Source organism: Hyphomicrobium sp. D-2 (assembly GCF_029872155.1).
GTDB lineage: Bacteria > Pseudomonadota > Alphaproteobacteria > Rhizobiales > Hyphomicrobiaceae > Hyphomicrobium_A.
In genome coordinates this window covers 284,852-340,370 of the sequence record NZ_JARXLA010000001.1, presented here as the reverse complement: position 1 = coordinate 340,370, position 55,519 = coordinate 284,852, and the positions used below count along the sequence as shown (strand labels likewise).

Annotated in this window: 58 protein-coding genes, 2 tRNA genes and 2 pseudogenes (1 of these 62 only partly in view); 29 read left to right on the top strand and 33 right to left on the bottom strand. The window is 59.7% G+C overall.

The window, feature by feature from the left end; translation table 11 throughout:
• Positions 1–22: 22 nt before the first annotated feature.
• Positions 23–1,111, top strand: a complete 1,089-nt coding sequence (locus tag QEZ49_RS01650; protein ID WP_280383585.1) for a tetratricopeptide repeat protein — start codon at positions 23–25, stop codon at positions 1,109–1,111.
• A gap of 236 nt (positions 1,112–1,347) precedes the next feature.
• Here QEZ49_RS01650 and QEZ49_RS01645 read toward each other — a convergent pair whose 3' ends face one another.
• From QEZ49_RS01645 to QEZ49_RS01605, 9 genes are all read right to left on the bottom strand, one after another.
• Positions 1,348–2,319 (bottom strand): type II secretion system F family protein, encoded by a 972-nt coding sequence (locus tag QEZ49_RS01645; RefSeq protein WP_280383583.1) that lies wholly within the window; start codon positions 2,317–2,319, stop codon positions 1,348–1,350.
• Positions 2,320–2,383: 64 nt separating this feature from the next.
• A complete protein-coding gene (locus QEZ49_RS01640) occupies positions 2,384–3,379 on the bottom strand; it encodes a type II secretion system F family protein (RefSeq protein WP_280383581.1) in 996 nt (331 codons plus the stop codon).
• On the bottom strand, positions 3,372–4,877 hold the full coding sequence (locus QEZ49_RS01635) for a CpaF family protein (protein ID WP_280383579.1): 1,506 nt from the start codon (positions 4,875–4,877) through the stop codon (positions 3,372–3,374). Before QEZ49_RS01635 ends, QEZ49_RS01640 begins: the two co-directional genes overlap by 8 nt.
• Positions 4,878–4,887: 10 nt before the next feature.
• Positions 4,888–6,201 (bottom strand): AAA family ATPase, encoded by a 1,314-nt coding sequence (locus QEZ49_RS01630; protein ID WP_068465239.1) that lies wholly within the window; start codon positions 6,199–6,201, stop codon positions 4,888–4,890.
• Positions 6,202–6,235: 34 nt separating this feature from the next.
• Positions 6,236–6,973, bottom strand: coding sequence for a CpaD family pilus assembly protein (locus tag QEZ49_RS01625; protein ID WP_280383575.1), 738 nt, complete (start codon positions 6,971–6,973; stop codon positions 6,236–6,238).
• A 21-nt stretch (positions 6,974–6,994) separates the two neighbouring features.
• Positions 6,995–8,692 carry a type II and III secretion system protein family protein gene (locus QEZ49_RS01620; protein ID WP_280383573.1) on the bottom strand — a complete coding sequence of 566 codons (1,698 nt, stop codon included), beginning with the start codon at positions 8,690–8,692 and terminating at the stop codon, positions 6,995–6,997.
• Positions 8,693–8,759: 67 nt separating this feature from the next.
• Entirely contained in the window at positions 8,760–9,560 is an 801-nt protein-coding gene (gene cpaB / locus QEZ49_RS01615) for a Flp pilus assembly protein CpaB (protein ID WP_280383571.1), read from the bottom strand.
• Between the two features lie 179 nt (positions 9,561–9,739).
• On the bottom strand, positions 9,740–10,240 hold the full coding sequence (locus QEZ49_RS01610) for a prepilin peptidase (protein ID WP_280383569.1): 501 nt from the start codon (positions 10,238–10,240) through the stop codon (positions 9,740–9,742).
• Positions 10,241–10,351: 111 nt separating this feature from the next.
• Positions 10,352–10,531 carry a Flp family type IVb pilin gene (locus QEZ49_RS01605; RefSeq protein ID WP_280383568.1) on the bottom strand — a complete coding sequence of 60 codons (180 nt, stop codon included), beginning with the start codon at positions 10,529–10,531 and terminating at the stop codon, positions 10,352–10,354.
• 483 nt (positions 10,532–11,014) lie between these two features.
• Between QEZ49_RS01605 and QEZ49_RS01600 the strand changes: the two genes are divergently transcribed.
• The 4 genes from QEZ49_RS01600 (at position 11,015) to QEZ49_RS01585 (ending at position 13,661) form a co-directional block, all read left to right on the top strand.
• The gene (locus QEZ49_RS01600) at positions 11,015–11,506 is read left to right on the top strand and encodes a pilus assembly protein N-terminal domain-containing protein (protein WP_280383566.1); all 492 of its coding nucleotides are present in this window, start codon (positions 11,015–11,017) and stop codon (positions 11,504–11,506) included.
• 178 nt (positions 11,507–11,684) lie between these two features.
• A complete protein-coding gene (locus QEZ49_RS01595; protein ID WP_280383564.1) occupies positions 11,685–12,257 on the top strand; it encodes a pilus assembly protein in 573 nt (190 codons plus the stop codon).
• A complete protein-coding gene (locus QEZ49_RS01590) occupies positions 12,254–12,913 on the top strand; it encodes a TadE/TadG family type IV pilus assembly protein (protein ID WP_348534779.1) in 660 nt (219 codons plus the stop codon). The genes QEZ49_RS01595 and QEZ49_RS01590 overlap by 4 nt, the downstream gene beginning before the upstream one ends.
• Before the next feature lie 106 nt (positions 12,914–13,019).
• The gene (locus tag QEZ49_RS01585) at positions 13,020–13,661 is read left to right on the top strand and encodes a TetR/AcrR family transcriptional regulator (RefSeq protein ID WP_280383560.1); all 642 of its coding nucleotides are present in this window, start codon (positions 13,020–13,022) and stop codon (positions 13,659–13,661) included.
• Between the two features lie 269 nt (positions 13,662–13,930).
• On the opposite strand, the gene QEZ49_RS01580 is transcribed toward QEZ49_RS01585, so the two are convergent.
• Complete coding sequence (locus tag QEZ49_RS01580) at positions 13,931–14,533, bottom strand: hypothetical protein (RefSeq protein ID WP_280383558.1); 603 nt, start codon at positions 14,531–14,533, stop codon at positions 13,931–13,933.
• Positions 14,534–15,726: 1,193 nt separating this feature from the next.
• Between QEZ49_RS01580 and QEZ49_RS01575 the strand changes: the two genes are divergently transcribed.
• Both QEZ49_RS01575 and QEZ49_RS01570 read left to right on the top strand, forming a co-directional pair.
• Positions 15,727–15,909: a hypothetical protein gene (locus tag QEZ49_RS01575; RefSeq protein ID WP_280383556.1), complete on the top strand. Its 183-nt coding sequence runs from the start codon at positions 15,727–15,729 to the stop codon at positions 15,907–15,909.
• A 127-nt stretch (positions 15,910–16,036) separates the two neighbouring features.
• Positions 16,037–17,260, top strand: coding sequence for a relaxase (locus tag QEZ49_RS01570; RefSeq protein WP_280383555.1), 1,224 nt, complete (start codon positions 16,037–16,039; stop codon positions 17,258–17,260).
• A gap of 3 nt (positions 17,261–17,263) precedes the next feature.
• Here the strand turns inward: QEZ49_RS01570 and QEZ49_RS01565 are convergent, their stop codons facing one another.
• A complete protein-coding gene (locus tag QEZ49_RS01565; RefSeq protein ID WP_280383554.1) occupies positions 17,264–18,277 on the bottom strand; it encodes a hypothetical protein in 1,014 nt (337 codons plus the stop codon).
• A gap of 204 nt (positions 18,278–18,481) precedes the next feature.
• On the opposite strand from QEZ49_RS01565, the gene QEZ49_RS01560 reads away from it, so the two are divergent.
• Positions 18,482–18,916 (top strand): hypothetical protein, encoded by a 435-nt coding sequence (locus QEZ49_RS01560; RefSeq protein WP_280383552.1) that lies wholly within the window; start codon positions 18,482–18,484, stop codon positions 18,914–18,916.
• Here QEZ49_RS01560 and QEZ49_RS01555 read toward each other — a convergent pair.
• Positions 18,913–19,170, bottom strand: coding sequence for a hypothetical protein (locus tag QEZ49_RS01555; RefSeq protein ID WP_280383550.1), 258 nt, complete (start codon positions 19,168–19,170; stop codon positions 18,913–18,915). The two genes, QEZ49_RS01560 and QEZ49_RS01555, sit on opposite strands and share 4 nt — an antisense overlap.
• A gap of 87 nt (positions 19,171–19,257) precedes the next feature.
• Here QEZ49_RS01555 and QEZ49_RS01550 point away from each other — a divergent pair, with 87 nt between their 5' ends.
• A complete protein-coding gene (locus tag QEZ49_RS01550; protein WP_280383548.1) occupies positions 19,258–19,446 on the top strand; it encodes a hypothetical protein in 189 nt (62 codons plus the stop codon).
• 29 nt (positions 19,447–19,475) lie between these two features.
• On the opposite strand, the gene QEZ49_RS01545 is transcribed toward QEZ49_RS01550, so the two are convergent.
• The 6 genes and pseudogenes from QEZ49_RS01545 to QEZ49_RS01520 form a co-directional block, all read right to left on the bottom strand.
• A complete protein-coding gene (locus tag QEZ49_RS01545) occupies positions 19,476–19,784 on the bottom strand; it encodes a hypothetical protein (RefSeq protein WP_280383546.1) in 309 nt (102 codons plus the stop codon).
• A 19-nt stretch (positions 19,785–19,803) separates the two neighbouring features.
• Positions 19,804–20,769 (bottom strand): type IV secretory system conjugative DNA transfer family protein, encoded by a 966-nt coding sequence (locus QEZ49_RS01540; RefSeq protein ID WP_280383544.1) that lies wholly within the window; start codon positions 20,767–20,769, stop codon positions 19,804–19,806.
• A gap of 71 nt (positions 20,770–20,840) precedes the next feature.
• Positions 20,841–21,416 (bottom strand): annotated as a pseudogene (locus tag QEZ49_RS01535) (type IV secretory system conjugative DNA transfer family protein); the annotation flags it as partial.
• Positions 21,417–21,478: 62 nt separating this feature from the next.
• Positions 21,479–21,616, bottom strand: coding sequence for a hypothetical protein (locus QEZ49_RS01530; protein ID WP_280383543.1), 138 nt, complete (start codon positions 21,614–21,616; stop codon positions 21,479–21,481).
• Positions 21,617–21,643: 27 nt separating this feature from the next.
• Complete coding sequence (locus QEZ49_RS01525) at positions 21,644–21,928, bottom strand: hypothetical protein (protein WP_280383541.1); 285 nt, start codon at positions 21,926–21,928, stop codon at positions 21,644–21,646.
• A 107-nt stretch (positions 21,929–22,035) separates the two neighbouring features.
• Positions 22,036–22,632 (bottom strand): hypothetical protein, encoded by a 597-nt coding sequence (locus tag QEZ49_RS01520; RefSeq protein ID WP_280383539.1) that lies wholly within the window; start codon positions 22,630–22,632, stop codon positions 22,036–22,038.
• Between the two features lie 33 nt (positions 22,633–22,665).
• Between QEZ49_RS01520 and QEZ49_RS01515 the strand changes: the two genes are divergently transcribed.
• Positions 22,666–23,319 (top strand): hypothetical protein, encoded by a 654-nt coding sequence (locus QEZ49_RS01515; protein WP_280383537.1) that lies wholly within the window; start codon positions 22,666–22,668, stop codon positions 23,317–23,319.
• A 27-nt stretch (positions 23,320–23,346) separates the two neighbouring features.
• Here the strand turns inward: QEZ49_RS01515 and QEZ49_RS01510 are convergent, their stop codons facing one another.
• From QEZ49_RS01510 to QEZ49_RS01500, 3 genes are all read right to left on the bottom strand, one after another.
• Positions 23,347–25,104 carry a hypothetical protein gene (locus QEZ49_RS01510; protein WP_280383535.1) on the bottom strand — a complete coding sequence of 586 codons (1,758 nt, stop codon included), beginning with the start codon at positions 25,102–25,104 and terminating at the stop codon, positions 23,347–23,349.
• A complete protein-coding gene (locus tag QEZ49_RS01505) occupies positions 25,097–25,375 on the bottom strand; it encodes a hypothetical protein (RefSeq protein WP_280383534.1) in 279 nt (92 codons plus the stop codon). Before QEZ49_RS01505 ends, QEZ49_RS01510 begins: the two co-directional genes overlap by 8 nt.
• A 382-nt stretch (positions 25,376–25,757) precedes the next feature.
• Positions 25,758–26,825: a DUF3800 domain-containing protein gene (locus tag QEZ49_RS01500; protein ID WP_280383532.1), complete on the bottom strand. Its 1,068-nt coding sequence runs from the start codon at positions 26,823–26,825 to the stop codon at positions 25,758–25,760.
• A 40-nt stretch (positions 26,826–26,865) separates the two neighbouring features.
• Here QEZ49_RS01500 and QEZ49_RS01495 point away from each other — a divergent pair, with 40 nt between their 5' ends.
• Entirely contained in the window at positions 26,866–27,618 is a 753-nt protein-coding gene (locus QEZ49_RS01495) for a hypothetical protein (RefSeq protein ID WP_280383530.1), read from the top strand.
• Between the two features lie 49 nt (positions 27,619–27,667).
• Here the strand turns inward: QEZ49_RS01495 and QEZ49_RS01490 are convergent, their stop codons facing one another.
• Entirely contained in the window at positions 27,668–28,015 is a 348-nt protein-coding gene (locus QEZ49_RS01490) for a hypothetical protein (RefSeq protein ID WP_280383528.1), read from the bottom strand.
• A gap of 261 nt (positions 28,016–28,276) precedes the next feature.
• Between QEZ49_RS01490 and QEZ49_RS01485 the strand changes: the two genes are divergently transcribed.
• From QEZ49_RS01485 to QEZ49_RS01470, 4 genes are all read left to right on the top strand, one after another.
• On the top strand, positions 28,277–29,086 hold the full coding sequence (locus QEZ49_RS01485; RefSeq protein ID WP_280383527.1) for a hypothetical protein: 810 nt from the start codon (positions 28,277–28,279) through the stop codon (positions 29,084–29,086).
• Between the two features lie 78 nt (positions 29,087–29,164).
• Positions 29,165–29,977, top strand: a complete 813-nt coding sequence (locus QEZ49_RS01480; RefSeq protein ID WP_280383525.1) for a hypothetical protein — start codon at positions 29,165–29,167, stop codon at positions 29,975–29,977.
• A 477-nt stretch (positions 29,978–30,454) separates the two neighbouring features.
• On the top strand, positions 30,455–31,066 hold the full coding sequence (locus QEZ49_RS01475; RefSeq protein WP_280383523.1) for a recombinase family protein: 612 nt from the start codon (positions 30,455–30,457) through the stop codon (positions 31,064–31,066).
• 36 nt (positions 31,067–31,102) lie between these two features.
• Entirely contained in the window at positions 31,103–31,969 is an 867-nt protein-coding gene (locus QEZ49_RS01470; RefSeq protein ID WP_280383521.1) for a hypothetical protein, read from the top strand.
• Positions 31,970–31,984: 15 nt separating this feature from the next.
• Here QEZ49_RS01470 and QEZ49_RS01465 read toward each other — a convergent pair whose 3' ends face one another.
• The 3 genes from QEZ49_RS01465 to QEZ49_RS01455 form a co-directional block, all read right to left on the bottom strand.
• Positions 31,985–33,157: a hypothetical protein gene (locus tag QEZ49_RS01465; protein ID WP_280383519.1), complete on the bottom strand. Its 1,173-nt coding sequence runs from the start codon at positions 33,155–33,157 to the stop codon at positions 31,985–31,987.
• A gap of 243 nt (positions 33,158–33,400) precedes the next feature.
• Positions 33,401–34,693: a type II toxin-antitoxin system HipA family toxin gene (locus QEZ49_RS01460; protein WP_280383517.1), complete on the bottom strand. Its 1,293-nt coding sequence runs from the start codon at positions 34,691–34,693 to the stop codon at positions 33,401–33,403.
• Positions 34,686–34,979, bottom strand: a complete 294-nt coding sequence (locus QEZ49_RS01455; protein WP_280383515.1) for a helix-turn-helix domain-containing protein — start codon at positions 34,977–34,979, stop codon at positions 34,686–34,688. Before QEZ49_RS01455 ends, QEZ49_RS01460 begins: the two co-directional genes overlap by 8 nt.
• 329 nt (positions 34,980–35,308) lie before the next feature.
• Here QEZ49_RS01455 and QEZ49_RS01450 point away from each other — a divergent pair, with 329 nt between their 5' ends.
• The 7 genes from QEZ49_RS01450 (at position 35,309) to QEZ49_RS01420 (ending at position 45,174) form a co-directional block, all read left to right on the top strand.
• Positions 35,309–36,805: a DNA cytosine methyltransferase gene (locus QEZ49_RS01450; RefSeq protein WP_280383514.1), complete on the top strand. Its 1,497-nt coding sequence runs from the start codon at positions 35,309–35,311 to the stop codon at positions 36,803–36,805.
• A gap of 3 nt (positions 36,806–36,808) precedes the next feature.
• Complete coding sequence (locus QEZ49_RS01445; protein WP_280383512.1) at positions 36,809–38,773, top strand: DNA double-strand break repair nuclease NurA; 1,965 nt, start codon at positions 36,809–36,811, stop codon at positions 38,771–38,773.
• A gap of 12 nt (positions 38,774–38,785) precedes the next feature.
• Positions 38,786–40,525 carry an ATP-binding protein gene (locus tag QEZ49_RS01440; RefSeq protein WP_280383510.1) on the top strand — a complete coding sequence of 580 codons (1,740 nt, stop codon included), beginning with the start codon at positions 38,786–38,788 and terminating at the stop codon, positions 40,523–40,525.
• A gap of 12 nt (positions 40,526–40,537) precedes the next feature.
• Complete coding sequence (locus QEZ49_RS01435; protein WP_280383508.1) at positions 40,538–41,032, top strand: very short patch repair endonuclease; 495 nt, start codon at positions 40,538–40,540, stop codon at positions 41,030–41,032.
• The gene (locus QEZ49_RS01430; protein ID WP_280383505.1) at positions 41,033–42,865 is read left to right on the top strand and encodes an AAA family ATPase; all 1,833 of its coding nucleotides are present in this window, start codon (positions 41,033–41,035) and stop codon (positions 42,863–42,865) included. It abuts the gene before it with no gap.
• Positions 42,862–44,205 (top strand): ATP-binding domain-containing protein, encoded by a 1,344-nt coding sequence (locus QEZ49_RS01425; protein WP_280383503.1) that lies wholly within the window; start codon positions 42,862–42,864, stop codon positions 44,203–44,205. Before QEZ49_RS01430 ends, QEZ49_RS01425 begins: the two co-directional genes overlap by 4 nt.
• 363 nt (positions 44,206–44,568) lie before the next feature.
• Complete coding sequence (locus tag QEZ49_RS01420; protein ID WP_280383501.1) at positions 44,569–45,174, top strand: hypothetical protein; 606 nt, start codon at positions 44,569–44,571, stop codon at positions 45,172–45,174.
• 21 nt (positions 45,175–45,195) lie between these two features.
• Here QEZ49_RS01420 and QEZ49_RS01415 read toward each other — a convergent pair whose 3' ends face one another.
• Positions 45,196–45,417 (bottom strand): hypothetical protein, encoded by a 222-nt coding sequence (locus tag QEZ49_RS01415; RefSeq protein WP_280383500.1) that lies wholly within the window; start codon positions 45,415–45,417, stop codon positions 45,196–45,198.
• A gap of 23 nt (positions 45,418–45,440) precedes the next feature.
• On the opposite strand from QEZ49_RS01415, the gene QEZ49_RS01410 reads away from it, so the two are divergent.
• Both QEZ49_RS01410 and QEZ49_RS01405 read left to right on the top strand, forming a co-directional pair.
• Positions 45,441–46,019 carry a hypothetical protein gene (locus QEZ49_RS01410; protein WP_280383498.1) on the top strand — a complete coding sequence of 193 codons (579 nt, stop codon included), beginning with the start codon at positions 45,441–45,443 and terminating at the stop codon, positions 46,017–46,019.
• 382 nt (positions 46,020–46,401) lie between these two features.
• Positions 46,402–47,385 (top strand): annotated as a pseudogene (locus QEZ49_RS01405) (recombinase family protein); the annotation flags it as partial.
• Positions 47,386–47,472: 87 nt separating this feature from the next.
• On the opposite strand, the gene QEZ49_RS01400 reads toward QEZ49_RS01405, so the two are convergent.
• Together QEZ49_RS01400 and QEZ49_RS01395 are read right to left on the bottom strand one after the other, a co-directional pair.
• On the bottom strand, positions 47,473–47,781 hold the full coding sequence (locus QEZ49_RS01400; RefSeq protein WP_280383496.1) for a hypothetical protein: 309 nt from the start codon (positions 47,779–47,781) through the stop codon (positions 47,473–47,475).
• A 157-nt stretch (positions 47,782–47,938) separates the two neighbouring features.
• Positions 47,939–48,028 (bottom strand) — tRNA-Ser (locus tag QEZ49_RS01395).
• Positions 48,029–48,432: 404 nt separating this feature from the next.
• On the opposite strand from QEZ49_RS01395, the gene QEZ49_RS01390 reads away from it, so the two are divergent.
• Together QEZ49_RS01390 and QEZ49_RS01385 are read left to right on the top strand one after the other, a co-directional pair.
• Complete coding sequence (locus QEZ49_RS01390) at positions 48,433–48,924, top strand: hypothetical protein (RefSeq protein ID WP_280383495.1); 492 nt, start codon at positions 48,433–48,435, stop codon at positions 48,922–48,924.
• Positions 48,925–49,203: 279 nt separating this feature from the next.
• A complete protein-coding gene (locus QEZ49_RS01385; protein ID WP_280383493.1) occupies positions 49,204–49,566 on the top strand; it encodes a hypothetical protein in 363 nt (120 codons plus the stop codon).
• 145 nt (positions 49,567–49,711) lie between these two features.
• Here QEZ49_RS01385 and QEZ49_RS01380 read toward each other — a convergent pair whose 3' ends face one another.
• A complete protein-coding gene (locus tag QEZ49_RS01380; RefSeq protein ID WP_280383491.1) occupies positions 49,712–50,386 on the bottom strand; it encodes an MBL fold metallo-hydrolase in 675 nt (224 codons plus the stop codon).
• Between the two features lie 110 nt (positions 50,387–50,496).
• Between QEZ49_RS01380 and QEZ49_RS01375 the strand changes: the two genes are divergently transcribed.
• The 3 genes from QEZ49_RS01375 to rfbD are packed head-to-tail and all read left to right on the top strand — an operon-like array spanning position 50,497 to position 52,212.
• A complete protein-coding gene (locus QEZ49_RS01375; RefSeq protein ID WP_280383489.1) occupies positions 50,497–50,991 on the top strand; it encodes a DUF2165 domain-containing protein in 495 nt (164 codons plus the stop codon).
• Entirely contained in the window at positions 50,984–51,289 is a 306-nt protein-coding gene (locus QEZ49_RS01370; protein WP_280383487.1) for a PQQ-binding-like beta-propeller repeat protein, read from the top strand. The genes QEZ49_RS01375 and QEZ49_RS01370 overlap by 8 nt, the downstream gene beginning before the upstream one ends.
• A 23-nt stretch (positions 51,290–51,312) precedes the next feature.
• Positions 51,313–52,212, top strand: coding sequence for a dTDP-4-dehydrorhamnose reductase (gene rfbD / locus QEZ49_RS01365; RefSeq protein WP_280383485.1), 900 nt, complete (start codon positions 51,313–51,315; stop codon positions 52,210–52,212).
• A 31-nt stretch (positions 52,213–52,243) separates the two neighbouring features.
• On the opposite strand, the gene QEZ49_RS01360 is transcribed toward rfbD, so the two are convergent.
• The 4 genes from QEZ49_RS01360 to mnmA all read right to left on the bottom strand — a co-directional run.
• Positions 52,244–53,278 (bottom strand): hypothetical protein, encoded by a 1,035-nt coding sequence (locus QEZ49_RS01360; protein ID WP_280383483.1) that lies wholly within the window; start codon positions 53,276–53,278, stop codon positions 52,244–52,246.
• Between the two features lie 324 nt (positions 53,279–53,602).
• A tRNA-Met gene (locus QEZ49_RS01355) sits at positions 53,603–53,679 on the bottom strand.
• A gap of 97 nt (positions 53,680–53,776) precedes the next feature.
• Complete coding sequence (locus tag QEZ49_RS01350) at positions 53,777–54,508, bottom strand: class I SAM-dependent methyltransferase (protein ID WP_280383481.1); 732 nt, start codon at positions 54,506–54,508, stop codon at positions 53,777–53,779.
• Between the two features lie 44 nt (positions 54,509–54,552).
• Positions 54,553–55,519, bottom strand: the 3' portion of a protein-coding gene (mnmA, locus tag QEZ49_RS01345; protein WP_280383479.1) for a tRNA 2-thiouridine(34) synthase MnmA. It continues 266 nt past the right edge of the window; 967 of the gene's 1,233 nt are visible here — the last part of the coding sequence; its start codon lies beyond the right edge, outside the window — the gene reads right to left on this strand; its stop codon occupies positions 54,553–54,555.

The window sequence follows — 55,519 nt, the reverse complement described above, 5'->3', positions numbered from 1 at the left end:
CAGGCTCCGGCAGGGTGGCACCATGGCTGCCCTCACCGCCTCCCTCATGCTGGGCGCCTGTGGCCAGACGCTGCAAAACTCCGGCGGCCTGCTCTCAACAGCCAGTTCCGACGCTCAGTCCCAGCAGCAACAGCGGCCGCAGCAACAGGCGCAGCAAGGCGCCACCGCCCAGCCCGGCATCGACGGCGAGTTGCTAAAGGCGACGAACTACTGGGCCAAGGCCTACGCCGAGAACCCGCGCGATCTGAAGTCGGCGCTGAGCTACGCGCGCAACCTGAAGGCCATGAACGAAAAGCGCCGCGCTATGGCGGTCCTCCAGCAAGTGTCGCTCTACCACGGACAGAATCGCGATCTGGCCAGCGAATACGGCCGGCTTGCGCTTGAACTGGACCAGGTGAAGGTGGCTAAGCAAGTGCTGGCCATCGCCGACGATCCATCCAATCCGGACTGGCGTGTGATTTCCGCACGCGGTGCCGTGCTCGCTAAGGAAGGCGACTATACCGGCGCGATCCCCTACTTCGAGCGCGCCCTGACGTTTGCTCCTGACCAGCCTTCCGTCATGAGCAATCTGGCCCTCGCCCACGCCATGAACGGCGATTCCGACCGCGCCGAAGGCATGCTGCGTCAGGCGGCAGCCAGCGATGCAGGCTCACCGAAGATCCGGCAGAACCTCGCGCTCGTGCTCGGCCTGCAGGGCAAGTACGAGGAAGCGCAGGTCGTCGCCGCGCGCGACATGCCTGTGAACAAGGCGGCCGAAAACGCCGAATACCTGCGGCAGGTGGTAATGCTCGAACCCAAGCCCATGCCTGCGGCTCCTGGCTCCGCACCTGATAACTCACCCTGGAGCACGGGCACGCAGTTTGCTGCCGCGCCGCCCGCTCCTGCTGCACCGGCGGCACGCGTGACGCAGGTTACGCACGCCGCCAATCAGCCGCCGCAGGATCTGCACGCAAAGGGTGACACCGGCTGGGTCGTCGATAGCCCAATGCCGCGCGTCGCAAGTGCGCCTCCAGCGCCGAGCCGCGCACAGCCAGTCATGTCCGTTTCCGAAATGGCCGCTCAGTTTCGCGTCGAGAATGACAGCAACGGCTGGGCCACCATCGAGCACTGAGCGCGCCGTGCCGGAATGCGGCATGCACCGTTCGTGCACCTAAACAAAGAACGGGTCCATTCTGGCGACAGAATGGACCCATTCTATTTGCTGAAGCCTTTGATTGATTGGGTCAGTGAAACCCTAACTGCCCGGCATGCCGTTGGCATGAAGCTCCGCCTCGCAGAACTATCAGCGTGCACTCACGCGCTCGCGGCGTTTTTTAGCCGCCGTCGCCCTCTCAGTTTCTTGTGGGATCACGACCACTGATAATAGCCGATGGCCGCCGGAAACAGAATGATCACGAACAGCACCGGAATGAAGAAGATGATCATCGGCACAGTTAGCTTCGGCGGCAGCGCAGCAGCCTTCTTTTCTGCATCCGCCTGCCGAATGTCGCGATTTTCCTTGGCCATCACGCGCAATGCCTGACCTACGGGCGTACCATAACGCTCCGCCTGAATCAGAGCCGTCGTCACTGCCTTAACGCCCGGAATACCGGTTCTCTTGCCGAGATTATCAAACGCCATCCGTCGATCCTGCAAATAGGAAAGCTCGGCCGTCGTCAGGCTTAGCTCCTCTGCAAGCTCCAGCGATTGAGATGCGACTTCCTTTGAAACTTTGCCGAACGCAGCTTCAACAGACATACCCGACTGCACGCAGATCAGCAGCATGTCGAGCGCGTCGGGGAAAGCAACCTTGATGGACTGCATCCGCTTCTGGATGAGGTTCTCGATAAAAACGTTCGGAGCGTAGGAGCCCAGAATGCCCGCACCAAGCGCCATCGCAAACTTGATGATCGGCGGATAACTGAAATCGTTCAGCACGAACAGATAGAACATCGCCAAGGCGAAAACGATTACCGGCGCCACCACGCGAAAGAACATAAACGCCACCAGCGGGCCCTGCCCGCGCAGGCCAGCACGCTTAAGACGTTCACGCAGATCTTCAGTGTCAAACAGCTTGCGCAGGTTTAGCTTGTTGACGATTTCGTTCATGAACCCCGCTGGCGAACGGCGCAAACGCCCATGCCGCTCGCGCGCAGCAATCTCCGCGAGGCGCTCAGCACGCATCTTGTCGCGCTCGATAGCCATCGTACGCATACGATGGTTCATGCGATCCTGCGCCAGCAGCGGCATGGCGATCGTCAGCACCGTTGCGAAGGCGCAGATCGCCGCCAGCATGGTGATGAGAAACGTCGGATCGGTGAATGTGTCGATAAAGTCCATGGCCGAGGCCTCTTATAGTACTCACGTATAGTGCTTACCGCGATAGCAGTGCGAAATGCGATCGCTAGAACTTGAAGTTGATCATACGGCGCATCATCAAAACGCCCATCAGCATCCAGATGCCACATGCCAGCAGCGCGAAATTGCCCGTTCGCGTCGTGAACAGCACAGCAATGTAATCGGTCGCCAGAAGGTAGAGCATGAAGGTGACGATGGGCGGCAGAGATGCCAGCACCGCCGCAGAAGCCTTTGCTTCGGCGCTCAGCGCCTTCACCTTCAGACGCAGACGAAAACGGTCGCGCAGCACTTGCGAGAGATTGCCTAGCGCCTCCGACAGATTGCCACCCGCTTGCTGCTGGATGGCAACGACAATCGTAAGGAACTTGACCTCAGGCAACGGCATGCGTTGAGCCAGGCGATCCAGGGCTTCGCCCAGCGATACGCCAACACGCTGCTGCTCGATCACTTCGCGAAACTCGCTCGCAAGCGGCTCTTCGCTTTCACGCGCAATAATGGCCAGACACTCGTTAAGTGGCAGGCCTGATTTCATGCCGCGCACCACGATGTCGATCGCGTTCGGTAGCTCGCTGATAAACTTGTACTGCCGACGCGCTGTTGCCTTGTTCAGGAACCAGCGCGGAACGCCGACAAAACCGATGATACCAATCACGACCACCAGCACAGAGCGCGTTAAGCCCGGGCTTAGCAGCAATGTCGTGAGCCCCGCCAGTCCCAACCCGGTGGCCGCACTGGCCAACCAGAAGGTGCGCGTCGTCACATTGAAGCCCGCACGCTGAAGTCTGAGACGCAGAGAAATGCGCTCGGCCTTCTTTTGCCGCTCCTCCATCTCCTTCAGCGTGTCAGAAACTGACTTGCGTCGCGTCGCCGCCGTTTGCTCAAGCGCGGTTAACGTCTCGCGTCGGCCATCGACGACACCGCGCCGTCGGACATCTTGCTTGCGATCGCCGAGATAGGGATAAACAACCGCGTACGCGGCCGCTGCCACCGCTATTGCCGCCAGCGCCGCCGCGGCAGTTGATGCCATTCCAGCGTCAGACATTCTTGTCTCCCAGCGGATTGCCGTGCTCATCGAGCACCTCCGCCGCAGCAAGAGCCGCAGCTAGACGGCCTTCCTCGCCGTAATACTGCGCGCGTTCCCAGAAGCGCGGGCGGGCGATGCCGGTCGACCTGTGCTGGCCGATAATCCTGCCGTGCGCATCCTCGCCGGTGATGTCATAGACAAGCAGGTTCTGCAGCGTAACCACATCGCCTTCCATGCCGAGCACTTCAGTGATGTGCGTAACTTTACGCGTGCCATCACGCAGTCGCGACGTCTGTACGATCACATCAATCGAGCCAGTGATCATCTCGCGGATCGTATGCACGGGAAGCTGGAAGCCACCCATCATGATCATCGATTCCAGACGGCTCAAAGCTTCGCGCGGCGAGTTGGCGTGCAGCGTTCCCATCGAACCGTCGTGGCCGGTGTTCATCGCCTGCAGCAAATCGAACGCCTCGGGACCACGGACTTCGCCCACGATAATGCGTTCAGGACGCATACGCAGACAGTTACGTACGAGATCGCGCATCTTGATCTCGCCCTCACCCTCGAGGTTAGGCGGCCGGGTTTCAAGACGCACGACGTGCGGCTGCTGGAGCTGAAGCTCGGCAGAGTCTTCGCATGTGATGATGCGTTCATCGTGGTCGATAGAGCCGGTCAGACAGTTCAGAAGCGTTGTTTTTCCCGAACCCGTGCCTCCGGAAATCAGAACATTGCAGCGAACGCGCCCGATGATTTCAAGCAGCGTTTTGCCTTCTGGCGTGATGGTGCCAAGCTTTGCAAGCTGATCAAGCTTAAGACGGTCGCGCTTGAACTTACGAATTGTCAGCGCAGGACCGTCAATCGCAAGCGGGGGCGCAATGACGTTGACGCGGGAGCCATCGGGAAGTCGCGCGTCGCAAATCGGGCTCGACTCATCCACCCGTCGCCCAACCTGGCTTACGATGCGCTGACAGATGTTCATCAACTGCATGTTGTCGGCAAAACGCACGCCAGTGCGCTTCATTTTGCCGTCGACTTCGATGTACGTCGTGTTGGCGCCATTGACCATGATATCGGCGATATCATCGCGCGCCAGCAACGGCTCAAGCGGACCATAGCCGAGCACGTCGTTGCAGATGTCTTCGAGCAGTTCCTCCTGCTCGGCAATCGACATCACGACATTCTTGATCTGAATGATCTCGCTGACGATGTCGCGGATCTCTTCGCGCGCCGATGCAGCATCGAGCTTGGCGAGCTGCGTCAGATCGATAGTGTCGATCAGCGCGTTAAAAACCGTGGTCTTGACGTCGTAATACTCTTCAGAGTGCCGACGCTGCTGTTGCTGCTGCTGTTTTGCTTCAGCCTGCCGTGCGGCGGCCGATGCGCCCGCAGCCGGCACAGGAGACTTTGACGCCGGCAAGCTTTCAGTTGCAGCAGCCGCCTCGGCGACCGGAGCCACCGGAACCGTTTTGGCTGGGCGGTGCGTGGTTGCATCGCCTGTACGCTTGCCGAACATCTACCGCTCCCTACAGCTTCAACTTCAGTTTTTCCAGCAGTGGCGCAAATCCGGATGTCTTCTTGCTCGCCTGGACATCCCGTCGATTGCTGATTGCCAGCGCAATGTCACGGAATGCAACCGCCGCACGCGACTTTGCATTCAGCTCCTCGATCATCTGGCCGTTATTCGCGGCCTGACCGAAAGTTTCGCTATCGAAGTCGATCACGCTAATGGCCTTCAGGCCAACCGCAGCTTCAAACTCCTTGACGCTGATCTCCGGCCGCTTCGGCATGTTGGTCATGTTCATCACCAGTCGCGGCTTGGCATCGTTGCGACGCGACTGCGAAAGCAGATCAATAATACCTTTCGCGTTGCGCAGGTTCGCCAAATCGGGAACGGCGGTGATGACAACCTCATCCGCCTGCAGCAGCACGCTTTTCACCCAGCCCGTCCAGGTATGCGGCAAATCCACAGCGACGTAGGGGACGTTCTGGCGCACGACGTCGATCACCTGATCGCAGCCATCGACCGAAATATCGTACTCGCGATCGAGCAGCACCGGCGCTGCGAAGATCGACAGATGGTCGGAGCACTTCGTCAGCAATCGATCCAGCAGCACTTCATCGAGGCGCTCAGGGCTCATCAGCGCATCGGCGATGCCCTGCATCGGGTCTTGATTGAAGTCGAGCGCTGTGGTGCCGAACGCCAGATCCATATCCGCGATCACGACGTCAGCCTTCAGCGCTTCCGAAAGCGCGAACGCCGTGTTGTGACACACCGTGGATGAGCCGACACCACCCTTGGCACCGATGAAGGCATACACGTGCCCAACCGGCTCCGTCTGGGGATTGTTATAAATGTTGGAGACGGCCTCCATGAGATCCAGCGGCGTCACGGGCTCCACCAGATACTCACTCACGCCACGCTTCAGCAATTCGCGGTAAAGCGTGATGTCGTTCATGTGGCCGATCACGATCACCTTCGTGCCGGGATCGCAATTCTCAGCCAGACGATCGAGCTCCGCCAGCATGTGATCACGCGGCAGACTGCTCTCAATAACAACGAGATTGGGCGTCGGATTCTGCTGATAATGAATCACAGCAGCCTCGATGCCGCCCATGTGAACATTCACATGGGCCTTGGCGAGCCGCCGATCTTCGGCCGCGATGCGCACGATATCGGCCGTAGGGCCGTTCTCGCAGAACACCTGAATCGAAATGCGTGGAATGGGTCGCGCCCGGTCCGACGCCTGGGGAACAAAGCCATCCTCAAGCTCGGCCAGCGACGCGCCGACACCGATATGATCATCGTCGTGAGAGATGGACTTGGCTGGCTCAGACATGTTCCTGGCGACCCTTAACTGAAATCGTTAGCCATCAATCGATGGCCATATTCACGCGTTCGTCGATCGACTTGGCGGCGCCGGTCGGCCGTCCGGTAACATACTTGTTCCAGACCTGATCGCGCCGTTCACCCGAGCGCGCCGTTTCGCTGCGTGGCCCCAGCAGATCTGCCGGATTTGCCACCATCACCGCCAGATTGCGCTGCTGCGCGCAGCCCAGATTGGGGTACGGCAAATTCGTCGGCTCATAGGCAAGGTTCGTCGACCAGTCGCCACACTGCGGCGGCTCGGCGATATAGCGCAGATACGAAACGCGTATCGGCGGGCTTCCCGTCCCTTCCGCATTGTAGGCTTCCACCGAAATCGTGGCTTCGCTGAAACCGTGATCGGTCAACAGCGAACGGATTTCTCCAACCGCATGCATGACGCCAACTTCGTTCGCCGCTCCGCTAGGTACGGAAACAACAAGACGGCTATTACCTGCATCGGTCGCACGATAATGGTTTACAAAGCCTATCAATTTGCCACGCTGCGACCGCGATAGTCCGTTCGCGCCATCACCCACCCGTATCAGATGGGTTGTTGGCTCTTGCGACACAAGAATGGGATGACGCTGCGTAGCATCAACCAGCGTCCAGCCCGCAACGCGCGTTGGATCGTCCAGCGTTTTGCAGCCAGCGGCGGGCAATACGGCCGCCGATGCGATAAGCAGCTTGGCGATCAGCGAACGGTAGCCTGATCCGCGAGCGCGCATTTCGTTTGTCGTTGTCATGCTACGTCTCCAGACCATCCGTTATTCGACAATAAAGCCGTAATCGCCCTTGAGATCGCCGGCAGGCGCAGGACGGCCACCGCCGTAAACGCGATTGATGTGACCGAGGAAGTTGGCCTTGCGGTCGGTTGGATCGCCAAGACCATCATCCGGGCGGGCAAGCTCCTGGCGTGCAACCGGACGCACCATGTAGGGCGTGACAATCACAACGAGCTCGGTTTCCTGCCGCTGATAATCGCGGCTGCGGAACAGCGTGCCCAGGATCGGCACATCCTTCAGGCCCGGGAAGCCATCAATGTTCTGGCGCGTATTTTCCGACAACAGGCCGGCAATCGCGATCGAGCCGCCAGAGGGCAGTTCCACCGTCGAGTTTGCCTGACGCGTCTTCAGGGCCGGAATCTGCAGGCCAGACATAACCACAGCGCCTTCACTGCTCAGCTCGCTGACTTCCGTTTCAATCTTGAGGCTGATGCGCCCTTCCGACATCACAACCGGTGTGAAGGCGAGACCGATACCGAACTTCTTGAAGGTGACGCTCACCTGACCAAAGTTGTCGGCCACCGGGATCGGATATTCACCACCCGCCAGGAACTGTGCCGGCTCACCCGAGACAGCCGTCAGGTTCGGTTCAGCCAGCGTGCGCAGCAGACCGTCGCGCTCCATGGCGCGCAAGGCGCCATTCACGGCCTGATTGCCTGAGGACCAGCCCATGTCGACACCCGAGTTGCCGAATGGCATCGACGCGGCGTTGATCGGGCCAGCGTTGTACATTGCCAGACGACCGGCGAGATCGCCGATAGTGCCGATGCCGGGCACCGGCAGCGTTCCCAACGCTGCACCCGTTACCGGCATGCCGTTAGCGCTCAACACCGCAGTTGAGAAGTTGCCGGAGTTGACCAGCGCGCCGACGTTGATGCCGAACTGCTTCAGGATCGTGCGCTGCACTTCGGCCACGGTGACGCGCAGCATCACCTGCTCTTCGCCCTCAACCGAGATCAGGTTGATGATGCGGCGAGGATCGTATGGCTTCTGGTCGTTACCGGATGTGTTGGATTGGCTGTCGCTCATCCGCTGGAAGGCTGAGGACGGATTGTTGCTGCCGCTTAATCCGGTGACATTCAGGCTGGTGTTGGAATTCACAGACGTAGATTGGCCGGAGCCAATGACACTGCCAACGTCTTCATTGGCGAGCGCAAACTGTGCAGCAATTTCGGCCGCACGGTTTGAATCGATGGGTGAGCGGACACTGCCCGTCAGCACCAACGCCCGGCCAGCCATTTCACTGCGGACATTCGAACCCGGAATGAGGCGCGATAGCAGCTGATCGAGTGACGACAGGTCGGCGCCAATCCGCACCTCGAGGGTAAGGATCTGCTGCCCATACTCGTCAAAGAAGAATGCGTTGGTCTGGCCGGTTCCCTTCGCGATCAGGAACACGCGCTCTGAGGATTGGACGACGGCATCAACCACCGCCGGATCGGACACCAGCACGTCTTTCAGCGGAACGGGAAACTGCACCACCAGCGAACGGCCGACGCCAAGCTCAATCTGCTTGGTCAGCGGAAAAGCCGCGTTGCCGGGGATTCGCAGAATGGAATCGTTGCCAGCCTGTCCCTGATTTCTGCCCTGCATGTCAGCAGCGCTGAGCTCGCCAAGCGGAGTGGCGAAGCAAAGCACAGCAGCCATGGCGGCGCGCGCCCACTTTAGGGTCGTTCGCATGATCGATAGCCTTCTCGACAGCCGAAAACTGAATGACGCAACTCAGACAGAAACTGAATGACGCAACTCAGTTGACGCCGTACTCGCGCGTCGGAACGCCATAGCGCAGCACACGGACGGTGTTGCCACGCTGATCGTTGACCGCCGCTGTCGGTCCCTTGCCACGGGGATCGCCATCGGCAACGCTACGCAGAGAAAGGCTGATTTCGCCCATAGAATTTGCCCGCGCCAACTGCTCGGCCTGGCCGGGCGTCAGCTCAAGAGTGGCAGTGTTGGCGCCACTCTCTGCGGTCTTCGCGCCTTCTTTACTGGCGAGATCCTGACCGATGGCCAGCACCCGCACATTGTAGAAGAGCGTATCGGACACGTGCTCTTCGCGACCGTTCGGCATACGCTCACGGCGTGTGAGGATCACGTCGACACGATCGTTCGGCAGAATGAGGCGGCCGACGGCCGTCTCTTCCCGAATCTTGGTGGAGATCGCGCGCATGCCTTGCGGCAGAATTGCCGCCAGCACGCCGCCATCGCCCGGCTTGATCACCTTTTGCTTCGTGACCGGCTCGCCTTCGAGAAGCGGTGCGCGCGCGATAGCGCCCTCGACCAGCTTCATGCCTTCGCTATTGTCCTGGCTGATGAACGACGGCGTAACGGCGTCGGCAGGCCAAGTCTGCCAGCGGAAGTCGGCCCGTTTGGTCACTTCACCGACTGGAATGTTGCGCGCTGCAACCAGCACTTCGGTTGCGTTGACCGGCACGGCAATCTGGGTCGGCTCTGCCGTCGGCGTGTTCACAACCGAACGCATAAGCATGAACGCAAGGAGACCCGCTCCTGCCGCTACTGTAATGCCGATCAATTGTGCGCGTTTCACAGCCAGTGGTCCTTTCGACCGGCCGAATTGGTGACATCCTCAAAGTGCAGGACAAACGTCAACGCAAGGTTAACCGGCGTTACAAATTGGGGCCGGTTCTCTGGTCAAAGGGCTGAATTTTTCACGCTGTTCAGGCGCGCAATCGGCGCCGAGTGGACAGTCGCGCGGGGCCCGCAGGCTCAGTTTGCAAGCGCCATGGCCACTGTGGTCAGCGGGTAAGCGATGAGGGCCCCGGCAGCGATCGCAACGCCATAGGGAATGGCATATCCAGGCTGATGTAGCCGCAACGCCCACTGCGGCAATGGCAAAGCAGCGGCCGGAAAACTGCGATAAAACACGACGAACAGCGACAATGCTCCGCCGAACAGCGTCATATAAACAAGGAAGGGAAGGATCTGCTCATACCCCATCCAGACCGCCGCTGCGGGGATGAGTTTGGCGTCGCCACCGCCCATCAGATTGAAGGCAAACAGCGCCATGGTCAGAAGCATAACGGCAGCACCAATGCCGAAATGCATAAGCACCTGGTGAGCCGGCAGGCCAGCGATCAGCGCAACCACCGGAAACGCCGCCGCAATAGCTATAGAGACATAGTTGCGGATGCGCATTGTGAAGACGTCCATCGCCGCCGCATAGAGCATCGCGAACGGAAAGAAGAGCGAGAGCACTTCGAGCGACATCGGCTTCCCAATCCCAGCGTAGCGGACGAACATCTAAACAAGGGCAGAGAAAAGTACGGTCGCCCGGCAGACTTGCCGGACGACCGAATTTACTAGGCGATCAGACGATCATTAGCCGCCCGTGCCAACCTTGAGCTTGGCCGAGATGTCGGTCAGCATCTGGTTGAGGTTCGTACCAACGAGACCTGCGCCAACGACGATGGCAACGCCGATCAGAGCAGCCAGCAGGCCGTACTCAATGGCGGTTGCGCCAGATTCGTCCTGAGCGAAACGCGAAACAAAATTCTTCATGACAGCATCTCCCAGTTTTTTTGATCGCATCATGCGAAGTTCAAAGCCGATGTTTTGCACCGTGCGCTGAACTGATGCTGGTATGCTCCCCCATCTCTTAAACCTAAGTAAATCGCACTAATTTGAACGTAAATATCTCCTAATAAAGCGTTATTTAAACAGTGGCAATTTAATAAAAACCGGCATCAATAGAAAACATCAAAAACATCTTGAGTCACGGCGAAGGCGTTCAGCGCCTAGAGCGCAGATTATCCAGTTAAGCTTGGCATTTTTACGCCACAAAACCCGGAGACACTCAAACATCTATACTTGAATAAGCACAACTATACTTTGGAAAGATACTCCTTGGCGTTCACTAGATCACGCCTATGCAGGGGCCGAAATCACCCTCAGAAGGCACCAACGCTTTTTCCAAACGCCGGTTTTCCCTTTCTTCACCATTTCCTGAGGTAATCGCCGACGAAGAACATGGAACTCGTCGCAATGACCCGCTTTTTCCGTACCGCGCACGCCGCTCATTATATAGTTGCAGCCGCCACCGTTGTGGGCGCGGGCTGCATAAGCTCAAACGATGCCACCGCAGCCGATCTCATGGTGCGTTACGACCAGTCACAACTCTTGCGGCTGCCGCGTCCGGTTTCCGAAGTCATCATCGGTAATCCGTCGATCGCCGACGTCAGCGTACAGGGCGGCAACCTGCTGGTGGTGACCGGCAAGGCGTTTGGCATCACCAACATCATCGCGCTCGATGCAGACCGGAATGTGATTCAGGATCAGCGCGTCGTGGTCGATCAGGACGATCGACGCACAGTCGTTGTCTATCGGGGAGAGAAGCGCCAGACCTACACTTGTGCGCCGAACTGCTCACCGGCCATCATCGTTGGCGATGACATCACGAGCTTCGATGCACTGACCAAGGCCGTGCAGGCGAAAAGAACGACTTCGAACCCCAATACGCCCACTCAGAACGAATAGCCGCAGCTCGCGACTGAAGTGCGCGGCGCCACTATGCCAGCGCAGCAATCAAGCCGCGCATGAAGCGGTTAACGATCCGCTTACCGGTTTGCTTCAAATTAGCCGAGAAGTAATACATCCTTCACGGACCCATCCCTACGGTCACGCGCTAAGTATCTAGCGCGAGAACACGATAGCCATGCGGATGCGTTTCCGGTCGAGCTCCCCACACACCGTCAGCCAGCTGAGCAACTTTCGCAGCAACGAAAGCGGCTCTACGGCCATTGAGTTCGCGGTGATTGGTGGAGCGCTTATCTTCTTCGTCCTCGGGATCGTCGGACTGGGCATGTTCTTCCTGGTCAATTCATCGCTTCAGAGTGGCGTCGAGACCGCAGCGCGCATCATCCGCACCGGTCAGTCCAACGAAGCCAAGATGAATATCACCAGCTTCCGTCAGGCCGTTTGCGACAGCATGAATGCTGCCATCGACTGCAAGAAGCTATCGATCCTGGTCCAGACTGAGGACGATTGGTCCGGATTGAATCTTGCCCCGTGCGTCGTCGACGGCAAGATGAGCGCGTCAACCGGCAACGGCGACGACCTGCTCAGCAAACACGCCGGCGAGGAGGAAAAAGTTGCTGTCGTTACGGTTTGCTATCAATGGGACATGGCCAAAAGCTTCCCGTTTTTGAAGCTGGGCAACAAATCTGACGGCAGCGGCGCCGCAATCTTGCAGGCGGCCACAGCGTTCCGCAGCGAACCTTACAAATGAAACACCTGCTGTACCGAGGCCAGACGATGCATTCTTCGAATGTTGCGAGCACGTGGATTGCTGGCTTTACCCGGGCCCTGCAACGCGATGATCGCGGTGTTGCGGGCATCGAATTTGCGTTGATCCTACCCATTCTGATGCTGCTGTTGCTCGGCGTCGTGGAAGCCTCGCGCGCCATCGATATGGACCGCCATTTTTCAACGGCTGTCTCGAGTGTCGGTGATGCCATTGCACGCCAGGAATCGATCGGCGCAACCGAAAGCGCTGCCACATCGAATCTTAAGGGCGCGATGAAAGCCATCGCTCATATCATGGCGCCATACGACGCGAACGAAAAAGAGCTGCAGGTCGTCATCGCTTCTGTGCAGGCATCACCCAATAACGCAGCCGACACGAAGGTGACCTGGAGTTATTCTTACGGCGCGGGCGGCATAACCGTCCCGGCGAAATGCTCAAGCTACACACTACCGACGGGGCTTGTCCCCAAGGGCGGCAGCGTTATCGTTGTGCAAGCGGAGTATAAGTTCAAACCGCTGTTTGGTGATTTCGTCCCGGGCTTTGGCTCACTGGCCAAATTCACAGAAAAGTCGTTCTACAATCCGCGCAACAGCTGCGTCGATTATGTGAAGGGCGAAAACTGCATCAGCCCGTGCTAAGGGCACGCCCCTTTTTAGTTATTGAGAGACTGCTTAATTCTCTACCGTCACCCAAATTAGTCTGCTACTTAGTCAGTAAACGAATGACTTTATTTGTGATGCAAGCATGGGCCGCCGGTCGATACATACTCAGGAAGAGCTGCGCGAGCTGATCATTGCTGCGACCACATCCATTATTGATGAGGTTGGCATTGACGGCCTCTCCGCCCGTGAGATTGCCAAGCACATCGGCTACTCGCCCGGCACGCTGTATAATATGTTCGAGAACCTCGATGATCTGTTGCTTATCATCGAGGCTCGTCTGCTTGATGATCTGCGCCAACAGTTGCTTGAAGCGATCACAAACGCACCCGCGCACGAGCAACTGCCCCTGCTGGCAGCGACCTATTTCGAGTTTACTCAAAACCATCCAAAGCGATGGAGCCTGCTGATTGAACATCGGATCCCCGGTGATCACCCGGTGCCGGATTGGTACGAGGACAAGATCAGCAGCTTGCTTCAGCCGTTTGAGGAAGTCCTGGATCCGATACTTGCAGACGCTTCCCCGGAGGCCAGACGGCGGCACGCCCGCACGATCTGGGCCGGCATTCATGGACTGACTTCACTGTCCACCGCGAACAAACTGGCGACGATTACAAATCATTCCGGACAGGTTTTGATCGACGATCTGGTCATGACCTATCTGGCTGGCCTGCAGTCGTCGGCTCGCCACAGCGGTCGCATCGCTCCTGAGAAGGAAAAGCGCTGATCCGTGCGCACGCCTCCTGCCAATGCTGCTTGGCGGCATCAGCAGCTCGTCCTGCGGTTGAACAACTACGGGCCTTACCTCCGCGCAGGTAGCGATTTACGATCACCGCTTCAACAAGCAATCGGCAGAAACTCTCGCGCGTCTCGATCACAAAACGCAACGAGCGCTAGAGTCGTGATCTCTTTTCACGAAGCACGGCGCCACTCCAACCATTTGTTGCGATCAATGGTTCACAGCCTTCGGACCGATACTGGCCCGACGCATCACGCCTAGCGTTGAACCGCGCTCCAACCATCATCCCACCGGTAGAGAACTTCGCGCTCTTCCCGCGGAGCTTTGGTTTGCGCACTGTCGACCCAGTAAGTGCACACGAAGTCAGCGTCCCTGACATGGCGACATTTGAAATCCCGCACCGCGGGGTTCAAACCTTTGTCACCCAGTGCAAGCTGCATATCAGCCTCGTACCACAGGCATCTCGCCCGCTCGCGCGCGTCGGCCAGGTCGGCGCTTCGCCCGATGATGCCCTGAATATCAGGAGTGATGCTGCCGGAACCCGCGCGCAGCCGTATGCCATCGTTGTGGGTGCGCAGATAGGTGACCTCGGGCCGGGTCACATGCTTGAACAGAACTTTGCCGTAACAGACCTGTGCCTTGCGATACAGCTCGGAGGCAACGTCGGGCGGCACACCGCGCTCAATGATCAGGTCCGTGCTTCGCTTGGCGGATGCCGCAGCTTGAGCAGCCAGATAAATGTCGATGAAGTAGTCTTCATCGGCGACCGCGGCGGCCTTATCGGAAACCAGCGACAGCGCTGCAATAACCGCAACAAGTGACGCCACGAGACGGCGAACCGTAGGTTTGAAGCTGAACATTCTCGACATCAGGCAGAAAAATCGAATTGGGGATCATGCGGGAACCGAGAACTACATCTACTGCATAGCCCCGCCTAAAGCGACCGCTGGCAATCATCCAACATACACTTTCCTAGCCCGGTGCGGCGTCGAGCCTGCGCCGTCTACCGCGAGTTAACAGCCCCACGCCTAGCGGCCTCTATCGGTGAAAGGAACCCGTCGAGACCATGGAAACGGCTCCGTCGCATTCCGTCGCTCAAGGCGCCGCTGCCGGAGATGACGGCAGATCTCAAAGGAACCAATATCGCGCTGACCTTTTATTGGCCGGCGCTTGGTCGGCAAGTCAGGCTGCGTGGACCCGCCGCTCTGCTTCCCGCCGATGAAATGCGCTGCCGATTATCTTGAGCGCCCGCAAAGCTCTCGAGCCAGCGCACTCGCATCGCGACAGAGTGCAGTGCTTTCAGACCCGGCCGAGCTGGACAGGAAACTGGCCGAAGCGGAGGCACTGCTGACCGCCAACCCTGATCATGTCGCTGCCGGATGGCAGCTCTACGCGGTAGCGCCGACCGTTGTTGAGTTCTGGCAAGAGGCGCAAACGACCGGAACCACAAGCGTCTGCGCTTCACGCGCTCCGCAGATTGCAGAACGTGGGATCGGGTTCGTCTCTGGCCTTGATTGCTAATGTTTGGGTGTCAGGCGCTAAAAACACGCGCGGACTGACCGATCAAAAAATCGACGGCTCGACATCTATCCGGCGAGATGCGGCAATCGCAGACAATATCGCCGCCGTGCAGAATAATCGGCGCTTGCGGTCTTATGCCAAAATGGCGGGCCTGGCGGGACTAGATTTGAACACTTTGGCCGATGAACTAGCTGAGTTCACAAGGATGTTAAAGTCCGGGAACGTGGCCATTCTTCCTGAGCCGTAGTGATATTCCGGCGCCTTTTGATTGGACCGCTGGCGCAAGTCCAGCTCGGCGCGAACCTCTCTTCCGCCCAGCCTTTCCTTATACGCATGGCATTGTGGCATCATGCCAAAGCCAAAAGCACCATCCACTTGCGTGGTCGCGCTGCGTTGTTCGCCTGAGCAGCGGGCGGAGCTTGCGCGCCGGGCGGCGGGGCAGGGGATTGGGGTTTATCTCCGGGCAGCGCTGTTCCCTGCCAATGACAATTCTCCCCTTCCAAGGCAGCCGCGACAGCCCTCGAAAGACGATGTGGCGCTGGCTAGGGCGCTTTTGCAGCTTGGTCAGATCGCCACGACCTTGCGGGATCAAGCCCGCACGGCGGAGCTGGCGGGCACGTTGCCGGAAGATGAACGCCCGCTTGAAGATATCCGGCACCAGCTTGCCGCGATCAAAACCCTGCTCATGAAGGGCCTCGGCGTCCGGGAAAGGTAAGGCCCGGATGATCCTTAAGGCTTCGCAGCGCGGCGGCGGAAAGCAGCTTGCGCTTCATCTCCTGAATACACGCGACAACGAGCACGTAGAGGTGCACGAAATCCGGGGCTTTGCCTCGAATGATGTTGTGGGCGCGCTGAAAGAAGCCCATGCGACAAGCCGGGGCACCAAATGCAGGCAGTTCCTGTTCTCGGTTTCCCTCAGCCCACCAGCGAACGAGCGTGTAGCACTCGAAACCTTCGAGGATGCGATCCAGCGGGTCGAGAAACGCAACAACCTCACGAGCCAGCCGCGCATCGTCATATTCCATGAGAAGGAAGGTCGCAGGCACGCTCATGCCGTCTGGAGCCGTATCGACGCCGAAACCATGACAGCGCGCACTCTTTCCCACTTCAAGCTCAAGCTGCGGGACATCTCGCGCGAGCTATATCTGGAAAATGACTGGAAGATGCCGCGCGGTCTGATGAACAGCCGCGAGGCCGATCCGCGCAATTTCTCTCTGGCGGAATGGCAGCAGGCCAAGCGCATGGGGCGCGATGCCCGCGATCTCAAAGCCATGATGCAGGAGTGCTGGGCGGCTTCCGACTCCCATGCCGGCTTTGCGCAGGCGCTGAAAGCGCGCGGCTTTACGCTGGCGGCGGGGGATCGGCGCGGCCACGTGGTTTTGTCGCCGGAGGGCGAGGTGTTCTCCGTTGCCCGCATGGTGGGCAAGAAAGCCAAGGAGGTGCGCGCGCGTCTGGGCGATCCCGAAACCCTGCCGGATGTGAACGAGGCCAAGGCGCAGATCGTCAAGGATTTAACGGCGACCTTCAAACGTCATATGCGCGAGGCAGACGAACGGAAGCGCCGCGATCTTACGCCGCTGGAATCTCGGCGGCAGGCAATGGTTCAGGCGCAGCAGCAAGAGCGCGCCCGGCTTAAAGCCAGCCAGCAAGATCGCTGGCTGGTGGAAACCGCCGAACGGCAAAGCCATTTTCGCAGCGGTGCGCGCGGTATCTGGGATCGCCTCAGCGGCAGACACGCCGAAATCCGCAAGGAAAACGAGCGCAATGCTTATGCGGCGCTGGCCCGTGACCGGGAGCAGCGCCAGCGCCTGATCTTTGCCCAGATGAATGACCGTCAGGCCCTGCAAGCCGAGATCAAGGCTGCGCGCGAGCGTCACGCGGCGCTTGTCAAAGACCTGCGCACCGACCGGGCGGCCGCGCGCCAATTGGCAAAGGAAGCGCAAGCAGTCACACCTACACCCTCACGCCCGGTGCCACCGACCATGGAACAGCGTCTCGAAAGATTGCGGAACGGTGAGCGCAGTCCGAAACAAGGGCGGAGCCGGGATTTCGGCAGAGAGCGTTAGGATTTACGCTGCCGCGCGGCGTTCCGGTTCGAAGGCAGCGATGCCGTAATAAAGTCCGGCCTTGCGCGGGAGGGCGAGGACGCTGGCGAGTACCGCAAACGCGGACAAGAATTCTTCCGACTCCATCGGCGCGAGAGACTTGGCCGCACACCAACCCTGATATAATGCCAGAAGCTCATCATCGCTTATGCGGCTGCGCGGCGCAGAAACTAGTGCCTCCAAGCAGAAATCCTCAATCGGTCCCGGCTCCGGCGAAGATGTGGGAGGCTGCGCTTGTTCGTCCGCTTCCTCGGAACCACCGTGCCCGCTGGCTAAAAACAGGCCGAGCGATGCGCCAATCTCCACCAGCAGAGCCACGGCGATGATAAGCGACAGGCGAACACTCTCTTCGCCAAGGCCGAAGATGCGGCTCAAAAGCGTGACTTGCGGATCGCTATCCTGCCCCGCGCCTCTTCCGCGCAGCTTGGCGCTTTCTTCCTGAAGGACAGCGATCTGCCCGACCAGCCGATCTTCTTCCTTCGCCGTAGCCAGTTCCGCGCGCAGAGCGAAATATGCTGCGCAGAATTCGCGGCTTTGCAGCTCGGTGGCGTTGACGCAGCCCTTGGTGGCGCTCCAGCGCCGATTCTGCCTGTGTCGTTCGATTTCTTCGGAAACAATGGCAGCGGAGCGATGAGCGGGCAAAGCCTTGCGCCGGACATTGGCCTCGGCCATCGCGCTTTGCATACGCGCATATTCCTGCGAAGCACCGTCGCGCGAATCGACCAGCGCGCCGCGCGTCTGAGCGGCAAAGCCGATGGCGCTGAGAAGCGAAAATCCTGCGAAGAACGCAAATGCAAGCGAGCCGAGGATTACAGCCACGTATCCCTTCTCGCGCCACCTCCACGCAATGAAGAACGGCAGCAGCGCTTTGAGAATGTCAGCGGCGGCTGACGCTGCGCCGAGAACATGCGCCTCCAGCGGAGTCTCGCCCAGCGATGACAGGAACAGCCAGTTCATCGCCGCCGACACAGCGCACATAACAATTGCTGCGCAAATGCCCATAATAAAAATAGCGTGCCGCACAGGCATATCGCCTCCAATCAAAGGAGGACAATGGAACATGCGCGACGGCCTGCGTTGGGGGAACGCCAACGCATCCTTGAAACTTTCCCCCGCCCCGATGGCCACCCTGAGGGATAGTCCGAGCGACTTGGCAGACATGACGCGGGAAAGGAATCGGCGATGATATCGGGTAACATCACCACGGAACGGGCATGGGCAGCGCTGCAAGATGCCTTTCGCCGTGATATCCGGCGGCCCGTCAAATACGAAGGTTCCGACTGGTATCAGATCACGCCGGAAGAACGGAAGGTTTTCGGGATTTCGCTGGCCAGCATGCCTCCTGTGGTGACCGCTTATCGCTACTATGAGGAGGTTCTGGGCCTCACGGACACAGATATTCTGCCTCCCAATGTCATGGCCGTCATCAGGCAGGATGCAGCCCGCCGATTTGGCATGGAGCCACAGATCCGATGCCATTCGGAATTTGAGAACTTCGCAAAGTTGTTTGGAATCAGCCGCCGCAAGGCCCATGCATGGTTCATCAAGCACGAGTTCTGGTGTGTACGGCGCGGCATCCAAGGCTATGAGGATGATGACGCGGGGTTCTTCTATTAGACAGCTTCATCCGCATGGGATTGCTCATACGCATCCAGGGCCACTGAGAGCAGCCGCGCCTGACTGACGCCATCGCGTTTCGCAAGAGCTACAAGGCGTTCGGCGTCCCGTTCGAGAATGGAGAGGTTTTTCTGCACGCGCTTGCCGGTATCGGGTGCGGGCACTGCGCGTAGCGGAGCTGGCGTTCCGCGCGGCGCTTCCGGCTGAAGGCGCAGGTGCTCCCGAATGGCATCGAGTTTTTTGAAGATTGTCATGGGTGTGATCTTTGAGGGAAAGCCGGGGCGCTCTCACCGTCCCCGGTCGAAGTCCTGTTTGGCGCGTCCGCGCTGCAGGGCGCGGGCATGGCCGGTTTTGAAGTTCTCGCGCGCTTCTTTCAGGCACTCGTCGATATGGCGGATGCGGCGTTCGGAATTTTGATCGATCTGCCGCTTTACTTCCGTGGCTTCCCAGCCGTTCGGGGTGAGGTGCAGCTCGGCCCGAGGCTTGGGCCGGGCTGCGATACGCTGGTCGCGTTCTGCTTTGGTGACTAGACCGGAAGCGGCGCGACCGAACTCCTTACTCACCGCTCGTAACGGGGAGCGCTGTCACGGTCACGGCGATCCTCTCTGTTGGAAGCGCGCTTGTCGTCACGCCGCTCGCCCTCCCGGGCATCGCGCGCGTTGTCCTTGGCTTCCTGGATGCGGTCCTGCACGGAACGCACGGTCACCTTGCCGTCGACGGGGACGGAATCGAGCTGGATGTTGAAGCCCTCGCCGTCCTTGTGCTGCCACACGGCCCCGATGCGGTTGAAGTAGGACTTGTTGTCGTCCCCTTCCCGCACCTGATAGGCGATGTGGCTGGGTCGCTTGCTGTCGTGGTCGTTACTCATGGTCTGATCTCCTTATGTGTCAGGTTGGTCTGTAGCCTTCCACATATGCCCAATCTCCATTCCGATATTGGGCGAAAGACTCAAATTCCTTCGGCGCAGGCTCGCGCATGATGCGCAGCCATTTGCTGCCGAAGCGCCCGGCGACCTGCACGCGATCGTATGGAGGATGGAAGGGATTGGGCAGATACAGGCCTGCAAACTCCCGCCGCGTGAAATAGGGATACCGATCCGCACGCATGGCCAGCGGCTCACGCCCGGAGATGAAGAGGATGTGCTGATCGCCGCCAAGGCCCAGCACTTCATCCTCGGTCATCAGCTTGCGCTGTTGCTTGCTGCGCATCTGGGAAGCTTTGGAAAAGTGCGCGGCCTCCATGGCCGCCGTCATCAGGTCTTCGCCCGCGAGCGCGCGCTGCATGGCCATGCGCTTCTGGCGCTGCGCCTCTTCCTGCTGGCGCGTATCGTCGTATTCCAGCGTCTCCGTGCCGAGCATGCTTGAGATCAGCCGCGCGGTTTGAAGATCGCGCGCGCCGAGGAACTGGCGCATCTGCGATGAACCCAGAAACGTATCGACGCCGCTCGGACCGAAGTTATGCACGATCTGCCCGACATCCTGCCAGAACGTCCATGTCTGGATGCCGATGCCGCGCCCATAGGTGTAAAGCAGCTGAAGGGTCGGGAACGCGCCCAACTGCGCCGCCTCATCGATGATCATCAAGAGGCGCTTGGAGCCGGGTTGCCGCGTCTTGTAAAGCATCACCGAAGTCAGAAAGAGCCGCAAGGCTGGTGCACACTGGCGCAGATATTCCGCCGGGATCATCAGGAAGACGACGCTGGGCCGCCCGGAGGCGCAAACCTCTTCCAATGAGAAATCCGAGTCCTCCACCGAGGCGCGCAGCGCCGGATCGTCAAGGAACGACAGGCTCGCGTAAATCTCGCCCATGATGGATCCGAACTCGCGCGGGCTGTCCTGCTGCTTGGCGAGCATCTCGCCTGCCGTGCGGCGTCTTCGAAAGCGGATTGCGTCATAGCTTCGACGATATCCGGCCACTGTGCGCCGCCGGATTCAATCAGGTTCACGATGCGCATCAGCGCGGGCAGGCTCGTGCGCCCTGCCGCTTCAGCACTGAACTTGATCAGCGCCTCGACCCAGCCGCTGCCGCGTTGTTCGAAATACTTGCCGTCTGATTTGCTGGTGACGCTCACCAGGGCCTGCGCCGCCAGCTTGCAGTCGGCATGAAACTTGGCGCTGCCGGGATCGATCACCGCCAGCGGATTGCAGCGATCCTGCGTGAGGCCATGCAGGCCATACGGGTTCCAGCGATGAACCTTGAAGCCGTGATGCATAAGCGCAGGCGCGAACGTGGCTGCGATCTCACCGCGCGGATCGAGCACGATCATCGAGCGGTCTTGCGCCGTGCACATGATATGGCCGATTACTGTGGTGAGCTTGCCGGTGCCCGCGCCGCCGAAGGTGATAAGCGGCGCATCGCCCTCCAGCCGCAGCTTGCGATGGCCCAGAAAGCCGATAGGAAGCCCCCGCTCCGCTAACAGCCCCGCCGCGTGCATCTGGTAGTCATCGGCCCAGCCTGCGCTGCCGAAGCGGAAGTGCTCGTTGAAGTCCGGGGCATTCATAGCGTCTGTCCTTGAGGGGAATAAAAAAGGGGCCGCGAATGACCGCGGCCCCTTTGTGCGTCCTAGAAGATCGCGGCGATGATGAACGCGACGAAGGCGATGCAGCCGATCACACCGACCCAATCGGTCGTGGGCTTCTTCTTGTAGACGTCGTACGTTCCGCCTCCGACGCGATCGTAGCCCTTGGGTGCTTGTGCCATATCAGTTCTCCTTTCAGGGGTTGCTCTTCAGAAAAGTCTCATCGCCACCGCCATGATCGCGCTGACCAAAGCGATGTCGAAGGTGATGCGCGCGGCGTAAAAGCTGAACGCCGCGACGATGAGCGCCCAGCCGATAACGGCGACGGGCGCCAGATCCGCGCCGTAGCGGCTTTCCGCGAACGCGATGACGGTGCCGATGGTGAAGTGATAGAGTTCCGGCCCGCCGAAGAACGTGGCGACCAGAGCCAGCACAACGGCCATGGCCTCCTTGGGGTCATGGCCGTTGCCTTTATGTGTGGGACGATGCTGCATCGATGCGCCTTCCTTCCTCGCTCATCGCCGGTCTGCCTTGCGAGCAGATCCGGCGACTTCGAATTGAAGCTAGGCGGGTTCGGCAGGCGATTTGGGAAAGACCCGTTTTACTTCGCGATGAACGCGGCGCGCACGGGGCTTGAGATGCGAAACGCCAGATCGATCAGGCGCAGGCGGGCGATGATGCGTTTCTGCGGTGCCTGGCGCGGGTCGTACGCGGCGAAATACATGAAGGTCGAGAGCCAGCGAAAGCTGCCGTCATCGTTGAAGGCGGCATCGATGTCTTCATCGTCAATCTCGAACAGCCGACCATCCTGCCATGTGATCTTGCCGCGAAAGCCGTAGATCGTATCGGCGATCCAGTTCGGTATCTCGCGCCGCGATATGCCGAGCGCCCGCGTGGCCGTGGCCAGCCGCTGGAAATGCGAGCGGCGCAGCAGTTCCGCATCGCTTGCCACGATGACGGTTCGCTTGTTGTCGTTGACGGGTTTGAAGGCGCAGGGTTTGCAGACATCGCGTCCGCAGCGTTCACAGTAAGTCATACTCAAGTCTCCTCTTGTTTTTGTTGTTGGCGATTTGCGAGATCGCAGCGCACCTCTCTTTCTGCACACGCATCGGTTGAGGTATTTTCGTATCAGCGCATGCCCCGACAATAACGGTTTCAATCCGTATTCTGCAAAATCGAAGGGAAGAACAGCGCACATAAAGCAACTATGAATTGAACGTAGGCGCGGTCATTGAGGGGATTGAAAAAACAAAAAACGCGGCGCGCCTCAGCGCCCCGCAATCGCTATGTCGCCAGAGCCAAGCTCTCGGAACACAAATTCCTGCGCCTCCTGCACGGCTATGCCGAAGGCATCCCGATCCAAAAGCTTGAGCCGCGCACGCATGTCAGCGGCAAGACTATTCGCAGCACATACCGCACGCTCAGGGCACATCTCCCGCTGGCTGCGCAACGCGACCACGCGCGCTTTGCCAACGCCGGGGCGTACCTGTTCCAAGGTGAGAGCATCGCGCCAGAGGGACGCAAAGTAATTGCATGTATCGAGAAGACGAGGCGCTTCAGCCACTACATCAAGCGCCACGCCCCGCGTCTGTCCTCATGCGAGGAGGAACATTTGCTCCTGCTGGAGAAAGCCGTGCAGATCTTCTGTGCGCTGGATTTGAGAGACGTGGATGTCGATGCACGGCTGCTGGCACAGATTACGGAAGCGTTCAGCGCTCTGCGTCCCAGTGAGCCATTGCATAAGCTGGCCGATCTCGTTCCCGGCGCAAGACCGTATGGGCATCCAGAGACAAGACTATACGAGGATTACAGGCGATATCTGATGAACAACTCGCTCGGCAAAAAAATAGGCCCTCCCCCGGCGCGTGCCAAAAGTGCCTTTTGATTGCCGAAGAATAATGCCCGGGATTTTTTATTGCGCACAATACGCAAAGCATGACCCTGAGCATCCGCCAAAACCGCTTATACCGGGACATATGCAGCCCGCACCGTTGGGTTGGGGCTCGCCGCAACTGCTGCTTGAACTACAACCTGTTCTGAAATACCCGGCGGGGCAATAAGCTGTAGTGCTTGCGTTGTTGGTTGATACAGTCGTTACATTGCTGATTCCGCCCCCGCCCGGCGGTGCGGCCCATGTGTTATCGCCACGCAAAAAGGTCGAAGCATTCTTCGTGCCTGTGGCGGAAAGCTTCGTCGTCGCCACGATGGTCGCATCCGCGATCTTCACGTTCGTCACCGCGTTGCTGGCCAGATCGGCCGCTGCAATGGAGCCATCGACGATCTTGGATGAGTTCACGGAGTTCGCTGCCAGATCGGCAAGCGCCACCGCGCCGTCAGCAATCTTGGCCGAGGTAATCGCGTTGTTTGCAATCGTAAGCGCGCCTGCATTGGACAACGTCGCATCGCCAGACAGATTGACCGCCGTGGCCACGTTCGAGCCGCTGCCCACCCAGATGCGCATCGATGTGAGCGCTGGCAACGACGTGCTCGGCGCGGCCCAGGTCCCGTCACCGCGCAGGAAATTGCCCGATCCCGGTGTTCCGGTGCCCAGCATCGCCCGTACCTGCGTGGCCGTCAGATCGAGGGGCGCGGCCGCCGCAGCCGTGTTGTTGCCCTTGATCGTCGTGGCCGCCATGTTAGCCAGCTTGACATTCGTTACCGCACTGTTGGCGACCTTTGCCGTCGCCACGGCGCTGTCCGCCAGATCGGCGGCAACTATCGACGCATCGACGATCTTGGATGAGTTCACGGAGTTTGCTGCCAGATCGGCAAGCGCCACCGCGCCATCGGCAATCTTGGCCGAGGTCACCGCGTTATTCGCAATGGTCGTCACAGTCGCTCCCGCCGCCTTGGTGACATCTCCCGTATAGGCGGGGAGTCTTGCAGCAGGAACTGCGCCGCTGGTCAAATTGTTGGCGTTCAACGCCGTCAGCGAAGCACCAGAACCTGCAAAGGTGCCGGCGGTCACAGTCCCTTGGAACCACCCGTCCTTCCAGCGAATAGCCGTCGTGCCGAGATCATCGGTGTTATGCGTGTCGCTGCGCAGAATTGTCGTCGCGATATGGTTCCCGAGATTGTCCGCCCCGGTCGGCGGCGAAGCCCAAGTGCCGTCGCCGCGAAGGAAGACGGAAGAACTCGCCGAGCCTGTTGCCGCCAGCTTGCCGATCCCGATGGTGCTGTTGGCAATGTCCGCGCCGGTGATCGTTCCATCCGCGATTTTTGCCGATGTGACGGCGTTATTCGTGATCGTCAGCACGCCCGCATTGGAAAGCGTCGCGTCCCCCGATAGCGCAACGGCGGTGGCAGCGTTGGACGCGTTCCCAACCCAGATCCGCGCTGACGTGAGCGCGGGCAGGTTGCTCATCCCCGCATTGTCCGCACCGCAGGCCCATGTGGTGCCGTTGAATTTCAGTACTTGCCCGTTCGTGCAGGTCAGGTTCCCAATCTTGGTGATCGCTGCCGCTGCGTCCCAGCTTAGAATCGAGCGCCACGTACCGGATTTGCAGACGATAAGATGGCCGGTGGGAATCTCGTTGCCCGCTGTGCGCTGGAAGTAGTTTTCCTCGCCCGCCGTACAGCTATCGCCTGGCACGGGTTCCGCAGCGTCTGCGATGATCGGCATAGCCAGGCCCAGCAACGCTAAGACTATGAGATAGAGGCGCTCAATCATCGCCAGCCTCCATCCCGCGAGAGGCGATCTTCTTCTTGATCCACTCCGGCCCGGTATCGGTCAGCGTATGGCCGTATTCGATGCTTTCCACGACGCGGAGCCCGCTCTTGTCGAGCATCGCCACAGGTTCATCGTCTACAATGAAGATAAAGGCCTTTGCCGTCTGATCCTTCTCGATCCGCACAGCGTCCTGTTTGGCTCCTTCCTCCGCCATGACGGGATTGATACTGAGCGCCGCGACGGCGGCGGCAATAGCAATGAATGAACGCATGAACTCCCCCTTATTCGTTCGTCTGAAAGCAAAACGGCCACCGAGAGCGAGGCTCTGGTGACCGGGAGTTCGAAACCGCCATTGATACAAGGAACGGTGCGGCAGTCTTTAGCCGCGCACCTGTTCGCGCCAAAGCGCGAGCGCAGGCAGTGAGCCTGAACATGCACTGCCGCCTCCCGGTCTGATTACCGAGAAACGACATCCATGGCGCGCTTCGCCAGTATGTGAGGAAGACACACCAATCACGGCTGATGCCAACCGTGTATCAATGAGGGGTTTCGACACCCCGGCTGGAAAAAACTCCAGCTTCTTCAATTGTACACTTATTCCGTGAACAAATAAACTTCTATCAGCTTTATCAAGCGGGACGGGCCTTTGAGGTCTATTCCCGCGCAAACATTGCTGCCCGCATCCGGTCTACGAGATCAGGGCCATCGAGCTTCTTGGGCGGAATTTCGTCGGGAAATACATCCGTAGGGCGCACGCCATTGAAAGATACAGAATCGAGGCCAGCCTCCGAAACCGAACGAAGGAACGTTTCATCTTCGTCCGATAAGCGGGGATGGTATAGCTTCGTAACCAGTCCTGCCAGCACATCACATAGCTGCACGGCATAGCTGTCCTTGGAGTCGGCGGCTTTGGTGGAGGCAAGCCGCAAGGGAAGCTCGACCACCGTTCCATCGCCCATCTGGAATTTGACTTCCGGCGCGTCCTTACGCGTGACCACATCCCAGATATCTTTGCTGCGGAGGAAATTCGAGGACGCGTCATGGATCATCGCCAGATCATCATTGAATCGCTGCCGCCAGTGCCCGACCACCGCAAGCATACAGGTCGCCTGCAGATCATTCGTTTTCTTGTATTCATCGAACGAATGAAATTTTTCGAATAACTCTGCGCCGGTCGCCATCTGCTCAACGAATATATCCAATGGCTCCTCAAGGCTGTTGGCCATCAGCGTGAGCAGATACTGAAGGGTTCCAAGCGATTCCTTGCCCGGATTGCGGCTAAAGGCCAGATAGTGAGCGACTATGGCATCCAAAAGCTCAGGCTCGCCGAATTCGGTGAGCCCGAAGTACACATAGTTGCAGTACTTCCAATTGAAGCCCGCGTCGTAAAAGTCGTATCCTGCCTCGGTGATCGTTGGCTCCACCAGCAGATCGATGGCCTTGGTCAGTACCGCAAACCTTTTTTCGATGAAGTAGACAAACGGGCATTGCTCAAGCTTCTTGATCTCGGCGGCGAAGCGCGTAAGGCCCGCTCGATTGCCGCCGCGCCACAGGTTGGCAAACTTGAACTCCACCCCTTGATAGGCCGGGAAGGATTGCTTGAGGATTTTCTGTGCCTCCGCCTCTTCAACGCAGGCGCTGGCAACTGCGAAGATCGGCTGCGCCGGATCGAGAAGATTGTAGCCGGTGAACCCGGATTCATCGCAGTAGATCGTTTTCATCGCTTGCCGTGATCATGATTCGAAAACGTGATCTTGCCATATGCCGATTCCGCGATCAGCATTCATCCTGCGTCCACTGAAAGACAGGTATCCCGCAATGACAGCAAGCGCGTTTTCCGAAGGAACCGTGGCTTTCCTCGACATCCTTGGGTTCAAGGCGCTCGTGGATGCCGCCGAGAGTGATCCGGCAAGGGGGCCCGCGTTGAGCGACCTTGTCCGAATGCTGGATGATCATGTGGAGATAGAAAAGGGGCGTTCTCACCCCGACGTATCCGAACGCCTCAAGCCGGATTGGATATTCATCTCGGATAGCCTCATCATCAGCTCACTCAACGATGCTGGCGATGATCGCGATCTCGCAGCGGTTATGGTCAAGACGATCCGGATCGCAAACAGGCTTCTGGCGATGGGCTATCTCATCCGTGGCGGAATCTCGCGCGGCCCCGTCTGGCGCAAACCTGCCAACATCTTCGGCAGCGCTTACATACAGGCATATGCGCAAGAACAAACGACGCAATGGCCGCGCATCCAGCTCTCCAAGCAGGCCGAAAAGGTATGGAAGAATGGCCGCATGCGCGACTATCTTCCCGTAGCTGAAGATCTTGACGTAACCGTCGTCGATCTTTTTCACCCGTATTACAGCACTACTGGAACACATCAGGAGTATTTCGAGAGGCTTGGTTCGGCCATCGAAAAGAACCTTGCGGCACTTCCAGAGTGGTCTGCGCCTCGTTTGAAATGGGAATGGGTTAGAGATTTTGTGCGCAGGACGAGAAGCAGACATCGTGCCTAGCTCCCCAGCGAAGAGAACAGCGGGCCTGATAGCAGGCCCGCCCAATAATTCACTCAGCGATCAGCCGCGCGCGCTCGGGATACTTGATGCGAAAGTAGAGATCGATAAGACGCAGCCTCGCCAGCGTGCGCTGCTGCGGGCGCTGCCGGGGAGGCACGTCCGCAAAGGCTAGGAAGTCCGAGATCCAGCGGAAGTCCGGATCATTGAAGGTGTCGTCTACCTCTGTATCCGTGGGCTCGAACTTGCAGCCATCGGCATATTTGATCGTCCCGTCGAAGCCGTAGATCGCATCGGCGATGGCGTTCGGCCACTCGCGGCGCGAGAAGCCTTCGGCGACGGCTGCAATGGCAAGACGCGAAACGTGAGAAATGCGGCTAAGCTGGAAATCGGTGGCCATAATTACGGTCTTTCTGGGTCTTTCAGGTGAGGCAGGGGCGGCGATTGCGGGCATGGTTTTTGTGTTCTCCATTCGGGTGGCTGCTTGAGATGCAGCGCTGATCCGAACTTCAACACAGCTTGTCGCGGGTGTACGCCCAGACTGGCGTCAGCCTCCCGCACCTAAGCACGCAAATTCCCGCGCGTTCGCACAATGAGTGTCGCCGCGAATCGCGAATGCCTGCATGCTCGGAGTAATGCGTCAAACCATGGGAATTCGCCCGTGACGAAAATCGACTTCAATGCCGACAACCACAGCCACCGCCTCATGCTGGCGCTGGCTGTGCGCGATTACACAAATACGCGGGGCCAGACGGCCTCGGGCAAGCACGAGGGCGACAGGAAATCGTTGCTGGCAGAATTGGAGAATGCGGGCTGCGCAACCAGCAAGAGCCAGCTCGACCGTATCGTGCAGGCGCCCCAGCCCGACGACAGAGGCGTGACGTACCCCCGCAACGCCCGTCAGATTGCGCAGTTTCTTGAGCAGCGCGGCTACTTCCCGCCGGGGCAGGACATCGAGAAAACCCTCAAGATCCTGCCGCTTTTCTTCGATGGGTTCGCCAGCGGTGCAGCGACCCTCCTGCGCGAGGTTGCGGGCGAGTATCACACTTACAAATATTCAAGCCTCGATCCCGAGATCATCCTTGTCGGCCATCTTTCCATCGCCCCTGTGAGCGAATGGAATTTCGCCAAGGCGGTCGAAACCATCGAGATCAAGCATAGAGGCCACAACACGCTGATCTACGAAGGCGACGCCTTCTCGGATGAAGAAAAGAACCTCTACATCCTGATGAGAGAGCGTAACCACCGTCACCCGCGATTTTATCTTTTCGACGATTGCGATCGCCCGGACGGATCGCGCATCGAGGCGATCTATGGCTCGCTTCTGGGCGGCGCGCGACTCCGCAAGCGGCATGTCTCGCCCATCGCTTTGCACCGCGCCGAACACGAAAGGCCTCAGGGCGAGGTCAAAAAACGCGATCCAGATGCGCTGCCTCCGCCCATCCGTCGGTATCTGATTCCCGGCTTGTAACACGCACCCGCATGCAGAATTTTGACCGATTGCTCCTTATGCGGTATAATATCCATAAAACAAGGGTGTGTGGAGTACGTGAAGCCAGAGTTCGAGAACCTGCCGGATTTGGCAGAGGCATTTGAAGCGGTGAAGGGCCAGTTGTTCGGTCCGCTCGATCCCGCGCTGGTCAAACTCAAGCACAAAGAAATTATCCAGGACGCCAGGGAAAGACGAGAACAGGATCTCGATCCGCGCGGCAGGCTAGGCCTTGCGCGCGACGATCACGCCGAGCGTGATCGCCGGGACCGCGACCATAATGTCCGGACACTTACCTGGCTGCTGGCGAATGACCGCGCGTACCGCGAAGCCCACGAGCGGGCCGCGGCCTCCTTCACGAACGCGGGTAACGCCATCGACCGCGCGATTGAAGCCGGGGAGAAGGCGCATGAAAGCCTGCGCCGCCAGATTGACGGATATCTCACGTCCACCGCGCGGCTCAGCGATGGTCGCTACGTGATGATCGACGGTGACGGCACTTACAAAGATGAGACGGGCAAGCCGATCACCCTCGAAGATGCCTCCGAGGTTGAGGGTCAGCCCATCACGACGTTCAGGCCTTATGAGGTACTGACCGAGCGTAAGGCGCGCATAGTGCGCGATCTGGACGAACTGCGCGGCTGGAGCGTCGAGGTCGGCGACATGCACAACAAAGCCAATGACGACGAAAACCCCGCCAGCCGGGAAGAACTGAGCGACCTGGCGGAACGCGCGGACGATCTGGCTGCGCGCGCCAAAGAAAAGCAGAACGAGTTTGAGCAATCATCGCCGGGGCTAATTGCCGATCACCAGCTCGGGACGGTTGAGCCAAAAGGATCAACAGCGACTATGGCGATGCCGCAGTTGCCTTAGTGTAGCGGAACTCACCGCACGCCTTCTCGATAACAGTGAGCGTTACAGCCATCGGGTGGAAGTCTGGAAGTTTCTTCATAGCCTCGATGACTGGCTGGTACCCGCCCTCCCGATACTTAGTCCCCCAATCGTCAATGCACTTCGCCTGGCCTGCGCGGTTGAGGTTGGCGATTACACCGGCGGCTATCGCGGCTGTCGAGATAAACCCGCGCTGATTCTCTGCCGACCACGTGAGAAAATCTGAACTTTTTAGAGCCTCTTCGGCGTGCACCGCCTGCGCGCATACGATGGTACACAGGCTTGCTATTGCTAGGCTTTTCCTGCTCAACATAAACGATCGTTATTGTAAGGAAGAAAAACTAGCACGGGAATGATCGCACTGCACTGGGAAACCGGCGGAACTCCGCCAATCGGGGGCGCTAGCACTAGCGTCCGCAACACCTCGTCAAAAAGGATCGATTATGTCGAGGTGGAGTCATGACGAACTTCTTCCTCCCTAGCATTGAAGTCACGGGCCGCAGGATAGGCTACGCGCGGGTTTCCACGCAGGACCAGAAGCTGCGCATGCAGTTCGACGCACTCAAAAGCGCGCAATGCGATCAGATCTTCCGGGATCACGGCGTCTCCGGCGGCAAGGCCAGCCGCCCCGGCCTCGATAAGGCCCTCAAAACATTGAAGCGCGGCGATGCGCTGGTCGTGCTTAAACTCGACCGGCTGGGCCGCTCCGTCCAGCACCTGTCCGACCTGCTCGTGCGCTTCGGAAACGAAGGCATCCATTTCTGCTCGCTGGCCGAAGGCATCAACACCACCACGCCCGGCGGCAAGCTCGTCTACCACCTCTTCGCCGCCTTCGCCGAATTCCAGCGCGACATCATCCGCGAGAACACGGTGCTAGGATTAGCAGCAGCTAGAAAGAAAGGCTCCCGCCTTGGTAGGCCACGCTTGCTCTCAATCGATGACGTTCTCGAAGGGCATCGCCATGTCACGCAGCTCGGCACGCCGATCCATGTCGTGGCCGAGCGGTTGAACGTCTCGGAGATCACCGTAACGCGCGGGTTCAAGCGCGTGGGACTTGAACAGGTGCATTGAGATCGGCGCTCAAGCCCAACAGAGGGGGAAAGCCGCATGGCGTTGTCCGGTGTGAGGCAATACGTCCGCGACAATCGGGAGGTTCTCGTCGGGCTTTCGATCTCGACGATCCTGAACCTGACAATCGTCGCGGGCCTCTGCTATTTCGCCATCCTGAACTACCTCTCCGCTTACGGCGCGCGTTTTCCGGGAGAAGGCCTAGAGTTCTTCGACTTCATCCTCTACGGCCAGGCAGCGTGGGTGACCGCCTTCCATGCGGCGATCTTCTTGGTGGGCGTCATGTTCAGCCTTTCAAACGACGTCCTCAAGCCAAGCGGCCGCGGGGCGCGACCCGACATTCTCTTTATCGTGATCGGTGCGCTGATCCTCGGCGCATTCCTGTCCATGGCCGCAAAATATTACAGGTACGAGTCCCTCCCCGGCAGGGTTCTGCTTCTGCTCGGCGCGGCCTATCAGTATGTGCTTACGTTCCTGACATCACTGTTCGGCACGTATCAAGCCACCGCCTATCAGGTGCTGCACGGCCTTCTGAAATTCGCTCTTCCCATCGTCCTATCCGTAATCGCATTCCGTCTTGTGAAGCAGAAGCTCGGCGCGTACGCCTTCATCCCGATCCTCGTCTCGCTGCAGGCTGTATTCTGGCTCAATAACGATGCCTTCGCCGACATACTCCGCTGGACGAAGTACGGCGGCGGGCTACGGGTGGAGGCGCTTCTCTACACGGGGCAGACCACTTGCGACGTGACGCTGTCAGGCCAGCTTGTCATGAGAACGAAGACGACTATCGTGCTCATCGACGACAATAAAGACCTGATCGAGATCGAGATGAAGAACGTTTGCCGCTTGCGGTATCTGGACAACGGCGCGTATCGGAGGGAGTTCAAGCTGGGAAGTAAAGCATAACAGGAATCCCGCATCTCAGTCACGGTACGTCCAGTCCGTCACCTTCGAAATGTCACCGAAAATCTCTTCGGCACCGCGGCTTAAAGGATCGAAGGAGTCCAAATACTGTTTTGCCCAAGCGATCCATTCCGGAAGCGATCGCTCCCCAATCATGAGGGACGGATCAGCCGCCGTTGTTTCCAGTGCGGCAATAAGGTTCCGCACTTTTACCGCCGTCTCAAAGTGCTCTGCCTGTTCAACGAGCGCGCGCCACTGATTGCGATTTTTCCGCTGCCTTGCCTGTTCGATCTGCCGAAGGCGCTCAGCCTCCCGATATTGTCGCTGTTCTGCTTCCCGCTCTTCGCGCTTCTTTACCAGCGCGGGGCCAGCCAACAGGATGTTGGCCACGATCTCCGGAACACAGCCCTCCAGCCGTCTGGTCTGTGTCTCAAGCCATTCCTTCCTGATCCCCTCGTCAGGGCGGAAATATTCCTCAATCGCAAAGACCAGATTGCCTGTCGGCTCCAACTCCTGCATCCAGTCCCTGTCACCATGATATGACCACCGCTTTTCTTCTGTGGTCTTGGGCCTGCGCACCTGCCGGTTCTTCTCGCGCAAGCGGCAGTCGATTTTTTCCGTCCTGTATTCGAAGAAGAACCGCCCCGCGTGCTCTGAGCGCGGCGTGAACCCGTGCTTATCAACGGCGCGGAAGATCGTGTTCAGGATACGGTGCTGACGGCGCTCGCTCTCGCTCCAATCGGGAACGGCGGATCTGTACGGGCTGCGATCCAGCCGCGCACGGCGTTGGCGTTCCTTGCGCTCCTCTCGCCATTGCGCGATCACAGCATGCGGTCGTCTGAGTTCGTCCGGAACCGTCAGCCCTTCAGCGTCGGCCTTGGCAGTATCCACCACCTCCTGCTGTTCCGGTTTTAGCTTAAGCGGTGGCGGGCTTGGCGTGATCGTCACGTTGTCAGGCGCGGATTCGCTACGTTTCAGCAACCGGAACTTGACTACCTTCTGACCCGCCGCCTTGCGCGCCCAGTACCCGCGCGGCGGATAGGGAATCTCAAGCCGGTCGCAGATCTTGGACAGGCCCTTGCCCGTAATCCCGAACTCCTCGGCCAATCGGCTCATCGGTGTTTCCCAGACGCGGCGGTAAAGCTCATCGCGGGTGATCGTAACGGGCTGAAGCGCGTCTCGTTCGTCCATGCTGGCCTCCCTTTCAGCAGGCGAAGAAACAGCAGGCATGAGATAAAACGCAATGCCCGGCCCGCAATTTTGTTACCAGCAAGAAGACCGGAACCGTAGAAGTCAGGAATAATATGTTCCGCAAGATGTGCGCTGTAAACAGCGCCATCTTCTTCGGCGGTCTTCCGCCCGCCTCGGGAAGGGGACCATGCTGGCCCCTGTTCCATCCCCCGGCCCGAAGTGAAGTAGCCGCACGGGCATGGGTCATTCATAGAGCTTACGCAATCTTTCACATCGCTCCATCAGGCGCTCGGTCAGAAGCGTGGTCGTATCCAGCGCAAGGCCGCTGGCACGGCACTCCGCCAACACGCGCTGCGCCGCGTCCGGCAGGGCGGCAATATAGTCGAGGACGTGCTGCACAGCCTTTGCGCCATCGTAGCGGGACTCGGCGGACGTCTTCTTCCAATGGCTCGGATAAATCCTGTCGTGCTTGCGCTCGCCGCCGACTGCCATGGCAAGCCGGTTGTAAGTCTCGCGGTCATAGGGCAGAGCGCTGATAATGTCGTAGAGCGGCGCAAGCCGGAACCGGCCACCGGCTTCCATCAGCAGGCTATAGTTCTTGCCGTGCGCGTCGACGCCCGCGATGATGAAATTGAAAGCGCAGGCCCGCATGAACCTCTCGCGATCCGCATCCGGGTTGCCGGAACCCTCTAGCAGACGCATCACCTGTTTGATGCCGGGACCGCCCTGATGCTGGTACTTGTTGGCCGGATGCACGGACAAGGCCGAACAAACATCCTCTTGATGGATGCGGTAAACCCTTCCGCCAGCGGCATCCAGCGGCAGTCGCTGCTTGCCTTTGACGCGCACACGGTCATAGCGCGGGACGACGATGGTCTGAAGATCGCCAATCCGCACCACTTCGCTCTTGATAACGTGCAAGCCGACAGCCTCGGCAAGACGCAGGCAGAAATGCTCGTTCTCGACCTGCTGCGCGAGATCGGCAATCGAAGGTTTGATGATATGCGTGGAGGGCGTGTAGCCGCGCTGCTCATACCAGCGTCCACCAACCCGGCACACGGCCAGTTTTGGCTGCGCCCCCGCAAGGCTGAAAAAGCCGCTGTCCTCTCCGATATGCGTTTTGCCGGATGCGCGCTGGCGGTTCCGCAAAACTTCCGCCAACTGTTCCTCGCTGACCCGCGTGATCCGCTCGCGCTTACGCAAGCTCCCGATCTGCTCCGGCGGAACGATCTGCACCGCGCCGGGCAGGTCTTCACCCCGCGCGCCTGCCAAAGCGAACGGATTGCGGTGTGAAATGTCGTGCTCGGCCGCGATCTGTCGCAGCGTCTCCTCGCGGTCAGGGAGCAGATTCCACAGATACGCCTCAATGGCCTTGTGCGGATGTTCCTTCGCGGTCAGCGGCATCGATAGCGAGAGCGGCACCGCATCGACCCGGTTCCGCCACGCATCGTCATAGACGAACCGCAGCTTGCCCGCCGCACCCTGAAAGACGGAGCCGACTTCTTCCTCGTCGATCAGAACGCGCAGTTCAGTCATCGACGATCTCATCGATGCTGATACGTGGGCGGGATTTACCCTCTGCAGGCTTGCCAGGCGTGCGCTCCGGCTCAGCCTCATCATCCTCGAGGGCGAGCGACAGGCCTAGTACGTTAAGCGCGCGGAGCACAATGCCGAGCGTGATGCCCGGGTCACCCCTTTCAAGACGCGATACCGATTCGCGGTTCACTTCGAGCCGCGCTGCCAGTTCGGTCTGATTCAATCCCCGCTTGCGCCGCGACTCTTTCACGGCTGCGCCGAGGTCATTGGGTCGCCTGATGTTCATTCCTGCCGGGTTCGCCTTTCGCTGGATATATCCGACATCAATATACTGTCGGATATATCCGACGTCAAGTATTTGACGGGTATTTCCGACAATCTCTTATTGACGGATATATCCGTCAATAGTGATGTTTTCACGTCTCAACCACTCGCATTGCGACCATCATCAGAACGAAAGGGGTACACGCGAGCCTCGAATCGTGCCATGTGCATGCAAGGGGAACGGATGACGCTTTGAGATGAGGACAACCGGCCGGTCAAGCCCCGGCTGTGTCGACATCACGCTTCGCTGTCGACATCGTGCTCCCGGATTAACGGTGCGCGCCAGGTGTCATGAACGAAGTCGCGATCAAAAAGAAGCTGAGAAGAATCAGGGCTGGCGGCGCACCGCGCGTTCTCGACCTCTTCGCGGGGTGCGGCGGCCTGTCTCTCGGCTTTCAGGCATCCGGCGCGCGCATTGAAGCCGCTGTTGAATCAGATCCTGATGCTGCCCGCTCGCATGGCCTGAATTTTCACAAGGGCGATCCGCGGCACTCTTCAGCACGCGATATCACCGACACGACACCTCAAGCGCTGTGCGACGAGCTGGGGATGGGTAATCCCGCTGCCGCCTTTGATATCATAGTGGGTGGCCCACCCTGTCAGGCTTTTGCCCGCGTCGGGCGATCCAAACTGCGCGAAGTGGCCGATCATCCCGAAGCGTTCCGCCACGATCCCCGCGCGCGGCTTTACATAGAGTATCTCGACTACGTTGAAGCCTGCCACCCCCTTGCTGTCGTGCTGGAAAATGTCCCCGACATGCTCAATCACGGTGGGCACAATATCGCGGAAGAGATCTGCGAGGTTCTGGCCAGCCGTGGTTACGTCTGCGGCTATACGCTGTTAAATTCCGCCTTCTATGGCGTGCCCCAGATGCGCGAACGCATGTTCCTCATCGCGCTGCACGAAACGCTCGGTGAGGACGTATCCTTCCCGTTGCCGACACACAGGATAAACCTTCCGACTGGATACGGGAGTTCGCGGCTTGTTGCCCTCAAGCATCTTGAAGCGCTCGCGGTACGCAACGGCAAAGCACATTTCCTGACACCGCCCGCGGCGCAAGGCGCGCTGCCGATGGCCGTAAGCGCGAGGCAGGCCATTGGCGATCTTCCCCGCATTGATGCCCGCGCTCTTCTGGCCTCAGGAGAGCTGAAACGGTGTGCAAGGCGTTTCGATCAACCGGTCCCGTATAACCAGCCCAAGCGACCGAACGCCTACGTAAAAGCCATGCGGAACTGGCCGGGTCTTGCCACCCCAGCGGCAATTTCCGATCACGTGATCCGGTATCTTCCAAGGGACTATGCGCTGTTCGCCCGCTTGAAGCCCGGCGATCAGTACCCCGAAGCCTTCCGGATGGCAGAGAGGATGTTGGACGAGGCGCTAAAGCAGCTTGCAGCCGAAGGCAAACCAATCAGACGAAACTCCGCAGCATGGGAGAAGCTCAGGGCCAGCATCGTACCCCCGTACGATCCGACCAAGTTCCCGAATAAGTGGCGCAAGATGGAACCCGATCTTCCGGCGCGCACACTCATGGCTCATCTCGGAAAGGACAGTTACAGTCACATCCACTACGACAGCGATCAGGCGCGGACGATTTCGGTGCGCGAAGCCGCAAGGCTTCAGTCGTTTCCTGACGGTTTCCGGTTCTGCGGTACGATGAACCCTGCATTCCGCCAGATCGGCAATGCCGTTCCGCCCCTTCTGGCCAAGGCTGTCGCTCAAAGTGTAATGGCTGCCCTGCAGCCAGCCCGCGTGCCCACACCGGCACAATTGGCATTTGCCGGAGTGTAGATCGTGACGGCGAGCGGCAAGGAAATCATCGTTGTTCGTTCGCTGACCGACTCCGATTTCGGCTTGTTTGCGGCCCACCGCATGCGAATGGCCAGCAAGCAAAGGGCGATTGCCATCGTCGCGTCCGTTGCCCGCCAGATGCTCTCGCCACAGGTCTATGACGCAGACGGCGCAATATTCGAATGCGTCGTCAAGTTTGGCGACATAACGATCAAAGAGCCGCGCAAGTTCGGCAAGACCGGCAAGAACTGGAGGCTGGGCGGCAAGAAGATCGAAGGAGAGGACTTCGCTTCGCTGGACAGCAAGGATTTTGCGCTCATTCGGACGATAGCCAATAATGACGGCAGCGCACCGCTCTCCATTACGTTCATCGCGCGGGGCACAGATCGCGTCACCCATGCCGGCATCGCTGCCATCGTGGAGCGACATCTCGATCAGAGCATGGCCGTGTTTGAACAGGACTCGGAAGGCTTTGACGCGCTCAAGGCTTATTGTCCCCCCGCCGTGCATACGCCCTCTGTTACGCCGCGCAAACGCGTACGGGCCAAATCGGCACCGCCAGCGCCAGCGCCCGCGCCCGTCATTCCGCCTATGCCGCGCGATGCTCCCGCGCAGGCAGAGCCGCGCAAGCAGACCATCCACGAAAAGGTGCGAAGCCCGCACATTATGGAGCGGATGTTCCGCGTGGCAGGGGATCTCTCTGCCCCCGCCCAGATACGCTTTTTTCAGATCGTCGAGGAACTTGCCGATCAGCTTCGCAAGGTTTTGCGGGCCACAAACCGGATTGTCCCGATCTCCCAGAGTCATCGGGATTTTTGGCCGACAGTCGCAGGGCAGCCCATTGGCTTCATAGACGGCGGCCTTGCCAATCTCTCATCACTGGGCGCTGCGCCGATTGCTGCCCGTGTCGGCGGCTATCTGGTTACGCCAGGCAAAACGGGAGCCGACCGCGAACATTTCACGATGCTCAAGCATCTGATCGATGAGCTTTACTCCCATGCCGAAGGAGGCGTTTACGACGACAGTTTTCCTGACATCGGCGCGCTCCGGGATGCGGCCCGTATATCGATTGAGACCGCCGGGGCTGTTCAGATGCTGGGGCAGCACCCCGATGCGAAATGGATTCTAATGCACGGGGCGCTCGTCAACCCTGTCTCCAGGTACACGGATGTGATGGATGACGGACGCGTCCGCCACAGATTTCCGCATTTCTCCGACTCCGCTCTGGCCGAACTCATTCCGGGTGAACCGCCGAGAGAAGGGCGCGAGCGCAACTTCATCAGCGTTTATCTGCGCCAACTCCAGCTTTTGCGGGACGGAAACGCTATCGTCTGCGGTGTTGTTGAGCGCGAAGCGACGACGACATCAGTCATCCGCGCCGTTCTGGACGCGCTCGAAGATCACGAAATCGCAAGTCTTTTACCGGTGCCACCCGCAGAGTGGAAAAGCTGGTTCCGCCACCAGGTCGATCCTGCCGATGATCCCGACAGCGAAGGCCAGCGCATCACCGACTCTCTTCTTTTCCGGTGCGTGCTGGAACCCGGCGAGGCGCTCAGACCCGTGCCGGTTAACCGCAACGAACTGCGGCGCGCGCCGCCTGCCTGGCGCGATACCCATATCGCTCACTACCCCACACCGTTTGTTTCTTACGTGCAGGTTTCTGAATGGAGTTCGCCCGTCCGGCTTGAGATGTTTGAAAACAATCTTTCACGCTTCGAGGATGCTGCAAAACTGGTGACCCACTGCGCCTTGCTCCTCCCGCGTTACGCTTTCCCCGTAGGACTGGATATCGTGGACCGCTTTGCCAAGGTCCCCAACTGGATGACCCGGCCCATTAATACATACACAACCGTTCAGGCCCTCAAGCGCGCTCTCGACACTGGCGATACGCGGACTTTCGATGCGCTCCGGCGCGTCCTTTGCGGATCGAGCCGGGAGTGGCTGTTGAGGCCGGGCCTCAATCGATAGGGATGTTAACGCATGGATACGACCGCCGCACCGCAAACGACGGAAGAAAGCTGGCGTCCTGTCGGAACCGTCGTCGGCAATGCGGGTATTTCCGAATTCACTTTTATTCTTCGTCAGTTTCAGGCCCGCGTCGGTGACATCGTTGCGCTCAGCATGGATGTGCCCGATGGCTCATTCACTGAGCAGACGCGCATCTATGTCTGGGCGCGGATCACCGATATCCAGCGCTTCAATCCCTTCTTTCCGTTCGAAGCCGGTCAGGAGCTTGCCAATGAGGGGATATCGCTGGAATCAACCGTGCTGGCCAATACGCGCGATCAGCTTGAAGCCTCGGCCCTCATTCTGGGGGCAACCACCGACACCAATCTGTCAAGCCTCTTCCCGCTGACCTATCCGGTCAAACCGGCCTGCAAGGTTTATCACCCGCCCGCCGATGCGGTTCGGCAGCTTCTGATCGGAGAAGTCCACGATGAGCGGCGCGTTCAGATCGGAAGCCTGATCGCCCGGCGCGACGTGGAAGTCACGCTCTCAGCCCCAAAGCTTGTCGCCCGGCATCTTGCCGTTCTCGCCATGACGGGCGGCGGCAAGACTGTCGCCGCGCGGCGCATCATCCGCGAGCTTATCAACCACGGCTATCCGTTGGTAATCCTTGATCCGCATGGCGATTATATCGGCCTCTCGCGCTGTGAAGGGCTGCTAAGGCAGGATGCGCCGGATTGTTCCATCAAGCTCTTCTTTCCAGAGCTGCTGCTCCAGAAGGACGGGGAGGATCTCATCACCCGTATCATCTTTCAGATGACAACGGGGCTGACTGACCCGCAGAACGAGTATCTTCGCGCTCTTTATGAGAGGCTGCCTGCCAATGAAGGCGAACTGGCGCTGACCTATATCCGCAGGCTTCTCGACCAAACAACCGACGATCTGCGCCAGCAGAACGCTCCGCGCGGCGTACAGGGCTCAGGCAACTGGAAGCCAACCATCGGCGCAGTCGCCCGCAACCTTCGCATAATTCAGGATCGTCTGGTCCGCATGCAGCGCACCAGCGAGCAGATGAGAAAAAGCCCCAAGCTGAGCGGTCTCCCCTTCGAAGCGCTACCCAACCCGTTTGCGGAACCCGACAAGATCATCCAGCCGGGGCAGGTTTCCATCCTGTATCTGGCAGGCTACGACCACATTACGCAGTGTTCGATTGCAGCAATCACGCTGGAAACGCTCTTCGAGTTCCGCGCAGATCTCAGCGACCGCATTCCGCCGTTCTTCACGGTGGTAGAGGAAGCCCACACTTTCATCCCTTCCGCGCGCGAGGGGACGGCGGACGCGGTGTCTCTGCCCGTTATCCGCCGCATGATCACGGAAGGGCGGAAATTTGGCACCGGCCTCATGCTGATCTCGCAGCGTCCCAGCCGTCTTGATGAAACGATTGTTTCACAGTGCAACTCGTTTCTGATCCTGCGCCTCGTAAACCCCCGCGATCAAACATTCGTGCGCCAAGTTATGGAGAACCTCACGGATTCAGACGCGCGCATGATTCCCGGTTTTGGTCCCGGACAAGGCATCGTCAGCGGACAGGTCGTGCGCTTTCCGCTCGCCGTGAAAGTCGATATGGATCACGAGCTGCGCCTTGCGGAAATCGGTGACGAAGATTTCTTCGAGCAGCTTGAAGAATGGGAACCTGATCCCGATGCGCCCACGCGCGATGCCATGTCAGAGTCGATGAAAGCCGTCCGCCAGAGGCGCAAGAAACCGGATTGAGCAGGTGCCGGAATGGATGTCCTGACGGCAGAGCAACGCCGTTTCAACATGAGCCGTATCCGGGGCCGCGATACCGTCCCGGAGCTGCTCATCCGGCGCGCGCTGCATGCGAAAGGCTTCCGGTACCGGCTGCATGACCGCAGGCTGCCGGGACGCCCCGACCTCGTCTTTCCAAAATACCGCGCCGTGATCTTCATCCACGGCTGCTTCTGGCATGGCCATGACTGTCATCTGTTCAAGTGGCCGTCCACACGGAAGGAATTCTGGCAAGAGAAGATTGAGCGCAACCGCGCGCGTGACGACAGCGCGATCCGCAAGCTGCAGGAGAACGCCTGGCGCGTTCTGATTGTCTGGGAATGTGCGCTAAAGGGTCCGCATCGAACCGCCTTACCGTCGATCACATATCAATGTGTCTCGTTCTTGCAGTCCCGGCTTTCCGCCTTGTCGATCCCGGGCACCCCATTAAACCATGAGAGTGCTGCAATATCTCGTGCACAAGGAGGATAGGTGCATATTGTCCGCCTCAAAATCTCCGGCTTCCGGGGCGTTCGTTCGGCGGACATTAACTTGGGTCGCCATTCCGTTCTGGTTGGACCGAACAACAGCGGCAAGACCACCCTGATCGAGGCGCTCGCCTTGCTTTTCGGACGTGACCGTCTAGTTCGCCGCCTCACAGAGCATGATTTTCATGGCAGCGCGCCAGACGAGCAGGCGCGCATCCTGTGCACCGCCACGGTGACAGGTTTCACGCCGAATGACCCGCATCACCATTCTTCTTGGTTCAGTGCGGAGCGAGGCGTCGAGAAGTGGTTCGACCCAAATGCCAAGACTTTGAGGGCTGCGCCTGACGCACAGCATACCGACCTTGCCATCCAGATCGGGTTTGCCGCGCGGTTCGACCTGGACGAGCTGGAAGCCGAAACCCTGCGCTTCTTCGTTGATGACGAGGCCACGCTGGGCGATCCGTTCGCCGAAGACGCGCATCTCCGCACCATCCACACCAAGGCGTTTCAAGAATTGGGCTTCTTTCTGGTTCCGGCCTCGCGCACATGGGACCGCTGGATTTCCTTTTCGTCAGAATTATTTCGCCGCGTGGTGGCCACGCGCGGGGACATGCCCGCGCAGGCCGTCCGCGCCGAACGGGCGCGCCTCTGGAATCCGCCAGCAGGCGAGCAGCTTGAAGAACAGCCGGGACTTGCCGAGATCGTCGGTGCCGCCAACGACGAACTGCGCACCCTCATGGCAAGCGCGCCCCGACTTCAATTGCGCCTGACTGCCACTGACAGCAATTCCGTTCTGGAAAGCGTCGTGCCGCATTTCGTGCATGGGACGGGACCAACCCTTCCCTCGCAGCGGCAGGGCACGGGGCTTGTCTCTCTTCAAAGTCTTCTTTTGCTCATGCAGTTCGGCAAAGCGCGGGCGGAAACAGGCCAGTCCTTTGTGCTGGCCGTCGAGGAACCCGAACTGCACATCCAGCCTTCCCAGCAGAAACGGCTGGTCAACCGCCTCAATGCGCTCTGCGATCAAACGATCGTGACGACGCATTCCCCCATCGTGGCTGCAATGTTTCCCGCTCCCGATACGCTCTTCATCGAAATGCGCGACGGCGTCTTAAACGCCAGGCCGCTGATGAACCCTGTTCCCGCGCAGCCCACCAATCATCAGCAGCATCTTCTCTATGCGTGGCGGCAAAAGCTGGTGGCCGCGCTCATGCACGAATGCGTCCTGATTCCCGAGGGAGTTTCGGATGTGGCATGGCTTGAGGCGCTACAAACTGCCCTCGAACTGTATCAAGGCTGGCAGGACGCCGGAAACGGGGCATCGCCCCTTTCCACCTTCGTTGGCGTCGTCCCGACCATTGACGCCAAGATTGCCGATACGTTCGCACTGGTTAGCGCCGTTCACGCGCGGCCCTGCATCCTCGTGGACGGGGACAATGATGGGCGCGGATATTTCGATGCAGTGAAAGTCCACAATCCACCGCCTCGCTGCGTGGTGTTCTGGCCGCAGGCCTGGGCCATGGAGCATGTGGTTTCGTGGATTGCGGGCGCGGATGAAGCCACGACGCTGTCCGCGCTAGGAACTATGCTTGGGACGCCGTTCGCAGACAATCAGGCGCTCACCGCCCATTTGCTCACCCAGAAATCCTACGCGCCGACCCAAGAGAGCGCAGCCGTCACCCTGATGGCCAATGCGGCTTGTCGAACGCGCGCCGCTCAGTTCCTCAACGCCCTATGCGAGGTGCTGCGCGATCCAGCAAACGCCAACACCCCGCTCTTTGCGCGCATTCCGGCAGACTCGACCGTCGACATGCATGTATTCCGGTTTGTGCCGTCATGACGTTCGATTTCTTCGAGGGAGCGGCGGGCACAGGCAAGACCCACAATATCGTGAGCCGCGCAGGGGAGATCGTTCAGGACGGCGCGCTAGGCGAAGGGCACAAGCTCCTGGCGCTTACCTTCATGAACGGCGCACGCCGCCGATTGGATGCGCGCCTCGGCGAAAAGGCGGCGTTCCGAGGCCGCTTCGATTGCCAGACGTTCGACGTGTTCGCCCGGACGTTGGCGGCGCGGCGCAGGAGCATGATTACCCCGGAAATGCAGACGCAGGCCGATGCCCTGAATCAATTCGACGGGCCGTGTGCTCTGGCGGCGGGGTTATTGGAGAACGAATCTATTCGCAAATGGGTGGCGAGAAGCTTCCCCCTTATTGTGGTCGATGAAGCGCAAGACCTTGACGAGTACCGGATGCGCATACTTCAGGGACTTTCGCCGTGCTGCCGGATCGTGGCGGCAGCGGATGCGTTTCAATGCCTTGAACGCGGGCGGGACACGACCGCTCTAATGGGCTGGCTGGAAGGCGCAGGACAAACCCACCGTCTCGCGCAGGTGCGGCGCACCACGCAACAGGGTCTTCTCGCCGCCGCGCTCGCCGTGCGCGAAGGCCGAGACATCAAAACCGTTCTTACCGCAAACACCTTTAACGGCAGAACGACATGGAACGGCGCGGGCTTCCGCCTTGTCGAAGCATCGATCAAGAAAAACAATTCCGGTCTTCTGGCGTGGGTGATTGCTAGTGACATAAAGCAGCGGCAAGGTCCGGTAGTTATTCTTACTCCTGACTCAAACCATCAGGTTATTCGCGCGGCACTTCAAACTGTTCAGACAAAACAACAAACCTATAAAAATAGCGGTACGACCTTCGGGCCATATCCTCACACATGGGACCGTCACGACAATGAAGAAGCCGATTCCTTGCTGGCCGATGTCGTGTTGCCGGATACGGCATCCAGCACCGATCTTCGCACGCTGCTGACTCCGCTGGCCGGACATGCGGCTATTGCGCAGGCGATCAGCCGCATGGACCGTTTGCGCAGGGCACACGGGCAAGCAGAGTTTACTGCCGCGCAAGTCACCGAATTCGTGCGGGAGTCCGTGCGCAACCGTTCGCGTCTCGGCTTCCGGCAACAACGTGGTCATCTTGTCATGACAATCCAGCGTGCCAAGAACCGTGAATTTCCGAATGTCATCGTGCTCTGGCCACATACGGCGACAGGCAGCCCGGAGCATTTGCGGAGGCTCCTCTACAACGCCGTCACGCGCGCGCAGAACCATTGCACTGTCATTGTGCTCGGTCAGGGTCGGCTGAACGCTCCTCCGTTTGCACCACCCGCCCCGTGAAGGGCCTTTGTTGGGCGTCTCCCCGTCCGTTGTCCGGGGCCGGGCTGTCGCTGAAGCCGAGCCTGCGCCGACGGCTTGTCTCGGCCCTTTCGGGCTTCCATCCCATGACGCGGAAGAATTTCTGAGCTTCGCGCTTCTTTGCCTGAAGGGGTCAGGGAGGGCGCTGCCCTCCCTCCCTTGGCACGTCTTCTAACGGCACTGACAGGGCCGCATCCCGCGCAGGGCAAGTGTCCCCCGCCCGCGATGGCAGCCCGGCCATGCCGACAAGCCGCACCGACCCACACCCTCCCGCTTTCGCCAAGGGGCAGGGGTGCAGCAGCACCCCCTTTTTACGGGGTTGGAAGAAGACGAAAGGAAAGACCCATGCGTATTGCGACTGATTTTGATTACTCCACTTACTTCAAGCCGCGCGTACCGGAGCGCCGCGCACCGTTTGAATTTTACCCGACGCCGCCCGCAGCGATCCGCGCCCTGCTTTCGGTAGAGAGCTTTGACGGCGATGTGTGGGAACCCGCCTGCGGTGACGGTGCCATCAGCCGCGAACTTGTGGCCGCCGGATATGACGTTATCGCCACCGACATCACCGATTGGGGCTACGGCTATCCCGGCTATGATTTCCTCACGCTGGAAACGCCGTTCGCGCGCAACATCGTGACCAACCCGCCTTACGGCTGGGGCATGGCTGACAGGTTCGTGGAGAAGGCGCTGGCCTTCACGGCAGAGACGGGCGGGCGCGTGGCCATGCTGTTGAACATTGCCTCGCTCTGCCATCCCAAGAGGCATGATGATTTCGTGCGCCAGTCGCCCAGCGTGATTTACGCCCTTGATGAATGCGTGTGCTTCCCGCTGGGCAAGCCCGAACGCGCCACCAAGCACACATCCAGCCACCGCTATGCGTGGCTGATCTGGGATCACGCCCAAAAGGGCGATTGCGCTATGCGCTGGCTGTCAACCGCGCCCTTTGGTTAGGGCGCAGCCATTTCCCCACGCTCAAACAAGAAGGAGAAAAACCATGAGCACACCCGACAACCGCACCCTTGCCGTGCTGATCAACGCCATTGACCAGCGCTGCTGTCCGCGGTGCATCACACAAAAGAATCCGCCGAAGCCCTTAAACACGACAAGCGCAACCTTGCCATCGGAACGCTGCTTGTCATCGAGCAGGATTTGGAACTCGCGCTCCAGCTCTACCGCGCCGCCATCGCCCTGCACCGTACGCTGAAAGGCGGGGCTGCATGATAGAACACCCCCGCATTGTTCTGGAAACATTGAGCATCGAGGCGCTGGACATGCGCCCGGCGCAAAACGAAATCCGCGCCCGGTATGGGCGCGGCTATCACCTGAGCGATGATTGCTTGCGTGATGTGGCGGCGCTCTGGGGAATTGGGCCGGAGCATGAGTGCATCAACAGCTCAGGCGTGTTTATCCCGTATGAGCGCATCGAGCTTGCCAAGGGCCGTTGCCGCGCAGAAATCCGCACCGTGCGCACGCCTTCCGGCCTCTGGGCGATGGATATATCCTATGCGGCGGCCATCTGCGGCGGAGGGGCATCGCCGTCCGTCTGGAACGGAACCGCCTTCTTTAGCGAGGCTGACGCACGCGCCGCCGGGCTTCAAGCGCTCATCACGCGCTTTCGCGCCATCATTGCCGAAGGCGGGTCGGATGCAAGCGAGGCCCGGCAGCTTATCGCCCTGCTCGAAGCCGAGCGCACGCCGAGCTTGCGCTGTTCTAAGGCGAAAAAATTCGCGTCCTGCGGGCCGGGCGCTTTCGCCCAAGAGCGTTTCACCCGATCAGGGGCGAGGGTTTGCGCATAGTGTTTCCATAATCGCGATGGGGGCTCACGCATCGCGGGGAAGGATATGCGCTGCCCATGAAACTCGACGTTGAAAAATACCTCCATCATCTCGATGGCATGGATCTCAGCGAGGCTGAGAAAAATCGAATTTATCCGCACGCTCTGGCTGATCGCGCAGTGCTTCGTGGATGATGCCTACAGCAGCCAGCAAGTGGGCGAGAAGCCTCATATTTCTCAACTAAAATCGGGCTTTGAAGCTGCCAATGTGATAGACTTAAACAACATCAAACAGACCCGCACCAAGGCCGCGAACGACAACGCCGCATCGCGGGGTAAGAAGGGCGCGGCGTAAGCTGCAAACCCGCATCCAAGAAGGAGTGCAAGCACGAAGGAAGGAGAGCATGAGCGCCAACGACAACACAAAATTGCATCACACACGGGCCGTCATCTACGCACGCGTTTCCAGCGCCAAGCAGGTGGAGGAGGGGCACGGCCTTGAATCCCAAGCCATGCGCTGCCGGGAATATGCCGAGCGCAAGGGCTATGAACTCGTAGAAACGTTCTTTGACAAGGCCATCTCCGGCTCGCTGTCCGACCGCCCTGGCGTTATGGCCATGCTTTCTTATCTCAAGCATCACAGCCGCAGCGGCGAGATCGTCGTGGTCATCGACGACATCAGCCGTCTTGCGCGCGACACGCGCGTCCATACCGATCTGCGCCTTGCCATAGGCCTCGCCGGCGGCAAGCTGGAAAGTCCCTCGATCACGTTCGGCGATGATTCCGACTCCATCTTCGTCGAGAACGTGCTGGCCAGCGCCAGCCAGCATCAGCGTCAGAAGAACGGTGAGCAGACCAAGAACCGCATGCGCGCCCGCGCTATGAACGGTTACTGGGTGTTTCATGCACCCACCGGCTACGCCTACAAGAAGGTTGCCGGGCACGGATTGGTGCTCGTCCGCAACGAGCCGCTCGCCTCCATCGTGCAGGAAGCCCTTGAAGGCTTCGCCTCAGGCCGCTTCCAGACGCAAGCCGAGGTAAAGCGTTTCCTCGAATCCCAGCCGGAATATCCCTGCAAGACGAAGCAGGGCACCGTCCGCTACGAAGAGGTGCTGCGTCTCTTAAGCCGTCCACACTATGCCGGGTATATCGAGGTGCCCCATTGGGGCGTGTCCTTGCGGAAGGGACATCACGAGGGCCTGATCGACCTTCAGACCTTTGAGAAAATACAGCAGCGCATCAAGGGCGGCGCGCGCGTCTTCTCCACGGATATCGCCGAGGACTTCCCGCTGCGCGGCTATGCCGTATGCGCCGAATGCGGCGGCCCGCTCACCGCTGGCTGGTCTAAAAGCAAGACCGGGAAGAAGCACCCTTATTATTTCTGCTTCACCAAAGGCTGCGCCTGCCGGGGCAAATCCATAAAGCGCGACGTAATCGAGGAGCAGTTCGGCATGCTGCTGCAAGGGCTGTGCCCCTCATCGCAGACCGCCGCACTGTTCAAAGACCTGTTCTTCGATGCATGGGAGCAATACGCCAGCCGTACCGAGGAGGTCGCCAAGGCTCTCCGCAACGACCTTCGCAGGACCGAGCAGCAGATCGAGCAATTGCTCGACCGCATCGTGGAATCCTCCACGGCGTCCGTGATCGCAGCCTATGAACGGCGCATCGCCGGGCTGGAGAAGGACAAGCTCATCATCATCGAAAAGCTGCAAGAGAACGCCGCCCCAAGGCGTAACGCCGCGCAGCAGTTTGAACCCGCCTTCCGCTTCCTCGAAAACCCGCATGAACTGTGGATTTCCGAGCGTCTAGAGGACAAGAAACTGGTGCTGAAACTCACCTTCGCAGACCGCTTGGCCTACTGCCGGAATTCGGGATTTAGAACCCCAAAAACCACCTTACCTTTCAAGGCGTTAGAGGCAATTCAGGGCGGGGAATGCAAAATGGCGGAGGGGGTGGGATCTGAACCCACGAGACGGTTTCCCGCCCACACGCGTTCCAGGCGTGCGCCTTCAACCACTCGGCCACCCCTCCTACGGAAGCGGCGCAATATAGCCAGCGTTCGCGATGAAGCAACAGCCATCTGCGTTTCCCCATCGCATGATTTCATTTTTCGCTCCGCGGCCTGCAACCCGGACGCAAACAGCCGTGCATCTTTGCTGTGTTTGTCGTCCTCAACCGACAAAATCCTGGCCGACAGAGCGTTCCGATGCGGCCCATCAGCCACAGAAGCTGCATTTTTCTCAGCATCTGCGATTTTCCGTCCTGATCATTCAGGCGAACGCAAATCGCCGGGTTGCAGCGGCAGGGGTTAGATACTTATTTAACCAAGCGTGTGTTAATTTGAGACATCGGGTTAACCACGGAGCGACGTGTGAAGCGGCTGCGTGCGTGCACTGTCATCGAGTGGTTTGGGAATTGTAGGGGAGAAGCGTGTGGTGAACTGGGTCAAGCGGAGCGCCGCACTAGCGGCAGCGGGCGGCATCGTCATGGCTTTGGCCGGCACCGCCTCAGCTCAAGCGGTTAACCCCTTTCCATCGCTGATTGGTGCATGGAGCGGCAAGGGCACCGCCCGCATCGAAGGCGGCAAGAACGAAAAGCTTTCCTGCAAAGGGTATTATTCCGGCACCGGTGGCTCGGAAATGAAGCTCAACATCATTTGCGCCAACAACTCCACCAAGGTCGACCTGCGCTCGCAGCTTAAGTACGCCAACGGACGCGTGACGGGCACCTGGGAAGAACGCACGTTCAACCAGACCGGCACCATCTCCGGCAGCGCCGATGAATCCAAGCTGCGCCTGAACATCGGTGGCGGCGCCCTCAACGGTTTGCTCTCGGTTTCCTTCTCCGGCTCCAAGCAATCGGTATCGCTATCGACGCAAGGGTCGGCGCTTAAGGGCGTCAACATCAGCTTCGCCCGCAACGGCTAACCGACGGACGCTCGGGCCATATGCAGGCTATGGCTTCGAGGTGCATCCGTTGAGGGCAGTTGCGTCATTGATGCTGCGAGGACACACGATCCGACCGGATCGAACGGCGGGCGGAGGCACGAATCACAATCGTGCTAACGTGGACACGAATTGAGCTGGTGCGCCCTCACAATAAATACTTGGCGCGGCACCTCAGCTTTACGCGCCAGAATTTCATAGCGCCAACGGCACCGTTCAGGCGCGAACCACCGGACGGCTCAGGCCGCGGGATAGTCGGAGATGAAGATGAAACGCTTTCCGTTCGCTGCGTCGGTGTTGATGGCCCTCGCCGCCTTTGCGCTGGTGGCAACGCCGGCATCCGCTCGTCCACGCGCCGTCACCAAGATCCTCGGCTATGTCACCGCGCACAGCCATGACGGCAACGGTTCGATCCGGGCGCCCTATCGCAATACCGACGTCGGCTATCAGGTACGCCTGCCGCGCGGCACATGGGTCTATTGCCGGACAACCTGCGCCGAGACGCTGCGCGTCAACACGGTCGATGTCTGGGCCAATGTAGACAATGCAACGCCCATCGGCGTCGGCACGCTGCAGCAGGAATGCGGTGCGTTTGGCTGCCTTCGCTGGGAGCGCAGTTTCTGAGGCGCTCTGGCGCCGTTCTAGATCGCTTGCCGCTTGCTGAAATAAAAAAGCCGTTCTGCAATCAACTGCAGAACGGCTTTTTTGTAGCTCGCGCTGATCATCATGGTCATGGCCGACAATGCAGCCAGCCACGACACCGATGGTTTTACAGCCCGGCGATAAACGGGTTGGTGCGGCGCTCATGCCCGATGGTGCTGGTCGGCCCGTGGCCACAGATGAAGGCGACCTCGTCCGGCAACGGCAGCAGCTTGGTGCGGATCGAATTCATCAGCGTCTCATGGCTGCCGAGTGGCAAGTCGGTACGCCCGACCGACCCCTGAAACAGCACGTCGCCCATCATCGCAAAGCTTTGCGCCCGGTTGAGCAGCACCACCGAACCCGGCGAATGGCCCGGGCAGTGCAGCACCTCGAACGTATGGCCCGCCACCTCAACCTTTTCGCCATCGGCCAGCCAGCGGTCAGGCGTCACCGTGCGTGCCGGGATGCCATAGGATGCGGCCTGCGTTTCGAGGTTATCCAGCAGCGGCTGCTCAGCGGCGTGCGGACCCTCAATCGGGATACCGCCCAGCCGCTCGCGCAGTTCCGCCGCGCCACCCGCATGATCGATGTGGCCGTGGGTGAGCAGAATTTTCTCCGGCTTCATGCCGATCTCAGCGATGGCACCCTCGATGCGATCAAGATCGCCGCCCGGATCAACAACCGCGCCCACCATCGTCTCGGGGTCCCACAGCAGCGTGCAGTTCTGCTGAAACGGTGTCACCGGCACGATCGCAGCCTGCAGCCCTTTGGCGGCCGGTGCGGATTTATCGGAATTGGCCATGGGGCAGTCTCGTCCTCGTGCTGTTAACGGGTTATTGCGCGCTTCAGTAGCGGAGTTGGCGGCGCCTCGCCAGCATCCCATAATGGCGGGATCGAATCGCGAGGCTGGATATGGTGATCCGCACGGCCAAAGTCCTGCTGGTGTTGCTGATCGGGCTTTGTGCGCTCCTGATCGGCCTCGACAACATCATCGATTACGGCACAAACTACGCCTTTGTGCAGCATGTGATGTCGATGGACACCATTTTCCCGACCTCGACGCTCACCTGGCGCGCCATCACCAGCCCGCTGCTGCATCACCTCGCCTACGCCCTCATCATCACCGCTGAGCTGCTCACCGGCCTTATCTGCATCATCGGCGCACGGCGGTTGTGGCGTGTTCGGGCTGCCGATGCGCTGCACTTCAACGCCGCTAAGGATTTGGCCACCATCGGCCTAACGCTCGGCTTTACGCTTTGGTTCTTCGGCTTCATGACCATAGGCGGTGAGTGGTTCCAGATGTGGCAATCGCAGGCGTGGAACGGTCAGCAGGCCGCGTTCCGCTTCATTGTGTGCATCGGTTTGGTATTGCTGTTTCTGAACCAGAGGGACGACGAACTTGCGTGAGCGGCGCACATCATCGGAACGGTCGGGTGCCTGCGTCGCGGTTGGGCATGCTGGATCGGTCATGCTGCTTGAAATCGCCAGCGGACGGCTGGTGTGGGAGCGGGCGCTAGCGGAATTCCCCGCCGGACTGCCATGCGAGGGCCAGCCCGTCAGCGTGCGTCTGGTTGAAGGCACAGTAATTGCCGCCTCGATGGGGCATGTGTTTGCGCTTTCTGCCGAGGATGGCGAGCTGCTCTGGCAAGTCAACCGGCGCGGCAGAGGTTCCGGCGAAACGAGCTTGGCGATCAGCCACGATTAGGATCAGCAACGGGGGAGGTTCGCATGCGCCTGTTGATCGCCGGATGGCAAGGTCAGGTAGCGCGCGCTCTCGTTGAAATGGCCCCGGCATGCCCTGACGTCAGCGCCTGTGCGGTTGGGCGCGCCGCGCTGGACATCTGCGAAGCCCGTTCCATTGAACGCGCGCTGTCCGGCATCTCGCCAACGGTCATCATCAACTCCGCCGCCTACACCGCCGTCGATGCCGCTGAAACGGAAGTCGAGCGCGCCTATGCGCTCAATCGCGACGGCGCGCGCATGCTGGCTGAAGCGGCCGCGCGGCGCGGCATCCCCATCATCCACATGTCCACCGACTACGTGTTCGATGGCAACAAAGCGTCACCCTACGCTGAAGACGACGCAACCAATCCCGCAACCGTGTTCGGCCATTCGAAGCTGGAAGGCGAAGAAGCGGTGCGCGCGGCAAACCCGCATCACATCATTCTGCGCACCTCATGGGTGTTCAGCCCCGGCGGGCGCAACTTCGTCAAATCGATGCTCGCGCAGGCAACGAAGCGCGAGCATATCCGCGTCGTTGCCGATCAGCGCGGTAGCCCCAGTTATGCGCCGCATCTGGTCGCCGCCATTCTCGAACTCGCGCGCCAGGTGTCAGCTCCAGAAGCCGGCAGCGCTGATGCGCAAGCGATGTGGGGCACGTATCACGCAGCCAACTCCGGCTCGACGACATGGCACGGCTTCGCTGAAGAGATTTTCCGCCGTTCGGCCGCGCTGAGCGGGCCGCGCGCGGACGTTGAAGCGATAGCCAGCCTTGATTATCCAACACCGGCCCAGCGCCCTGCCAACGCGGTGCTGGACTGCTCAAAACTGGAAGCCACATTTGGCCTGCGTCTGCCGCCGTGGCAGCAGGCCGTTGGCGAATGCGTCGAGCGGATTCTTCAGGACTGACCGGCCCAGCGGCCGCTCTGCGTCTGCGATTCTATCGCATTCCGATGCGACGCAGCAGCGTCGGCCACGCACCGCATTCCACGGCAGGTCGAACAATTTCCGGCTGCGCCAACCGCTCAGCTTCAAGGCTGACGCCCGATCGCGCCGGTGCAGTCCAGCGCTCGATCAGCGAGAACAGGTTGTGGCGGTCGAGGATGCCAGCGCGCGCCACCCGTATCGCATCCAGCCGCTCACCCCACGGGTCCTTGGCCAGCACGTTGGTGATCAGACGCAGGATCGCCGGGCGGTCTTCCAGCGAAGGTAGCGGTACCAGCGCCTTCTTGGGAAAATAGTCGATGACGTTGCTGCAGCCGGCGAACAGAGGCAGCGTGAAGCCAAGGTAAGCGTCGGCCAATCGCTCGGTCCAGCAATGGTCGAGTTCGCTATCTTCCAGCACCAGATGATAGCGATAGGGCAGGATCGCGGAGGCGGTGTCCTGCAACGGCATGAAGCCGTCGCCGAAAATATCGACGTCATCGGCGAAGTGCAGCCGCAGTTGCGCCAGCAGCGCCTGCCGTGCCCGCTCGCGTTTCTTGTCCGGCATCGGGCTGCTGATCAGCGACATGCGCTTGGCCTTCGGCTCGGGCACCGCCATTGCGCGCAGCACCGACAGATCGGCCCGCACGTTCGCGCCGTCCTCGCCCACGCGCACACCAATGCGCCACGGCTTGGCTGGCTGGCTCGCCACCCAGCGCCCCGAAAAGCTTCGGATCGACTGCGGCGACGCCACCACGCCGAACTGGTTGATGAAGCCGGCGCGGTGTTTGCGGCCGATGGGCGGCGTATGGGCAAAGAGGATGCGACGCTCTTTCGGCAGGTCGGTCTCGATCGGCTCCGCCAGATCATCGAACACAACCAGCCAGTTCGAACGGTCACTCAGTTGCAGCCGCACAGACATGCCGCCGTGGCGTCCGGCTGCATCATCGGTCTGACGCAGCCAGGGCCACGCCTGTCGGGCAAGAAAGGCGACGTCCCGGCCATCGCTGCCGTTCGTTGCTTTCGGCGCAGCAATTGCGTCTCGAACCAAGCCGTCCCCCATCCGTGCGCGCGGCACACCGCCGATCGCCGGAGCCAGGGCTCATCAAGAGGCCGCAGCTATGTCGAAGCGATCGCGCTTTGGCTTTTATGGCTGATTCACACGCAAGTGAGGATCATCACGCGGCTTGCGGCGCATGGCCGACGAATGGGAACCGTATCCGCTTGGCGTCGGGGGAGGCTTGCAGGAAAACGAGAACCGTTGTGCCGGCTTTTTTGCGACGGGTGGTTCGCAGGAGGCGCCTGGTCGCACACCATCTCAACCGCCCGAACAAGCGGGAGAAGCCGTAAGGCCATGATATATATGTGGGAAAAGTGGTAGCGGAACCCGGACTTGAACCGGGGACCTACGGATTATGATTCCGCCGCTCTAACCAACTGAGCTATCCCGCCACTTGAGATCGCGTCTATAGGGACGCAGATGCTCTACTGTCAAGAACGGGGACGCATAAAATCTGCGCCCCAGCCCCAAATTCTTCGGATCGACCGATTATTCCGCTGCCACGGCAGGCTTGGCCGAGCCGTCATTCTTGACGAAGCGCAGCATCGTGAACAGGCCAAGCGGACGCAGAGCCTTGCGATCCGTCAGTTCGAGATCGTCACAAACTTGCACTCGAGAAAGATCGAACACCGAGCGCCAGCCGATCTTGTCGGCAAACGGGGCCATGCGGCGCTCAACCCAGCCGCGCACGCCCTCGGTCTGGCTGAAATGGTTGACCAGCAGCACCTGCCCGCCGGGCTTCGTCACGCGCGAAAGCTCGCGCATCACAGCCTCTGGCTCCGGCACAACGGTCATGACGTACATCGCCACCACGGTATCGAACGAACCGTCCGGGAATTTCAGATCCGAAGCGTCCATCTCGTGCAGGCCGGTCACGTGATCGAGGCTTTCCTCGGCAACGCGCTCGCGGGCCTTCTCAAGCATTTCTGGCGACAGATCGATGCCGACTACTTCCAGATTCTTTTTATAGTCCGGCAGCGAAAGCCCTGTGCCGACCCCAACCTCAAGCACCCGGCCGCTGCTCTCATTGATCACCGATACCGCATGCCGGCGGCCCTGCTTCGCGACCACACCAAAGGTGTAATCGTAAACCGGCGCCCAGCGGCGATAAGCATCCAACACCGCGCTTTCGTCGATGCGGCCGATGCCAACGATGCGGCCCTGCGAGCGTTCCAACATGGCCGGCTGGCGGCGGTAATCGGTCTGCGACATTGATTTCATTGGGTGTCGCTCCTTACGTCGCGACCCAAGCCTCTCAAATGAGATTATCCATCCAAGCCTGCGCGGCTTAACTCAGGTGCCCGCGCCGCCTCAACCTGCTTGGCAACAGTCTTTGCGATGAAACCACCGCCTAGCAGCCGGCCGAGGTCATCGCCACTCGTGTAGAATACGCACGCCTGCCCTACCGCGACACCGTCTTCACCGTCATCAAGCACAACTGTCACTGCGCCATCGGCATCAGCAAACAGACGGGCAGCTTGCGGCGGCTGGGTGGAGCGTACCCGCGCAAAGATTGGCAAACCTTCAGCCGCCACCTCTGCCAGCGGGGCATCCCCCAACCAGTTAACATTTCTAAGGAGAAGACTTTGCGTGCGCAAGCAGTCACGAGGCCCCACGACCACTTCATTTGTCTCAGCGTCTAAACGAATGACATAAAGTGGCTCCGGACCAGTGATTCCGAGACCTTTGCGCTGCCCTACCGTGAAGTTGATAATTCCAGAATGGGTGCCGAGCTTGCGCCCGTCGGCATGCACGATGTCGCCCGGCTTCACCGCATCCGGCTTCAGACGCTCAACAATGCCGGTGTAACGCCCGGTCGGAACGAAGCAAATATCCTGACTGTCAGCCTTCTCTGCCACCGTCAGGTTGTAACGACGCGCCAGATCACGCACCTCAGCCTTGGGCAGGCCACCTAGCGGAAACCAAAGGAAATCAAGCTGTTCCTGCGTCGTCGTGAATAGAAAATAGCTCTGGTCGCGGTCGGCATCGACAGCCCGCACCAGTTCAGGCCCATTCGGTCCCTCGCGGCGCTGGATATAATGACCGGTGGCCAGCGCATCAGCGCCGAGATCCCTGGCGGTCTCCAGAAGATCGCGAAACTTGATCTGCTGATTGCAAGCGACGCACGGGATCGGCGTCTCACCCGCTGCATAGCTCTCGGCAAAGCTGTCGATCACCGCCGCGCTGAAACGTCGCTCATAGTTTAGAACGTAGTGCGGAATGCCCAACGCA

What these genes read in the sequence shown, in the direction of transcription:
- QEZ49_RS01595 (WP_280383564.1), top strand. Translation starts at nt 11,685, where the DNA reads ATGCGGATGCGTTTCCGGTCGAGCTCCCCACACACCGTCAGCCAGCTG.
- rfbD (WP_280383485.1), top strand. Translation starts at nt 51,313, where the DNA reads ATGCGCCTGTTGATCGCCGGATGGCAAGGTCAGGTAGCGCGCGCTCTC.
- QEZ49_RS01605 (WP_280383568.1), bottom strand. Translation starts at nt 10,531, where the DNA reads ATGAAGAATTTTGTTTCGCGTTTCGCTCAGGACGAATCTGGCGCAACC.
- QEZ49_RS01530 (WP_280383543.1), bottom strand. Translation starts at nt 21,616, where the DNA reads ATGGCACAAGCACCCAAGGGCTACGATCGCGTCGGAGGCGGAACGTAC.
- QEZ49_RS01650 (WP_280383585.1), top strand. Translation starts at nt 23, where the DNA reads ATGGCTGCCCTCACCGCCTCCCTCATGCTGGGCGCCTGTGGCCAGACG.
- QEZ49_RS01525 (WP_280383541.1), bottom strand. Translation starts at nt 21,928, where the DNA reads ATGCAGCATCGTCCCACACATAAAGGCAACGGCCATGACCCCAAGGAG.
- QEZ49_RS01375 (WP_280383489.1), top strand. Translation starts at nt 50,497, where the DNA reads ATGGTGATCCGCACGGCCAAAGTCCTGCTGGTGTTGCTGATCGGGCTT.
- QEZ49_RS01545 (WP_280383546.1), bottom strand. Translation starts at nt 19,784, where the DNA reads ATGAGTAACGACCACGACAGCAAGCGACCCAGCCACATCGCCTATCAG.
- QEZ49_RS01400 (WP_280383496.1), bottom strand. Translation starts at nt 47,781, where the DNA reads ATGCGGGTTTTCGAGGAAGCGGAAGGCGGGTTCAAACTGCTGCGCGGC.
- QEZ49_RS01555 (WP_280383550.1), bottom strand. Translation starts at nt 19,170, where the DNA reads ATGACAATCTTCAAAAAACTCGATGCCATTCGGGAGCACCTGCGCCTT.
- QEZ49_RS01495 (WP_280383530.1), top strand. Translation starts at nt 26,866, where the DNA reads ATGCCGATTCCGCGATCAGCATTCATCCTGCGTCCACTGAAAGACAGG.
- QEZ49_RS01645 (WP_280383583.1), bottom strand. Translation starts at nt 2,319, where the DNA reads ATGGACTTTATCGACACATTCACCGATCCGACGTTTCTCATCACCATG.
- QEZ49_RS01435 (WP_280383508.1), top strand. Translation starts at nt 40,538, where the DNA reads ATGGATGTCCTGACGGCAGAGCAACGCCGTTTCAACATGAGCCGTATC.
- QEZ49_RS01630 (WP_068465239.1), bottom strand. Translation starts at nt 6,201, where the DNA reads ATGTCTGAGCCAGCCAAGTCCATCTCTCACGACGATGATCATATCGGT.
- QEZ49_RS01585 (WP_280383560.1), top strand. Translation starts at nt 13,020, where the DNA reads ATGGGCCGCCGGTCGATACATACTCAGGAAGAGCTGCGCGAGCTGATC.
- QEZ49_RS01420 (WP_280383501.1), top strand. Translation starts at nt 44,569, where the DNA reads ATGCGTATTGCGACTGATTTTGATTACTCCACTTACTTCAAGCCGCGC.
- QEZ49_RS01385 (WP_280383493.1), top strand. Translation starts at nt 49,204, where the DNA reads ATGAAGATGAAACGCTTTCCGTTCGCTGCGTCGGTGTTGATGGCCCTC.
- QEZ49_RS01510 (WP_280383535.1), bottom strand. Translation starts at nt 25,104, where the DNA reads ATGATTGAGCGCCTCTATCTCATAGTCTTAGCGTTGCTGGGCCTGGCT.
- QEZ49_RS01460 (WP_280383517.1), bottom strand. Translation starts at nt 34,693, where the DNA reads ATGACTGAACTGCGCGTTCTGATCGACGAGGAAGAAGTCGGCTCCGTC.
- QEZ49_RS01625 (WP_280383575.1), bottom strand. Translation starts at nt 6,973, where the DNA reads ATGACAACGACAAACGAAATGCGCGCTCGCGGATCAGGCTACCGTTCG.
- QEZ49_RS01580 (WP_280383558.1), bottom strand. Translation starts at nt 14,533, where the DNA reads ATGTTCAGCTTCAAACCTACGGTTCGCCGTCTCGTGGCGTCACTTGTT.
- QEZ49_RS01560 (WP_280383552.1), top strand. Translation starts at nt 18,482, where the DNA reads ATGATATCGGGTAACATCACCACGGAACGGGCATGGGCAGCGCTGCAA.
- QEZ49_RS01410 (WP_280383498.1), top strand. Translation starts at nt 45,441, where the DNA reads ATGATAGAACACCCCCGCATTGTTCTGGAAACATTGAGCATCGAGGCG.
- QEZ49_RS01440 (WP_280383510.1), top strand. Translation starts at nt 38,786, where the DNA reads ATGGATACGACCGCCGCACCGCAAACGACGGAAGAAAGCTGGCGTCCT.
- QEZ49_RS01490 (WP_280383528.1), bottom strand. Translation starts at nt 28,015, where the DNA reads ATGGCCACCGATTTCCAGCTTAGCCGCATTTCTCACGTTTCGCGTCTT.
- QEZ49_RS01425 (WP_280383503.1), top strand. Translation starts at nt 42,862, where the DNA reads ATGACGTTCGATTTCTTCGAGGGAGCGGCGGGCACAGGCAAGACCCAC.
- QEZ49_RS01640 (WP_280383581.1), bottom strand. Translation starts at nt 3,379, where the DNA reads ATGTCTGACGCTGGAATGGCATCAACTGCCGCGGCGGCGCTGGCGGCA.
- QEZ49_RS01350 (WP_280383481.1), bottom strand. Translation starts at nt 54,508, where the DNA reads ATGAAATCAATGTCGCAGACCGATTACCGCCGCCAGCCGGCCATGTTG.
- QEZ49_RS01610 (WP_280383569.1), bottom strand. Translation starts at nt 10,240, where the DNA reads ATGTCGCTCGAAGTGCTCTCGCTCTTCTTTCCGTTCGCGATGCTCTAT.
- QEZ49_RS01505 (WP_280383534.1), bottom strand. Translation starts at nt 25,375, where the DNA reads ATGCGTTCATTCATTGCTATTGCCGCCGCCGTCGCGGCGCTCAGTATC.
- QEZ49_RS01620 (WP_280383573.1), bottom strand. Translation starts at nt 8,692, where the DNA reads ATGCGAACGACCCTAAAGTGGGCGCGCGCCGCCATGGCTGCTGTGCTT.
- QEZ49_RS01550 (WP_280383548.1), top strand. Translation starts at nt 19,258, where the DNA reads ATGGCCGGTTTTGAAGTTCTCGCGCGCTTCTTTCAGGCACTCGTCGAT.
- QEZ49_RS01540 (WP_280383544.1), bottom strand. Translation starts at nt 20,769, where the DNA reads ATGCTCGCCAAGCAGCAGGACAGCCCGCGCGAGTTCGGATCCATCATG.
- QEZ49_RS01380 (WP_280383491.1), bottom strand. Translation starts at nt 50,386, where the DNA reads ATGGCCAATTCCGATAAATCCGCACCGGCCGCCAAAGGGCTGCAGGCT.
- QEZ49_RS01455 (WP_280383515.1), bottom strand. Translation starts at nt 34,979, where the DNA reads ATGAACATCAGGCGACCCAATGACCTCGGCGCAGCCGTGAAAGAGTCG.
- QEZ49_RS01475 (WP_280383523.1), top strand. Translation starts at nt 30,455, where the DNA reads ATGACGAACTTCTTCCTCCCTAGCATTGAAGTCACGGGCCGCAGGATA.
- QEZ49_RS01635 (WP_280383579.1), bottom strand. Translation starts at nt 4,877, where the DNA reads ATGTTCGGCAAGCGTACAGGCGATGCAACCACGCACCGCCCAGCCAAA.
- QEZ49_RS01590 (WP_348534779.1), top strand. Translation starts at nt 12,254, where the DNA reads ATGAAACACCTGCTGTACCGAGGCCAGACGATGCATTCTTCGAATGTT.
- QEZ49_RS01465 (WP_280383519.1), bottom strand. Translation starts at nt 33,157, where the DNA reads ATGGACGAACGAGACGCGCTTCAGCCCGTTACGATCACCCGCGATGAG.
- QEZ49_RS01500 (WP_280383532.1), bottom strand. Translation starts at nt 26,825, where the DNA reads ATGAAAACGATCTACTGCGATGAATCCGGGTTCACCGGCTACAATCTT.
- QEZ49_RS01565 (WP_280383554.1), bottom strand. Translation starts at nt 18,277, where the DNA reads ATGTGCGCTGTGTCGGCGGCGATGAACTGGCTGTTCCTGTCATCGCTG.
- QEZ49_RS01470 (WP_280383521.1), top strand. Translation starts at nt 31,103, where the DNA reads ATGGCGTTGTCCGGTGTGAGGCAATACGTCCGCGACAATCGGGAGGTT.
- QEZ49_RS01450 (WP_280383514.1), top strand. Translation starts at nt 35,309, where the DNA reads ATGAACGAAGTCGCGATCAAAAAGAAGCTGAGAAGAATCAGGGCTGGC.
- QEZ49_RS01600 (WP_280383566.1), top strand. Translation starts at nt 11,015, where the DNA reads ATGACCCGCTTTTTCCGTACCGCGCACGCCGCTCATTATATAGTTGCA.
- QEZ49_RS01520 (WP_280383539.1), bottom strand. Translation starts at nt 22,632, where the DNA reads ATGTGCGCTGTTCTTCCCTTCGATTTTGCAGAATACGGATTGAAACCG.